This is a genomic window from Vibrio sp. 1249-1, from assembly GCF_033340495.1.
Genome location: NZ_JAWOWJ010000005.1, coordinates 1 through 57129, shown reverse-complemented (window position 1 = coordinate 57129; position 57129 = coordinate 1). Strand labels below are relative to the sequence as shown.

Here is a 57129-nt window from a genome sequence, read left to right as displayed (position 1 = left end):
GAATGTCGTTGACCGCATTCGCCGTGGTCATCTGGATGTGCGTATCGAAGGCAAAATGCACGGTGAGTTAGACCAGCTAAAAAATGGCATCAACGCCATGGCGGTATCGTTATCAGAATATCACGTGGAGATGCAGCACAGTATAGACCAAGCCACGTCCGACTTACGTGAAACGCTTGAGCAGCTAGAAATTCAGAACGTTGAGTTGGATATCGCGAAGAAACGCGCGCAAGAAGCGGCCAGGGTTAAGTCAGAGTTCTTGGCGAACATGTCGCACGAGCTGCGTACTCCGCTCAATGGGGTGATTGGCTTTACTCGTCAAATGCTTAAAACGCAGCTTTCTAACAGCCAAACGGATTACCTACAGACGATTGAGAAATCGGCGAACAACCTGCTGAATATCATCAATGACATTCTCGACTTCTCGAAACTTGAAGCGGGTAAGCTGGCACTCGAAAACATTCCTTTTGATTTCCGAGAAAGTTTAGAAGAGGTAATTAACCTACAAGCCACAAGTGCACATGAGAAAGGGTTAGAAATCACCCTAAAAGTGGACCCTAAAATTCCACCAGGTTTAGTTGGGGATCCACTACGTATCCAGCAAATTTTGACGAACTTAGTCGGTAACTCAATCAAGTTTACCGAGCGAGGCAACATTGATGTTAGCGTAGAAATGCGCTCTCAATCAGGAGACTCCGTCGAACTGCAATTCATGGTGCGTGATACCGGTATTGGTATCTCTGAGCGTCAGCAAGCGCAGTTGTTCCAAGCCTTTAGCCAAGCAGATGCAAGTATTTCACGTCGTTACGGCGGTACTGGTCTTGGTCTGGTTATCACTCAGAAACTGGTGAGCCAGATGGGCGGCGAAATCAGTTTAACCAGCCGTCTACACCAAGGTTCAACCTTCTGGTTTACGGTGCGCTTGCACTCAACTGAGATGCCAATGAGCGAACTGATTGAAGTGGAACTTCTGACTGGGAAGCAGTTACTGCTGATTGAACCAAACATGCAAGCCGCATCCGTAACCCAACAGATTCTAAGTCAGGAGGGTATTTTAGTAACCTACCGCTCTTCGCTACCAAACAACGAAGAACAATATGATTATGTACTGTTGAATTTAGCGGCCAACCAGACTCACGATGCGGAAGTTATTACACCTTGGATAGAACAAGCGAAACGCATGGCTCCGAGTGTTCTCCTAGGGACACCGAGTACCGAATTGGCGCTTGCGGACCAAATAATGACAGAGCATCACGTCCAGTGCCTGACGAAACCATTGTCTCGCCGTAAGTTGCTACAAAGCCTGATTAGCGAACATGTAGAATCGCCACCGGTATTAAGCGCTCCAATTACGCCAAGCGAAGGGGACCGTTTACCTCTCACTGTACTAGCAGTGGATGACAACCCTGCAAACTTGAAGCTGATCTCTGCACTGCTCCGCGAACGAGTAGAAACCGTCACCGCCTGTAGCAATGGCCAGCAAGCGGTGAACCTGGCGACAGAGAAAAAGTACGATTTAATCTTCATGGATATTCAAATGCCACAAATGGATGGGGTGACCGCTTGTAAGCACATTAAAGAGTTGGAGCTAAATAAAGACACGCCAGTGATTGCGGTAACGGCACATGCCATGGCAGGGGAACGAGACCGCTTGCTCTCGGCAGGAATGGATGACTACTTGACCAAACCTATTGAAGAGCATGTGCTACAACAGGTTTTGGTTCACTGGAACCCAAATGCTTGTACAGAGAGCATTGGCAAAGTCGCCCCTTCATACGTTGATGAACCTGAAGGAAGCGCACCACAATCCGTTTCTTCGCCTCAGCAGGATGTGATTATTGATTGGCAAGCAGCCTTGAAACAGAGCGCGAATAAAGAGGATCTCGCTAAAGACATGCTACGCATGTTGATTGAGTTCATCCCTGAAGTAGAAGCAGTCGTTGACCAAGCTCTGGAGCAAGAAGATATCTCTCGTGATGACCTAATTCATGTCATACATAAGCTGCACGGCAGTAGTTCATATTGTGGCGTTCCAAGACTGAAGTCACTCTGTGCGACGCTTGAGCAAGCACTGCGCTCAGGGATCAGTCTTGAGGAGGTTGAGCCTGAAATGTTCGAGCTGCAAGATGAAATGATTAAAGTAACAACAACCGCAAAGTTATACCTTGAACAGTGATCTATTGAAGAGAAACAAAAGCCAGAGCAAATGCTCTGGCTTTTTAGTATTTTGTTTAAGACTTACAAGCTAGGATTCAAAAATGACCGTCGCCACAGCGTAATGACGCTCATCGGAAATGGACAGGTGAATGTGGTTAACACCCATCGCATCCGCTATTTGCTTGGCTGTGCCCGTCAATGCGAGTACTGGTTTTCCAAGCTCATCGTTCGAGATGGAAAAGTCGTGAAACGTGACCCCTTTTGCGATCCCTGTCCCCAATGCTTTTGAGGCAGCTTCTTTAACAGCAAAGCGCTTAGCAAGATAACGACCTTGCAGCTTAAGCTGTGAGAATTTGGCCATTTCTTCTTCTGAAAGAATCCGCTGAGCAAAAGGTTCACCACTACGAGCTAACGCTTTTTCAATACGCTCAATTTCTGCAATGTCGGTCCCTAACCCTATAATCGCCATCTAGATAGCCCTATGACTGGCGAGCCTCAATCATCAATGCTTTCATGTCAGCAACCGCTTTATTTAAACCATCAAATACCGCGCGACCAATGATTGAGTGACCAATGTTGAGTTCGTAAATTTCTGGTAATGCAGCAATTGGTGCGACATTGTGATAAGTCAGGCCATGCCCGGCATTAACAATAATACCTAGATCATGTGCATAACTAGCACCAGCGGCAATCTTCTTCAGTTCAGCTTGTTGCTCGTCTTCTGTCGTCGCATCTGCATAATGGCCAGTATGTAGCTCAATAAACGGAGCGCCACACTTTTTCGCAGCTTCAATCTGTTGACGGTCAGCATCAATAAAGAGCGAAACTTTGATGCCTGCATCTGTCAGCTTTTTCGTCGCAGCTTTAATTTTTTCAAGCTGCCCTACTACATCTAAGCCACCTTCCGTCGTCAGTTCTTCACGCTTTTCAGGCACTAAACACACAAACTCTGGTTTAGTTTGCAGCGCAATCTCAACCATTTCGTCCGTCACTGCCATCTCTAGATTCATACGCGTTTGAATGGTTTCACGCAGAATACGTACATCACGATCCAAAATATGGCGACGGTCTTCACGTAAGTGGATAGTGATACCGTCCGCGCCTGCACGCTCAGCAATTTCAGCAGCGTGAACAGGATCTGGGTATTTTGTACCACGTGCATTACGTAGAGTGGCAATATGGTCGATATTGACGCCTAAATAAATTGAGCTCATTTTCCGTTACTCCGTGCTCTGGGGGTCTGAATGAAAAATTCACGACTTTTTAAAGGTTTGCCGCCAAGATACGGCTTTAAGGCTATACGTGTAAAGCGTTTTGCCGCTTTTAGCTGCTCTTTAGTGACGAACCGCCGCTCACTGATAGCAATCAGTTCATTCCCTAAAAACGTGAGGTTATCGCGCCTAACAGAAGCAATAAACCCTTTCTGTTCCCGGTAACGATAGGTCATTTCTGGGTCGACGGGCTCGCCGGTACCTGCACAATGCAAAAAATCCACGCCATACCCCATCGAAGACAGCAAGGCTAACTCAAAACGACGCAGTGCAGGCTCAGGGTTCTCGTTGTGCGCCAACTCGGTTAACGCATGCAAATAATCATGAAATAGTGCTGGCATCGGCACTTCAGCCATCAAAATACGGCCAATCAGTTCATTGACGTACATGGCTGAGTAGAGATTAATGCCCGTTAACGGCAAACCTAGACTTATCGGCTCGGCTTGACGCAAAGTTTTCATTGAGCCTTTCCCCGACCATTTAAGTAATAGCGGGGTAAAAGGTTGCAATGCGCCTTTTAAGTTCGAACGCTTACTGCGCGCGCCTTTGGCCATTAAAGTCATTCGGCCATATTCCTCACTAAATACATCAAGGATTAAGCTCGATTCACTGTAAGGGCGTCGGTGCAATACAAAACAGCGCTGTAAACCTTCGGAAGACAGATTACTCATCTAAGTCATTGTGCCTAAAAAGTGTGAAATAAAAAATAAGGAGCCGAGCGGCTCCTTATTTTAATCGATACTGATTTTTCATCGATGTTGGAGCGAAGCACCTTCGCAGCCAAGATTATAAATCGTCTATATAACCCAACGATCGCAACGCTCGTTCGTCGTCTGCCCAGCCAGATTTCACTTTTACCCAAGTTTCTAGGTAAACCTTACGACCGAACAATTCTTCCATATCTAAACGCGCTTCGCGACCAATGGTTTTAATCTTCTCGCCGCCTTTGCCAATCACCATTTTCTTCTGGCCATTACGCTCAACAAGAATCAAGGCATTGATGTGGAAACCGTCGGTTTCTGGGTTGTAATCAAAACGTTCAATCTCAACCGTTACTGAGTATGGCAGCTCTTCACCAGTAAAGCGCATCAGCTTTTCACGCACAATCTCAGACGCCATAAAACGCTGAGAACGGTCAGTCACGTATTCTTCTGGGAAGTGATGCGTTGCTTTAGGTAAGTGATTACGCACGTGCTTACGCAGTACGTCAATGTTCTTACCTTGCTTGGCAGAGATTGGCACAACATCCACGAAGTCCATCTTCTTAGACATCTCCGCCATGTGTAGCATCACGTCGTTACGATCTTGTACGTTGTCGACTTTGTTTACACAAAGCACAACTGGGAAGTTCGATTTTTGAAGTTTGGTCAGCACCATCTCATCATCTTTAGTCCAATGCGTACCATCGACTAAGAAGAACACAAGGTTTACATCACTCAATGACGAGTTAGCTGCACGGTTCATCAAACGGTTGATCGCACGCTTTTCTTCAATGTGAAGTCCAGGCGTGTCGACGTAAATCGCTTGGTAATCGCCGTCCGTATCCACACCCATAATACGGTGGCGTGTCGTTTGCGGCTTACGAGAGGTGATCGAAATCTTCTGACCCAAAATCTTGTTCAAAAGTGTCGACTTACCTACGTTTGGACGACCAACAATAGCAATAAAGCCACAGTGTTGGTTTTCTGGCGAGCTTGGCTCACCCTGTGATGCGAAAAACGCATCGATATCGAATTCGTTATCAGCCATTTGTTAATTGCTCAAGTGCTGTTTCAGCAGCCGCTTGTTCTGCCTTGCGGCGGCTGGTGCCTTTACCGATTACAGGCTTATCCACACCTGCTACTTCACACTCAACCGTGAACTCTTGGTTGTGCGCTTCACCTTTAATATTAGTCACTGTGTAGACAGGCAGCGGTTTTCTTCTGCCTTGTAGGAACTCTTGTAGGCGAGTTTTCGGATCTTTCTGTGAAACGCCTGGTTTAATGGCTTCAAGGCGTGACTGATACCAACTCAGTACAATGCCTCGCACAACTTCAAGATCACTGTCTAGGTAAATTGCGCCAATAATGGCTTCAACCGCATCGGCTAAAATAGAGTCTCGGCGAAAACCGCCACTCTTCAATTCACCTGGACCTAATTTTAAATAATCTCCTAGATCGAATTCACGACCCAGTTCCGCCAATGTATGTCCGCGAACCAAAGTAGCACGCATGCGGCTCATGTCACCTTCGTTCACTTTTGGGAAACGATGGTACAGATCATCGGCGATGACAAAACTTAAAATTGAATCGCCCAGAAACTCAAGACGTTCATTGTGCTTACTGTTGGCGCTGCGGTGCGTCAGCGCCAAATTGATAAGCCCGGCATCTTGAAACTGGTAGCCGAGCTTTCTCTCTAGTTTATCAATTGGAGAATTCATACTCTCTCGATATTTGAATGGTTAGTGAATGCCACCGATGCGGTTAAAACGCACACCAGTTGGAATCCATGAAGGTAGAACACTATCTGCGCCACGATCAAACTCGAAGCTGATCCAGATCGCGACAGCTTTACCGACTAAGTTTGCTTCTGGAACAAAGCCCCAGTAACGGCTGTCAGCACTGTTGTCACGGTTATCACCCATCACAAAATACTGACCTTGTGGTACAACCCACTCTGTCGTTCCGCTGCGTGGGAAATATTGCTCCACGCGGTTACGCACAAGAGGGTTAACCAAAATATTGTGCTCAACGTTACCCAATTTTTCATCCAGTTGGATCATTGGAATACCGTTCGAGCTAAACTGACTTTCTTCAACATTGCTCAGTTTAACTGGCTTACATGCCGATTCGCCTAGGCTTTGCACGCAAAGCTGCTTATCACTTGAATAACGCACGATATCACCAGGTAAACCAACTACACGCTTAATGTAGTCCACACTTGGTTGTGGTGGGTATTTGAATACCACGATATCACCACGCTCAGGCTTACCAGTTTCCACTAGCTGAGTACGCCATACTGGGTCTTTTAGACCGTACGCGTACTTCTCAACTAAAATGAAATCGCCAACTAGCAAGGTAGGCATCATTGAGCCTGATGGGATTTGAAATGGTTCGTAGATAAAAGAACGTAATACTAAAACGAACGCGATCACAGGAAAAATAGAGACGCTATTTTCAACCCACCAAGGCTGACGCTCTACTTTTTGCAAGGTCACTGCATCCAAACCATTAGACGTCTGAGCTTGAATCTCAGCCAGTTTTTCCTGACGCTTTTTCGCGAAAACCAGCTTTTCCAATAGCCAAACCACGCCAGTTACCAAAGTCGCAATAACCAACATCAGTGAGAATGTATTCGCCATTAAATTCCCTTATCTAAAAATACGAAAGTGAAAGAGCCGAAACCCTTTCACTTATTTTAATATCTAACGTCTTAAGACCGACAAGTGTGAGACAAAGTTCAACTTTAGTCTTTACCTACGTGAAGGATGGCTAGGAACGCTTCTTGAGGCAGCTCAACGTTACCGATCTGCTTCATGCGTTTCTTACCTTCTTTCTGTTTCTTCAGAAGTTTCTTCTTACGACTTACGTCACCGCCGTAACATTTCGCAATAACGTTCTTACGCAACTGTTTTACCGTTGAACGAGCGATAATGTGGTTACCAATTGCCGCTTGGATTGCGATATCAAACATTTGGCGAGGGATGAATTCTTTCATCTTCTCTACCAACTGACGACCGCGAGTCTGAGACTGATCTTTGTGTGTAATCATCGCCAATGCATCAACAGTATCACCGTTAAGAAGAACGTCTACACGTACCATGTTCGAAGCTTCAAAACGCTGGAAGTTGTAATCCAAAGATGCGTAACCGCGTGATGTTGATTTCAGACGATCGAAGAAATCCAGTACCACTTCAGCCATTGGAATATCGTAAGTCACAGCGACTTGGTTACCGTGGTAAACCATATCAACTTGACTGCCTCGCTTTTCAACACACAGGGTGATTACGTTACCGAGGTACTCTGAAGGCACAAGGATATTACAACGTGCAATCGGTTCACGAATTTCTTCAATATCATTGATCGCTGGTAGTTTTGCTGGGCTATCAACATACAGCAGATCGCCATCCGTCTTCTCAACTTCGTAAACTACCGTTGGTGCTGTGGTAATAAGATCCAAGTCGTATTCACGCTCTAGACGCTCTTGGATGATTTCCATGTGCAACATGCCAAGGAAACCACAACGGAAACCAAAGCCAAGTGCCGCAGAGTTTTCTGGCTCGTAGAATAGCGATGCGTCGTTAAGGCTTAGTTTGCCTAGTGCGTCACGGAAGTTCTCGTAATCGTCAGAAGATACAGGGAACAGACCTGCGTAAACCTGAGGTTTAACTTTCTTAAAGCCTGGTAGCGGTTTATCACAACCATTCTTCGCTAGAGTCAGCGTATCACCAACAGGGGCACCAAGAATGTCTTTGATACCACAAACAACCCAACCTACTTCACCAGTACGAAGGGTATCGGTATCTACTTGTTTTGGCGTAAAGATACCAAGGCGGTCTACACCCCAAACTTGGCCCGTACTCATCACTTTGATCTTATCGTTCTTCTTCAGTTCGCCGTTTTTAATACGCACTAGAGAAACAACGCCAAGGTAGTTATCAAACCATGAGTCTATGATCAGCGCTTGTAGTGGCGCATCTGGATCACCTTCCGGTGCTGGAATCGCTGACACAATGTTCTCTAGAACGTCATCAACACCAATGCCTGTCTTCGCAGAACAGCGGGTTGCTTCCATTGCATCGATACCAACGATTTCTTCAATTTCTTCCGCTACACGCTCAGGATCGGCTGCTGGTAGGTCAATCTTGTTCAAGATTGGCACAACCTCTAGATCCATTTCGATCGCGGTGTAACAGTTAGCCAGTGTTTGAGCTTCAACACCTTGACCCGCATCCACAACCAATAGCGCACCCTCACAAGCCGCTAGAGAACGTGATACTTCATATGCAAAGTCAACGTGCCCCGGAGTATCGATGAAGTTCAGCTGATACGTCTCACCGTCTTTAGCGGTGTAGTTTAGCGTCACACTCTGAGATTTGATGGTGATGCCACGCTCACGTTCAAGATCCATAGAATCCAGAACCTGTGCGGCCATTTCACGATCGGTTAACCCGCCACAAACTTGGATTAGACGGTCTGATAGGGTCGACTTACCATGGTCGATGTGGGCGATAATCGAAAAGTTACGAATGTGCTTCATAGATTTAGGGTGACTAACTCTTTACAAATAGGGACAGTAAGAAACGCCATCTACTGACGGCATTTCAATCAAGTTGGCAGATTCTACCGAATTTCGTTAACGGGCGCACGTAATTTAAAGTACATACCCAAATAACCTTTAGTGGAGGGGGACAGCACTTACTGGATTGGCTCTCCAAGTACCCGAACGAGGGTAACTTGGCGCTTGGATTCATCTTCTAACGGACGAGAAACACGTTTTGCGATCCACATTCCACCAGCGGCAAACAATACCGATGCCAATATGATGATGCCTTCCCCGCCGGCTGTCAGCGGCGCTAATAGGAAGTGACCAAACATCGCACCGATAATCAAACCAAACAATGGCAGTAAATAAACCGCCATTGCTGATTTTATTAGGCTTGACTCAGGAAAACCAATCTCGACGACTTGACCTATTTTCACCGATTTATCCGTGCGCAGGTGCCAAGATAAACTCTTGTTACCAATGGCTTTAGTAACAACGCCCGTTCCACAGCTTTTCTGTGAAGAGCAACTACTGCAACTGGTCTGCTGTTCGCAACTTAAATCAATTTCGAATTGCTTGCCGCGACGATGCACGTCTGTCACGGTAGCCAACGCGGTCATCATTGTTATTTACTCTTTGTTACATTAAATGTGACAGATTGGGCGATACGCTGTGCTGTGGTCGGTGGAATGTCTCCTACAACAGAGATTTCATGTTGACCGCTCACAAAACTGTGTAGCGTTCTTCTGCCTTGGCGAACCAACTGCCCTTTTAACGAATGCTCATCTTTGTTTGCTACGTAAACAGAGAAGCTAAACAGACCATCAGAATACAGCTGGCTCTCCACCATTTGATTAGTAACGGCCATTCGATAGCGGTTGAGCTCGTTCGGCTCGAAACCCTCAGGGATCCAACCAACCTGCCAATTACTGGTCCCAATATCGCCTTTTGGCATGGTGAGAACAGCAGGTAATTGAACATCTTGCAGGCCACTCATTAACTCTGCGATTTTTGGGTTTACCGTGTAAGAAATAGTGCGATATTGTTCAAGCATCTCACCATCGCGGTCCACAAGGTCGGCACGTAACGGCAATTTACTCTTCTCATCGATCCATAGTACGTATGAATAGCGCAGACCGTCTTTAGGAACAATACGCAGCACTTGTGTTGCCACACCAGCTTCACGAGCTCTACCCACTTTTACATAGTCGTAATACAAGTTTAGCTCATCGATATTGGTGTTGAGCATAGGCATAGTCGGAGCGACCATTTTACCTGACTCGATGGTGAACGGTTCTAAACCCGTTTCGATGTAACTTACTTCAGTTCCGCGACGAATCACTTCACGCACGGGGCCACTTAAGTAGACAAGGTGAGCATATTGATCGTCACCATGCGTGGCATGACGATACAGCAACGGCTCAATGCTGTTCTTTTTGATAAGGATATAAGAGAGTTCGTAACTTAAATTCTTACTCGCCTCGCTCATTTGATGCAATAAAGCCTCCGCTGGCTTATCACCAGCAAAGGCTTGAGAAGACATCATACTGAACAGAGCGCAAGCGCTGATCAGAAATTTTTTCATTCAATATCCGGATTCAGATTTGCATCTTGTTGAGATGCATCACTGTTAATTCGTAACTGCAATTCGTAGTCTCGCAGCATAGCATGAACACGCTTGCGCTGCTCTTGCATATTTGCCTCGCCTACAGAACGTTCTACAGACTCACGAGTCAAACTCACTGGTTCTGCGCTGCCAGCAAACGGAACCGTCTGCAATACAGGTAATTGATCTGTTTGCGGCGACATTGAATCGCTACCACCGTACTGCTGTACACCTAAAATAACAACAAGCGATACACATGCAGCAACAGCAACTTGACCAAACTGCGTCAACCAACCTGGCAACTGACGTTTTGCTTTTTGCGGTTCTGGTTGCGACTCTTTTGGCGTATCCGCAATTGAGATAACATTTGCACTGTGCGAATCAAACGCACGGTGTGCAGGTTCATCTTCTAACGCTAACGCCACGCTTTCAGCAATATTCCACTCAGGTTTTGCTGGCGCTTCGCCTCGCATCACATCACCAATCAGGTGATAGTTCTGCCAAGCATCACGGCTCTCTTGGTCTTGCTCTAACTCTTGAATTAAAGCCTTATCGACCAATTCTCCATCCATGAGAGCTGAAAGTTTTTCTTTGTCAGCCATTATTTTCACCATAGTTATTACTTGTACTAGCGTTGCAAAAGAGGTCTGATTTTCTTTTCCACCGCCTCACGAGCACGGAAGATACGCGATCGTACCGTTCCTACCGGGCAATCCATCACTTCTGCAATTTCTTCATAACTCAAGCCATCGAGCTCTCGTAATGTCATTGCGGTTTTTAAATCTTCAGGTAAAGCTTCGATTGCACTGAACACCACCCGTTGCAATTCTTTGGACAACGTTAAGTTCTCAGGGTTCGATATTTCTTTAAGTGCACTACCTGTTTCGTAAAATTCAGCATCTTCAGCATCGACATCTGTCGCTGGAGGTCTACGCCCTTGAGCAACAATGTGATTTTTCGCAGTATTCACTGCAATGCGATACAGCCACGTATAAAACGCACTTTCCCCACGAAAGCTAGGGATAGCTCGGTAAGCTTTAATAAACGCTTCTTGTGCTACATCTGGTACATCGCCAGGATTACTAACGTATCTGGAAATAAGATTACATACCTTATTCTGGTACTTTGTTACCAACAGGTTGAATGCTTGCTTATCGCCATTCTGAACTCGCTCAATCAATACTTGATCGGTCAGCTGCTCGTTCATTCGAGCGGATACTCCTATTTGTTATGCCCCTACTCTTCTCAGATATGGGTACTAATTATGCAAAACGTAGTATTGACACCACTGCTTACTTGAGCACTATTGTGACCCTAACGTGAATGAGAAAGTTCCATGGTTTCTCAAGTTTTTTGTCATTGTTTTTTCACAGTGTGATGTCTGTACCCAAATGACCACCGCTGCCTGACTTTAGTCTAAGTTTGACAAGCGAGCATCTTGGAGGGAAATGGGTATAATGAATGATCTCTGTCCCAGATTGTGCTGGGTCGAGCATGGAAAAGCAATGGCATTGACAAACTATTACTTTTCATTTGCATGGCTAATGGCTATCTGAACACCGCGTTACAAATTATAACTTAGGAAGCATGCTCATGCTCTGCATGAAAAAGAAGAGTGGCTCAGTCACCGCAGTAACACGGACGTCGATAGGTCTCCCAACTTAGCCCTTAGCGACAGATGTCGCGATAATGGAATGCACATGGTGTGCAAATAATACACAAGGTAACTTTGTTACCTTAGCTTGGGATTATAAAAGTTATATGAACACAAATCGTGAACATGAGTGTGATGTATTAGTGGTAGGGAGTGGCGCGGCAGGTTTGTCGTTGGCTTTGCGCGTTGCTAACCACTGTAAGGTGATGGTGCTGAGTAAAGGACCACGCAGCGAAGGGGCGACCTACTATGCTCAAGGCGGTATCGCTGCCGTATTTGATGAGTCAGACACCATTGATTCACACGTTGAAGACACGCAAATCGCCGGGGATGGTATTTGCGATGAGGAGACCGTAAGGTTCATTGCTGAGCATTCAAAAGAGTGTGTACAGTGGTTGATTGACGGTGGTGTCCCATTTGATCGTGAAGAAGATGACTCTGACGATGAACCTCGCTACCACTTAACTCGTGAAGGTGGTCATAGCCGTCGTCGTATTCTTCACGCGGCAGATGCGACAGGTATGGCGATGCAAACCTCCCTGCAAGATAACGCTCATAACCATCCAAACATTCATGTTCTCGAACGTCATAATGCTCTGGACTTAATCACCGAAGACAAAATTGGCGGTGATAAAAACAAAGTTATCGGTGCTTATATTTGGAACCGCAACGAAGAGCATGTCGAAACCGTGCGAGCCAAATTTGTGGTTCTCGCTACAGGTGGGGCTTCAAAGGTTTATCAATACACCTCTAACCCAGATGTGTCGTCTGGTGATGGTATTGCGATTGCTTGGCGTGCAGGGTGTCGTGTAGCGAATATGGAATTTAACCAGTTCCATCCGACGTGTTTATATCACCCAGAAGCACGTAACTTCTTGCTGACTGAAGCGTTGCGTGGCGAAGGTGCTTACCTGCGTCGTCCAGATGGCTCTCGCTTTATGCCGGATTTCGATGAACGTAAAGAGCTTGCTCCGCGTGACGTCGTGGCTCGTGCTATCGACTTCGAAATGAAGCGTTTAGGTGCCGACTGTATGTATCTCGACATCAGTCATAAGCCTGCTGACTTTATTACGAAACACTTCCCAACCATTTATTCACGTTTGATGGACTTGGGCATTGACATGACTAAAGAGCCAATCCCAATCGTACCTGCTGCACACTACACTTGTGGCGGTGTCATGGTGGATAGAAATGGCAGCACCGATCTGAAAAATTTGTATGCGATTGGTGAAGTTAGCTACACCGGGCTGCATGGTGCTAACCGCATGGCATCAAACTCACTTCTCGAATGCGTGGTTTATGCTTGGTCTGCGGCAAAAGATATTCTAAAACATCACACTAACGTTGAGCTACCCTCACAGGTGCCATGTTGGGATGAAAGCAAAGTAACCAATAGTGATGAAGAAGTGATCATTCAGCACAACTGGCACGAGCTTCGTCTGTTTATGTGGGACTACATGGGCATTGTGCGAACTGACAAGCGTTTAGAGCGCGCCTTACGCCGTATCCAACTGTTGCAACAAGAAACACACGAGTACTACAGCAATTTCCGAGTGTCGAACAACTTATTAGAACTGCGTAACCTTTTACAAGTCGCAGAGTTGATGGTTCGTTGTGCGATGCAGCGTAAAGAGAGTCGAGGTTTGCACTACACACTTGATTATCCGAACCAACTGGAAAACAGCGGACCAACGATTTTGGTTCCAGCTAAACAGCTTTAACTTTGCCAAGTAAACTATTAAATCAGCAGGGAGCATTAGCTCCCTGTTTCATTTCCCATTGGCGTAATACCAAAGATAGTTGACGATACTGCTCATCGTCACAGCTATCACGCCAAATCGTAACACTACGGCCAGATTGCAATTGGAATGTTATCTTGAATGGTGATGCCGATGTATCGACTCGCTGTAAATGACCCTTTTCGGACTCAATATCTTCCGAGTATTCGCCATATTCAAGGGCATCAAACCTAACCGAGCCATCGCAGTGCACATACCAATGCCCATGACTTGTAGGTTGAACAAGGCCTTGGCTTGAGAGAGCCTTAACAATCAGTAATAACAAATAAGTCGATAATACGAGCGGAATGCTAGAGAGGATAACAGCCCAAGTCATCAATAAGAAAAGTACAACATTGAAGACTCGGGCAGTCAGAGAGGGAGAAGCAGTAAAATTAACGAACTTTGCTGAGGTTATGGGCGACAATTTTATCAACCATTGCTGCATGACCTAAATTTTCGCTACGGCCATGCCCCATTACCCAAGTAAACAGATCAGGATCATCGCATTCAAGTAAAGAAACAAAGTCACGCTGCTCTTGTTCACTCAGAGTATCAAAGCACTCTTCAAAAAACGGCATAATTACTACGTCAAGCTCAAGCATGCCTCGACGACAAGCCCATTTAATACGCGCTTTTTCTTCCGGAGTGTACATTCACTATTCCTTCATAGATGTCTTGTTGTTAGTGCGGAGTGTAACAAGGGATGTGCTACGTCACTAGTGTGCGGGTCACAATACGATAGTGAAAGCAGACAAATGTTGATTCGTAAATCGCTCCCCTAGTATCTCAAGGTTATTTGGGTATACCATAGCGGAAAAATATCTTCAAAAGGCATTGTAATTATGGAATGGCAAACTCGTTTTTCAGCATTACCTCTCTCAACTCAAGACGTACTTCCAGAGTTATCTATCTCACTGCTGGATAACTTCGGCATGATCACCATGATCGGTGATGATAAAAAATCATACTTACAAGGTCAGGTTACCTGCGATGTTGTTTCTTTAGAACAAGACCAATCAACACTGGGCGCACATTGTGATGCGAAAGGAAAAGTGTGGAGCGTGTTCCGCCTTTTCCATCATCATGATGGCTACGGCATGATCCAACCAAAATCGGCGATTGACGTAGAACTTAATGAAATAAAGAAATACGCTATTTTCTCTAAAGTAACGATTGAAGCTTCTGATGACGTTATCTTAGGTGTTGCTGGCGTCAAAGCCGACGAATTCATTTCAACAATGAGCAAGACAACTGGCAGCGTTCGCCCAGTTGACGGTGGCACAGCAGTGCAAGTTGCACAAGATCGCTGGTTACTGATATTAAGTGCGCCAGAAGCACAGCAAATCGTTGAAACTACCGACGCTGTCTTTACGACAAATGAGCTTTGGAATCGTTTCGATATTGAGGCAGGTTTACCATTTGTCTCTGCATCCGCGCAGAATGCTCACATTCCACAAGCACTTAACGTGCAAGCTTTAGGAGGCATAAGCTTCACAAAGGGCTGCTACACGGGACAAGAAACGGTAGCACGAGCGAAGTATCGCGGTACCAATAAACGTGCGATGTATATCGTAAAAGGTGCAACTTCTGCTCCATTCAGTGACGAACCAATTGAGCTCGAACGCAGCGTAGGTGAAAACTGGCGTTCAGTAGGTGCTTTATTAAATCACTACCAGTTCAGTGACAATCACGCGATTGGCCTGATCGTACTGCCTAATAATCTCGATGAGGACACTCGTCTTCGTTTGGTTGCGCAACCAGAATGTGAATGGACAATCGAATCACTGCCTTACAGTCTTGATGATGAGTAATACAATCAATACTCCTTTGATGCAATTTCTCACAGACCAACACATTCCGTTTCGTCTGTTACCGCATCAAAGACCAGCAACCACCATTGAGGATGCCGCGCACCAACGCGGCATTCGCCCCTCTCAAATGGTGAAAGCAATCTTGCTACGAGACATGGGTAATCAATATGCACTCGCCTGTGCGCCAGGTGATCGTAGCGTTGATCCCAAAAAAGTGCGCTCGTTACTGAAATATCGCCGGATGACTTGTGTTGATCAAGCCGATGTTGAGTCCATCACTGGTTACAAAATTGGTACTGTCACTCCTCTGCTACTCAAACGTCATATGCCAATCGTGTTCGACCCTAGCTTACTAGAAGAACAGGAAGTCACGATCAGCAGTGGCGATCGCATGGCTGGACTGGCGCTTTCTATTAAAGATCTTATCCAATTGTGTCAGCCGACCGTAGCTGAGATCTGTCGTTAATCGTCTAAAAACAATGTAATGACATGTAGTGTTTCTATCACTGCGTGATCTCGCTCATATCTACAAAAATAGACATGAGAATTTTTAATCACATATAAAACATAAATAGTCACAAAGATAAAACTCGTATATGCTGAATTTGTTGGTTAAGTTTCAAACAAGCACTTAACCGATATAAAGTGAGTCAGCTAGCTGAGTGACAGCATTCATGCAGTTAGTTATCCACTTTTGTGTAATGCATCTGTGACTATTCGCCCGCTGAAGCGGGCTTTTTTTTACGTGGAACTTTTTCTCTTTCATTTCCTCTAATCGTTAGAACGTAAAGTGTGTTGCGCGAGGCACGACCTTAATAGGAACAACTAGCAAACAACCGTTTTCGTTCTATTCTTAATTCTGTAACAAAACTATTGCTTAATGCGTCACGTAAAAAGGAGTGTATTGGCGTAAGGGTTCCTTTAGAGAGGTTATTTTTGGGGTAATCCTCACGCTATTTAAGAGATGACACTGTCAAATTGTCTAAGACAACACAATTCTCTGACGCAACACCCTACATCTGTATTTAATACTATTGCTGTCACAATAATTTTCGCGTCCAGAACGTAGAATACCTAGGCTAGGTTAGATAAAAGGAAAGTAAATATGAGACTGTTTAAGCGCTATACACCAAGTATGATTGCTAAACATATAAGTCGTCTTTTTAAAGGAAGAATTTATATTTACGGGGTCGGTAGATTCGAGTTTGATAACGGTAAGTTAATACTGCCGGAGAAAGCAGAGCAACGCCATTTCCGAGCGGTCAAAGAGATCAATCAAGAAATAATGAAACTCCGATGCGCATATGCTTAGCAAAATGTTGATAAAACAAAGGCTGGATTAACCAGCCTTTTGTGTATTTGAAGTTCGCTTTGCACTTACTGACGCGCCAGATCCGGCAAGTGTCCCTTTAAACCAAGCGCGCGCTTCATGATCTCATCTTTCGCTCCCGGCAGTTGCCCCGCTAAACTCAAGCCAATGCCACGAACAAGCTTCTTAGCAGGGTTCTCGCCAGAGAACAAATCTCGAAACCCTTGCATAGTAGCGATCATCTTTGCCGCTTCCGCTTTTCGCCAACGCTCGTAGCTTCTTAGGTTGCGTTTACTGCCGATATCTTGTCCCTGCTTCCAAAGTGCTAATACTTCTTGAGCAAGACTGGCCGCATCTAATAAACCTAAATTCACACCCTGCCCCGCTAATGGGTGAATGGTATGGGCCGCATCACCAACCAGCGCGACTCGCTCGACAACAAAATCTCGCGCATAGCGCATTTTCAAAGGAAACGCAGCACGCTCTCCCACTACTTCACATAGACCAAGTCGAGCATCAAACTCACTCGTCAACGCTTTATTGAAATCATGTTCACTCATCACCACTAACTGATCTGCTCGATTTGGCTCCGTGGACCAAACAATAGAGCACATATCTGGTTGCGACATTGGCAAAAATGCCAACGGTCCGTGAGGAGTAAATATCTGGCGCGCAATGCTGTTGTGTGGCATAGCAGTTTTGACATTCGCGACCAAAGCATGATGACCATAGTCCCAATGCGTTAATGGAATATCCATTTGATGGCGAAGCCACGAATTCGCCCCATCGGCTCCGACCACTAATTTAGCGGTCATGGCTTGGCCATTATCGAGCGTCAGCCAGCTTTCTTGCTCACCGACCGCGAGAGTCGCGCAACGTGCAGGCATAAACATAGTGACGTTATCGAGCTTTTGGACTTGTTCAAGCAGCGCAAGTTGAATCACACGATTCTCAACAATATGCCCTAAATCAGGTTGTGCCATACTTTGTGCATTAAATTCAATGCTGGCAAAGCTATCTTGTTCCCATACTTCCATGCCATGGTAAGGTGAAGCTCGGCGCTGTTCTATGCCCTGCCAAGCACCAAGTTTACGCAAAATCGTCTCACTAGAGCGGCTCAGCGCAGACACACGAACATCGGGTAATTCTTTCAACGAATCATCTGGCACTTTACCTTCAATAACGGCGACACGCAGATCACTGTCTTTGAACGCGGCAGCAAGTGCCAACCCAACCATCCCTCCGCCGATGATGGCGATATCTACACTTTGCATCATTGCTTTTTATTACCTAATTCAGTGCGGCCGTTCATCGTTTTACCAAGCCAAGTGTATGGCGTAGTAGCGGCTGCTTAAAAATAGAAAGGTTATCCATCGCTGCTAAGGCAGTATTTCGGCCAATTCGCATCGCGGGTAAATCATTTGAAAAAACATGCACTAAGGCACTGGTTAGCCAAATAGTTTCGCTTCGATCTGCTTCTCTACGTTGACTAAAGCGCATCAGGCCTTGATAAAGACCCACATCCTCACTTTGCTGCACAATTTCTTCTGCTAGTGAGACTACATCGCGAATACCGAGATTAAAGCCTTGTCCAGCTATCGGGTGCAGCGTTTGCGCCGCATTTCCAACAATCGCAAAGCGATGTGAAATATTTTGCTTTCGATGGCGAAGAAGCAATGGGTAACTTGCACGGCGCCCCACTTTTTTCATCGCGCCTAAACGCCAACCAAAATCGTTCTGTAAACGCTGGAGAAATGCTTGATCAGATAACTCAAGAACGGCTTGGGCTTCTTCAGGGTGCAAACACCAAACTAAGGACATTCGATTGTCACTCATTGGCAATAAAGCAACAGGGCCATTCTCAGTAAAACGTTCAAAGGCTCTACCTTGATGAGGTTCTTGAGTCACAATATTGGCAATGACAGCCACTTGTTCAAAATCTTGCTCAGAAAGTTCTAGACCAATTTTCTGACAACAGGTCGAAACAGCACCATCTGCAGCCACCAGCAGTTTTGCTTCAAGTTGCTCACCACTTTTCAACGTCACATGGGTACAGTTTTGCTCGCGCTCGATATCGGTAACGGAGTCAGGACAAAACAGCGTAATTGACTCGCTACTGTCTAATAATTCTTGATATACACGCCCAACATCGGCTAATTCTACAACATACCCTAGAGCTTCAACCCCAACCTCTTGCTTGGTAATCTCCGTCATCCCAGCATGAGAACGGTCAGAAACGTGGATATGTTCAATGGGTGTGACAAACGGTTCTACTGACGTCCAGAGCTGTAGTTGACGCAACAGATTGACAGTACCGTAAGACAATGCGATTGAGCGAGAGTCAAAACCAGGGTGCATATCTGATTGTGCTTTAAAAGGCTCAACGACGGCAATGCGGAGCTTTCCCTGAGACAAATGGTCAATCGCCAATGCTAACGTTGCACCAGCCATGGCACCACCAGCAATGACTACATCATATTGCTTCATACTAACCTCTGGACGGTCTACGATTAGTGAATAGTAGGTTTTTTGTCGCTGCTTTCAGGACGAACACCAAATTCAGCATGAATCGTTAGTACGCAAGCTTTGATGTGCTCAATCACTTGCTCTAGCAATTGCGCTTGTTCACCAAGATCGTCATCTTCATCGATGCCTAATTTGGCAATCTCTTCTAAGTCAGCCAGTGCTTCTTTAGCGTCATCAGATGCTTTATTAAGCGCAACGCCTGCTAGACCTAACCCAGAAATAAAGTGGTTTACAAAGTCGGACACACTGTCAGCTAATGCGAATAAGCCTTCTTCGCCCGGCTCATCTGGCAATAGTAAAGACAGCTCCATTGACGTGCCAGTAAGCTCATTAACAGTAACGTTGAATATGCTCTGAGCAAAAGTGAGTGCTGTCGAGGGCCACCCCATCCCATCATTGGTGTAGTCAAAAAGAATCGGCTGCCAAGTTTGATCATTGATCGCCAATCCACCACTTAACATGCCAACAAATAAGCCATGTAACTCCGCCGGTGTCACTGCTAGGCTTGCCGATTGCAGTTCAGCAGCAATAGATTGGTATTCAGGAAGGGTGATTTCACTCATAACTTGGCTCATTCTTACGTAATAATGTATTGGTATATCCTACCATCAAGGTTAGTGGTCTGAAACGGCTATCAAATTCAATTTTGGACAGCATTTGTTCAATTTGCCCAATTCCTGTGTGATCTCGTCATCATTTCTCTTTCTGTGATGGGAAATGCTTGAATCTTAATAGCGGTTTTCCTATAGTTTGCTCCTCGGTAGTTGTATGAAGCAACACCTTAGATAGCGCGAATATAGAGTTTATTCATCATGAGCAATCAAGCGATCGACGTTGAAATATTAGGCAAACTTACACGAGTGAATTGTCCGACAGGACAAGAAGAGTCTCTTGTTGCAGCGGCAAAAGATCTGGATCGCCGATTGAAAGAAATGAGCGAACGTACTAAGGTAACCAATGAAATCCAACTGCTGACCTTTGCTGCATTGAATATTTGCTATGAGTTGCACACCAAGTCATACGAATCCAATGGTCAACAGCAAGAAATTACTGAGCGAATGGAAAAGCTCACCGCGTCTTTAGAGAACGCACTAAGCAAAGTTACGCAAGGACAGCAGTAAATACAAAATTTACCCTGGGGTGTGCGTCAGCAGGATTTAAGTCCCTGAGCCGATAAGCAATACCTAAGGGTTAGTATTTGGTAACTATTGAGCAAGCTCGGCATGCACCGAGAAGCCTACGGTTGTCATTGCTGATCCGCCTTGAACCAGCTGGTTCAAGGGCCACAATCCTCAACGGCACCCTGGGGTATTCTCTCTATGTCAGACCTCTCTCGACAAGACTTCCGCAAACTGATTCGTGAAAAGCGCAACGCTCTGTGCAGTGATACGCAATACCAAGCGGGAATCGACCTTATTACTCAATTTTCCCAACTTCCTGAAATCGATCAGGCGCAACATATTGCCATCTACCTTTCTGCAGACGGTGAGCTTGATACTAAACCGCTCATTGAATGGTTATGGCAACAGGGAAAATCGGTTTATCTGCCCGTCATCCATCCCTTTTCTAAAGGTCAGTTACTGTTTCTTCAGTATGTAAGTGATGAACAGCTCGTCTACAACAAGTACGGCATCTTAGAGCCCAAGCTCGATATCAGACACCTCAAACCCGTTCGCCAGCTTGATTTAATCTGCACGCCTTTAGTTGGGTTCGACAGTATCGGACACCGCTTAGGCATGGGCGGAGGGTACTACGATCGTACTCTGTCACGTTGGTTTATAACTGGAGAGGGAGCTAAACCTGTTGGTATCGCTCATGACTGCCAACATGTAGAACGCTTACCAATTGAAAGCTGGGACATTCCATTACCTAAGATCGTGACCCCAAGCCAAATATGGCAATGGGAAAGTGACAAGTAAGCCGCTATAATCACGCCCGCAAACGTTAACGAACATCTATTCAGGAGATTGGCATGACTCAAGATGAAATGAAAAAAGCGGCTGGTTGGGCAGCACTAAAATATGTTGAGAAAGGCAGCATTGTCGGTGTTGGTACTGGCTCTACCGTGAATCACTTCATCGATGCACTAGGCACTATCAAAGATGATATTAAAGGTGCAGTGTCTAGCTCTGTCGCTTCAACTGAGCGCCTTAAAGAGCTTGGTATTGAAGTATACGAGTGTAACGATGTAATGAAGCTGGATGTGTATGTTGATGGCGCAGATGAGATCAACCCAGCACGTGAAATGATCAAAGGCGGCGGCGCGGCTCTGACTCGTGAGAAAATTGTCGCAGCAATCTCTGATAAGTTCGTATGTATCGTTGACGGCACTAAAGCAGTTGACGTACTTGGCCAGTTCCCATTGCCTGTTGAAGTAATCCCAATGGCACGCTCTTACGTGGCTCGTGAATTGGTAAAACTAGGTGGTGATCCAGCTTACCGTGAAGGCGTTGTGACTGACAACGGCAACGTGATTCTGGATGTGCACAATATGCAAATTACCAACCCGAAAGAAATGGAAGACAAAATAAACGGCATCGCTGGTGTGGTGACTGTGGGTCTTTTCGCTCATCGTGGTGCAGACGTAGTGATCACTGGCACACCAGAAGGTGCAAAAATTGAAGAATAAATAACAGCCCAAAATGAACCTATCTGGTTCACTTTTCTGTTATTTCATTACATACGGTGCTGCAAGGCACCGTTTTTTATTCCTTTCTATAAGAAAATTATCTCTTATTCCGTAATTTTCTTACCCAAAGCAATTTTTTTTTGTTACTTTATTGAACAGAAGACGCACAGGGAAACGTTTGTCTTCCTACAAAACTGTTAATTATCCCCTTTTTAATAGTTTTGCCCAATGTGCGCCACATTAGCCCACCTTTCCATTTTAAGGACGAGAAAAAATGGCCAAAGTTTCACTGGAAAAAGAAAAGATTAAGATCCTCTTGTTAGAGGGACTCCACCCTTCTTCAGTTGAAGTTCTTCAAGCAGCTGGTTATACCAACATTGAATACCATAAAGGTTCCCTTCCGGAAGAAGAACTAATTGAAGCAGTAAAAGACGTGCACTTCATTGGTATCCGCTCCCGTACGAACCTATCCGAAGAGGTAATCAATGCGGCGAACAAGCTGGTTGCAATTGGCTGTTTTTGTATTGGTACTAACCAAGTAAACCTAGATGCAGCAGCAAAACGCGGTATTCCTGTCTTTAATGCACCATTCTCTAACACTCGAAGCGTGGCAGAGCTTGTACTTGGGCAAATCCTTTTACTAGTGCGTGGTATTCCTGAAAAGAATGCACTTGCACATCGCGGTATTTGGAAGAAAAGTGCAGACAACTCTTACGAAGCTCGTGGTAAGTGCCTTGGCATTATCGGATACGGTCACATTGGTACGCAGCTTGGTATTATTGCCGAAAACTTAGGTATGCGCGTTTACTACTACGATATTGAGAACAAACTGTCCCTTGGTAATGCGACGCAAGTACATACCATGAGTGAACTATTGAACAAATGTGATGTGATTTCTTTGCACGTTCCCGAAACACCGGAAACGAAAAACATGATGGGTGAAGCTGAATTTGCTCGAATGAAACCAGGTTCCATCTTTATCAACGCGGCACGTGGCACCGTTGTGGATATTCCTGCACTTTGCCATAGCTTAGAAGCTGGTCACCTTGCTGGCGCTGCAATTGATGTATTCCCAACTGAACCAAAAACGAATGCTGACCCGTTCGAGTCTCCTTTACAAAAATTCGATAACGTCATCCTCACTCCACACGTTGGTGGTTCAACACAAGAAGCACAAGAAAATATCGGCTTAGAAGTGGCGGGTAAACTGGCTAAGTACTCTGATAACGGATCGACACTTTCAAGCGTAAACTTCCCTGAAGTGTCATTACCAGAACACAGTGGTGAGTGCTCTCGTCTGCTTCATATCCACAAGAACCGTCCTGGTATCCTAACTCAGATCAACACCATCTTTGCTGAAGAAGGCATTAACATTGCCGCGCAGTACCTACAAACAGCCGCTGAAATAGGCTACGTAGTGATCGACGTTGAAACTGAACGCTCAGAAGAAGCTCTAACAAAGCTCAAAAACATTGAAGGCACAATCCGTGCTCGTATCCTGCATTAAACTGTGAAATAGAAATGACAAAGGCAGGGGTTGTAACTCCCTGCCTTTTGCTTTTTACTGTTTGCTAAGCCTTACTTTAGCTTATAAATGACATCGACTTGATCGCGAATGATCATGGTTGAATCTTGGTAGCTATTCGCTCCTTCTTTACTATCCATCGCCATTGAACGCATTAACACAGGCTGAACGTGCATCTGTCTGTAATTGATCTGCCATACATCGCCCAACTTTTTCTCAAAACCAGTCGCTAATGACCCTGCTTTTTCTCTTGCGTCCTTAATCGCAGCCATTCGTGCCTTTTGCTGATACTCGGCTTGGTTGCTTACCTTAAGTTGAATATTATCAACCTGATTAATTCCCGCTTCTAACGCCATATCTAGGTATTGGTTAAGGTTTTTCAGATCCGTCACCGTGACATCAATACTGCGAGATGCTCGATACCCAACAAGTTCTGCTTTTCCTGATTTAGGGTAATGGTACTGAGGAGCAAGGTATAAATTCGAGCTAGTAATATTGTCTTTTGACAAGCCGGCATCCGATAAGCTTTTTAGAAACTCTTCAACGGTTTTATCTACGGACAATTTCGCTTGTTCGGCCGTCATTGTCGTATCGACTACTTTTACAGAAAACGTAGCCATATCAGGTGTGGCCGTCACTTCGCCATACCCCGTTGTCGTAACATGAGCAAACTCTGGCGTATTCGCCAAAACTGAAGCACTGGTAAGGCTGAGTGCTGAAGCCAGCAAAAATGAATACAATTTCATTCAATAAATCCATCCATACAAAATTAAGTACTTAATCTCAGATTCCAACATCACTATCATGGCTGAGAAAGCGTGTGGTTTCATAATAGAAACTTCCGCCGATTATCCAAGCACCCATAGTGACTTCTAACACAACTTTGACTATGTAACATTGGCGTAATTTTTAAACAAAACACACTTAAGTTAACGATATGCAGCTCTGACAAACTTATTGAGGTAGATGCTGCTGCGCATACCCCACTATCGCGTGTGAGATTTCTTGTAATACCCCAGTTTCTAACTGCCAGTGGTGCCAATAAATCCGATGGGACATTAAAAAACCTGGAGTCACATCAACCAACACACCTCTGTCTAATTCGTCGGTAATTTGCAAGCGGGGGATCAAGCAATAAGCAACACCAGCTAACGCCACTTTTAGAAACGCTTCAGAACTACTGATGTTGTGATGAATAACGCTGTCAGGATTGACGTTAAAATGCTCGGTAAGAAATGTTTTATGTAGATCATCATATTGGTCATATGAAACGGCCGGTGCTTTTGCCAATGTCTGATTATTTACGCCTTTAGAAAAATAACGCTGATAGAACTCTGGGCTCGCGACACAAACATAATCGATGCGACCTAAATAGTCTGCTCTGCATCCGGGGATTGGCTGGGGCTCCAAGCTGATCGCTCCTGTCACTTCGCCACTTTTGAGTTTTTCAATAGAGCGGTATTCACCATAGATAGTCAGTTTTAGTTCAACTTGACGCTGCTTCATAACATTTTGCAGCGCTGGCAGTAGCCATGTTGCAAGGCTATCTGCATTAGTCGCTAAAGAGAGTTGCACAGGTCGCGTACTGGTATCATTTTTTAGTTCGGGGAGAATTTCATGCTCTAGCAAGCGTACTCGCCGATAAAGACCCAACAATTTTTTACCAATTGGCGTTGGCTTAGGTGGCTGGCTTCGAATTAAAACAGGCTGCGCGAGAAACTTCTCTAACTGCTTGATACGTTGAGAAATGGCGGATTGAGAAACAAATAAATGCTCGGCAGCACGCTCAAAGCTACCCTGATAAACTATAGCGTCTAATGCCTCAATCCATTTGTAATCTAACCCTCGCATACCTTTCCTCTCCCTCCTGATCAAACGCCTCCCGTTAAATTAGTCTATCTAATGTAAGATTAAAATCATTAATTATACTTATTTAGATAAACGCTTTATCTTTCCCCTCTCTGTAAATGTATTTGTTATTTTGAAGTGAGGTGAAGTGTGAGCTTGTGGGTTCTATTGCAAGGTTTTGGTTTAGGAGCATCAATGATCATTCCGATCGGCGCGCAAAATGCGTATGTTTTGAATCAAGGCATAAAGCGTAATCACCACCTAACAACCGCCACTATTTGTAGCGTGCTAGATATGATTTTCATCTCTCTAGGTATCTTTGGTGGTGGTGCAATTCTGTCTCAAAATGAAATCTTACTGACGTCGGTGACACTTGGTGGTATTGCCTTCTTGAGCTTCTATGGACTGCTCTCGCTAAAAAGTGCTTTTAAGCCAGAGAGTGAATCGGAATCAAAAGGGGAGATTGTAGCTCGAGGTCGTCGAACGGTTATTCTAGGTGCGCTAGCTGTAACTGTGCTTAATCCGCACTTATATTTAGATACTGTCGTTATTCTAGGTTCGATCGGTGGACAATTTGAAGGCCATGATCGCATTGCTTTTGCACTAGGTACGATTCTGGCTTCCTTTGTTTGGTTCTACACTTTATCGATAGGAGCAGCCAAACTAGGTCCAACACTCTCTAAACCAAAAGTGAAAAAAACCATCGACATTGCAATCGCAATGATGATGTTCACAATAGCGTATATCTTAGCGAGTGAGCTTATTGATAAGTATTGGTAATCACCAGGTAGTAAGGCAGCAAAGACATGGAGTCACTAAAACGTATTTATAACAACAATAGAGAGCGATTCAACGCGCTCTCTATTCCTTTTCGGGAATGGCAGCACGAAGCCATCTTAGACTTTGAGACAGATATACGCATTGCGAGAGAGCTTGGTTGGACGGGTACGCATACCAAAAGCCTCTTTTTAACACTCAAAGGACAAGGTTACGCAGTTTATCTGACAGATAAGGACTCGCGCCTCGATGCCAAGCAGATTAAAGCGATTACAGGTAAACGTCCCTCTATTTGTAATGACGATGAAATGGTCGAAGTGTTAGGTTGCGTACCCGGCGCGGTTTGCCCAATAGGCTTACCGGAATACATCACTATCATTGTTGATACCAATCTCTATCAACATCAAGAGTTGCTGTATACGCCTGGCTTACCTGAGTTCACATTTGGATTTGCAGGTAAACATCTAAAACGCCTCTTACTTGCTGGTCATCACACCCTTTACGAAATATAAAAAAGCGAGGCCTATTGGCCTCGCTTTTGAATATCGACTGCTTTTGATTAAGCGTCGACTTTGTTCAGGTGAACATCCATTTGTGGGAATGGAATCTCGATACCATTTTCATCCAATGCTTCTTTAATACCTTGCATTGCATCAAAGTATACGCCCCAGTAATCTGCAGTTTTCACCCATGGACGAACCACAAAGTTAACTGAAGAGTCCGCTAACGTAAGTACACCAATTGTGATATCTGGGTCTTTCAAGATACGTGGATCTTTCTCTAGCGTCTCACGAATCACTTTCTTCGTTAGTTTAAGGTCTGCTTTGTATGAAACACCAATCACTAGGTCGACACGTCGTGTCGCATGGCGAGAGTAGTTAGTAATGGCACCGCCGATAACTGAAGAGTTAGGCACAACAACCATTTTGTTGTCTGGTGTATTTAGAACGGTTTGGAAGATTTGAATTGCTTCAACACTACCCGCTACACCACCGATTTCTACGTAGTCGCCTGATTTGAATGGACGGAACGCAACAATAAGTACGCCTGCTGCAAAGTTTGATAGTGAACCTTGTAGTGCAAGACCAACAGCAAGACCTGCCGCACCAATCACAGCAACAACAGAAGCGGTTTGAACTCCTAATCGACCAAGAGCCGCGATTAGCACGATTACAAATAGCAAGTAACGAACAAGACCGTGAATAAATTCAACGACGGCCTTATCCATGTTTTTCTTTTCTAGTACTTTAGAAACACTACCAGCGACTGCCTTAACGATAAGATTACCGATAAACAGAATAAGCAGCGCAGAGATAATGTTCACACCGTACTGAACCAGTAGATCTGAATTGTTTGTCAGCCAAGTTTCAGCCTGAGTTAGACCATCCGTTAAAGTGGTATCGATACCCACCGATTCACCTGCCATAATTCTTATCCTCAAAAATAAAGAGATATAAATCCAATTGCCGTTAATTTATGAACCTTGTTTTTTAAAGGCTCTTTTCTAAAACAACATCCCTATTGCTCCACTGAACAGTGTCAGATTTTTGGCACAATATCCCAACTCTGACTTTTTTCAAAGTCAGAGTTTCGCAAAGATATGCAAAACAAGACTTTATCAGAGCTTTCTGACACTGACTTGTTACAGGTTACGCAATGCACTCTGATTTCGCCACTCTTAAGACTGATATTCCCATGTTTTCTTTAAAAAAACGTTAAAGGTGAGATATCTCACTAGCAAATACAACCTAACGCATAAAAATATCGGGAGAAAGCAGCGGGGAAGAAAGTGATAGACATAAAAAAACCCGCTCAAAGAGCGGGTTTTTAAGTAACTTAATCAGTAACGATTATAGTACGTCAACTGCGTTAAGGTCAGCAAATGCTTGCTCTAGACGAGTAACCATTGAAGCTTGGCCTGCACGTAGCCATACGCGTGGATCGTAGTACTTCTTGTTTGGTGCATCTTCACCAGTTGGGTTACCGATCTGACCTTGTAGGTAATCGTGGTTTTCAGCTTCGAACTTACGGATACCATCCCAAGTAGCCCACTGTGTATCAGTATCGATGTTCATTTTGATTACACCGTAGCCGATAGATTCACGGATTTCTTCTAGAGAAGAACCTGAACCGCCGTGGAATACGAAGTTTAGAGAGTTCGCTGGAAGACCGAATTTCTCAGAAACGTGCGCTTGAGAATCACGTAGGATAGTTGGAGTTAGTACAACGTTACCTGGCTTGTATACGCCGTGTACGTTACCGAAAGATGCTGCGATAGTGAAACGGTGGCTGATTGCGCTTAGTTTCTCGTATGCGTATGCAACGTCTTCTGGAGAAGTGTATAGCTCAGACGCATCCATATCAGAGTTGTCAACGCCGTCTTCTTCACCACCAGTACAACCTAGTTCGATTTCTAGAGTCATGTTCATTTTAGCCATGCGCTCTAGGTACTTAGCAGAAATTTCGATGTTCTCTTCTAGAGACTCTTCAGAAAGGTCGATCATGTGAGAAGAGAATAGTGGCTTACCAGTTTGCGCGAAGTACTCTTCACCAGCGTCTAGTAGACCGTCGATCCAAGGAAGTAGTTTCTTAGCTGCGTGGTCAGTGTGTAGGATTACTGGAACACCGTAAGCTTCAGCTACAGCGTGAACGTATTTCGCACCAGCAACAGCACCTAGGATTTGAGCTTCTTGACCTTCAAGTTTTAGACCTTTACCAGCAAAGAAAGCAGCGCCACCGTTAGAGAACTGAACGATAACTGGAGCTTTAACTTTTGCAGCTGCTTCAAGTACTGCGTTTACAGAGTCAGTACCCACACAGTTTACTGCTGGAAGTGCAAAGCTGTTTTCTTTTGCAACTTCAAATACTTTCTGAACGTCATCGCCAGAGATAACACCTGGTTTTACGAAGTCGAAGATCTTAGACATGGATGTAATCCTATTTATCTGTCGTTTTTAAACAAAACTTGTTAAGTTGAAAATCTTGCAAACGTTTGCTCACAACTGAGGCTATTCTAGCAGAGTTCCTCACACGTTGCAGCAAACAAGAAAGCGGGAGAATCACTCCCCCGCTTTGCTTTAATTACTTAGCGCGTGCTTCTAGCATTTCTACTGCTGGAAGAACTTTACCTTCTACGAACTCAAGGAAAGCGCCGCCGCCAGTAGAGATGTAAGATACATCCGCTTTGATACCGAACTTGTCGATAGCCGCTAGCGTGTCACCACCACCAGCAACAGAGAAGCCTTCAGAAGCTGCGATAGCTTCAGAGATGCCTTTAGTACCTGCTTCGAAGTTCTTGAATTCGAATACGCCTACTGGACCATTCCATAGGATAGTCTTAGCGTTTTTAAGGATTTCAGCTAGTTCAGCAGTTGAATCTGGACCAAGGTCGAAGATCATGTCGTCGTCTTGTACTTCAGAAACGTGCTTGATTTCAGCTTCTGCGTTCTCGTCAAATGCTTTCGCACATGCAACGTCAGTTGCTACTGGAATTGCACACTCGTCCATTAGCTTCTTAGCTGTTTCAACTAGGTCTGCTTCGTATAGAGACTTACCAACGTTGTGGCCAGCAGCTGCGATGAATGTGTTAGCAATACCACCACCAACAACGAGTTGGTCAGCGATTTTAGATAGAGACTCAAGAACCGTTAGCTTAGTAGAAACTTTTGAACCACCTACGATAGCAACCATTGGACGAGCTGGCTTGTCCATTGCTTTGCCTAGCGCTTCTAGTTCGTTTGCTAGTAGAGGACCAGCACATGCTACGTCTGCGTGCATGCCAACGCCGTGAGTAGATGCTTGAGCACGGTGAGCCGTACCGAATGCGTCCATTACGAATACGTCACATAGTGCTGCATATTTCTTAGATAGCTCTTCGTCGTTTTTCTTTTCGCCTTTGTTGAAGCGAACGTTTTCAAGAACAACAAGTTCACCCGCATTTAGCTCTAGGCCATCTAGGTAGTCTTTTGCTAGCTTCACTTCGCAATCTAGTGCGTCGTTTAGGTAGTTAACAACTGGTTGTAGAGAGAACTCTTCAGCGTATTCACCTTCAGTTGGGCGACCTAGGTGAGACGTAACCATTACTTTAGCGCCTGCTTCTAGGCAGTGCTTAATAGTTGGAAGAGATGCGATGATACGTGCATCCGAAGTTACTTTACCGTCTTTTACTGGCACGTTTAGGTCAGCACGGATAAATACACGTTTACCTGCAAGATCCAGGTCAGTCATCTTGATTACAGACATGATGTGTCCTCTCAAATATTTAATAATTAAAGTTTTTGAAAACTCGGCAACCCTGCCAAGCCTGTTAATTCTTCAAACTGGTTATAGATATGGAGATATTATGGATTTATTTCAAGGCTTGAAATAAAAATTCTCCATCACTTCTTCGTCATTACTGTTCCACTTGCGAAGAAGCTTGCATTGCTAAGGCAGTATCCAGCATCCGGTTAGCAAAGCCCCATTCGTTGTCGCACCAAACGAGCATTTTTACGAGTTGCCCGTTACTCACTCTAGTCTGGCTTCCATCCACAATCGCACTATGGGGGTCGTGGTTAAAGTCGATGGAAACGAGTGGCGATTCAGTATAGTCAACAATGTTACGTAATGTACACTGAGATGCGTTAACAATGGTTTGATTTACGTCATTAACTTTCACATTTGTACTAATTGTGACACTTAAATCCATTGCAGTGACGTTAACCGTTGGAACACGAACAGAAATTGCTTCGAATTTGTTGGAAAATTTCGGGAAGATTCTTTCAATCCCCTTATGCAACTTAGTGTCCACCGGAATAATAGATTGGCTTGCAGCGCGGGTACGGCGTAAGTCGTTATGATACGCATCAATTACTTGTTGATCGTTCATGGACGAATGAATTGTGGTAATGGTGCCAGACTCTATGCCGAAGGCTTCGTCTAATACTTTAATGATGGGAACGATACAGTTGGTGGTGCAAGAGCCATTGGAGACAACACGGTGCTCGTCTTTCAGAGTTTCGTGGTTCACGCCATAGATAATCGTATTATCTAGGTCGTTTGCGCCCGGGTGCGAAAACAGTACTTTCTTCGCGCCAGCTTCTATATGCGCTTGCCCATCCGCTTGCGAACCAAATACACCAGTGCAATCCAAGACGATATCAACTTCTAAATCACGCCAAGGAAGTAATTCGATTTCGGAGAGGTGGAGAATGCGAATGGAATCATATTCACCGCTGTCATGATGAACATGCAAATGTTCTTGGTCATGGGAAATTTTTTTACCAAAGCGACCATGACTGGTGTCATATTGCAGTAGGTGTGCCATCGCCTCTGGCTGTGCTAGTTCGTTAACCGCCACAACCTTGATCTGCTGGTGTTTTCCGCTTTCATACACCGCTCGCAGAACATTACGACCTATACGTCCAAATCCATTGATCGCAACCTTTAGCATTTATCCTTCGCCCTACCAAAAATTTCGTGTCACAGATACTACCTGATCAGGCTGACAAACGCACCTGTTGAATCACAGTAAAGCAGGATTAAAAAAGGTCGAGACTATGCTCGACCTTATTACAACGATAGATAATTAAAATGCGACGTCTAAACCTAACCAGTAGCGACGACCATCTTCAATATATCCGTATTCTTCGTAACTGATTTCCTCGTCTAGCAAGTTATAGATAGCGCCTTTAATACGAGTATTGTCGGTTAACTGGTATGTCACACCGGCGTCCACAAAGGTATAAGCTGGTTCTACAATACTGTTTCTTGATGGGCCAGTAACCGGATCCATTTCTTTACCTCGGTACGTGACTTTCGCCCAGCTCTCTAGATCTGTTGTCGTTTGCCAAGTCACATCCACATTAAACAGATGCTTTGGTAACTGCTGCAGCGGCATGCCTTTGTATTCACCTGTTTTTTGCTCTGAGTCGGTAAATGTGTAGCTCGAGCTAAGGTAAATGGTTTCCGTTAACGGCGATGCTAAGGTCGCTTCAATACCTTGTGTGACGGCTTCATCCACGTTAATACGGTACGTTGGATCTGCGCCCCATTGGTTTGGACCATCAGTACAGATAGTGTCTGGACAAACAACACGTGTGATCTTGTCTTTGAATTCGTTATGGAACGCTGTCAAAGAGACATCTAAGCCAGAATCACCTTGATACAAGACGCTGATTTCTTTGTTTAGCGACGTTTCAGGGTCAAGATCTGGGTTACCGTAGATATTACCGCCACCACTGACTTGCGCCCAGCCAGGAGTAATTTCACGTAATTGTGGAGAACGGAAACCTGTTGCCACACCGCCTTTCACCGTCCAAGACGGATCAACTCGCCATACACCGTAAACACGCGGACTAAAGTGCGCGCCATAGTTTTCGTCATGATCTAGACGACCACCAAGCGTAACGCTAAACGGATCAGCGATTCTCCATTCATCTTCAATGAAAACAGCCCACTGCGTATTCGATGTTTCAGTCTTCGATGACGCTTTGTTGGAGGTGAAATCCTCAAGCTCTGCATGAGTGGCGTCCACACCCGTCGTCAACGTATGGTTTCCGATACCAGTCACCAAGCTCGATTTGAACGTGGTGTTGGTGATCGTCATCTCACGAGATTTGTTCTCGCTCTCTTCTCGCTGTAAGTAAGTATCTGAAATGCCAATCGAATCCCAATCACCGTTGTGGCTTACCGTTACGTAATTACGACGATATTCATTCAGTGAGTCTTCACACCCACCACGACACCCAGTGCTCGGCACTGAAAGGCCCACATTACCACGACGACTTTGTGCCGACGTGCCACCTTCTAATTGCACCGAGTGGCGATCATTAATCTGGTAAGTCAGTTTTGAAGAGATACTCTGCATATCTTTATCTTCATAACCGTATTCGATGTCATCTTCTTCTCTGGTTGTGTACTGACCATATACTTGGAGAGATAAATTTTCAGCCAACGGACCATTAACGAAAAAATTCGCGCTCTGCTCTCCACCTGAGCGGCTATTCTCTTGTAGTACCGTGCCCAGTTGAACATTACCCGTCCACTCTAGCGCATCTTTTCGTGTGATGACGTTAATCACACCACCAATCGCATCAGAACCGTAAAGCGTCGACATTGGGCCACGAATAACTTCGATTCGCTCAATCGCTTGAAGAGGAGGTAACCAACCTTGTTCGATACCAGGGCCGTCACTATTTGGACGAGTTTCACGCGTGCTTTGACGTTTACCGTCGACCAGTATCAAAGTGTATTTAGAACCCATACCACGGATACTAATGTCGGTAGTATCACCACCACCTGTCACGACAACACCTGGCACACTTTTTAGTGCATCAGTCACATCGCGGTAATAACGGGAGTCCAACTCCTCACGTGAAATCACACTAATACTTGCAGGCGCGTCCGCTTGAGATTGCTCGTAGCTTGATGCAGTTACAACCACTGTTTCCATTTTAGAAACTGCATCATTGGCAAAAACATGAGGGACACTGACGAAGGCTAAAATACCAGTTGCGGTAATAACTGGCAGTCTAAGAGTAGACATCTACATCTCCATAATTGATAATGATTATTATTTTCGAAAGTGAATTATTCACAAATAGAATGAGATGCATAGTGAGAGTTATGGAACGGTTCTTTCCATTTATGGAACTCGTACATAACGCAGTAAGGAGTAAAAGAAATATGCACGACTTAGCATCAATTAGAGCCTTTGATGCGCTCAATCAGCATAAAAGTTTGACAGCCGCTGCTAAAGCCCTTAATCAGCCAAAATCAACGCTAAGTCGTCGCTTGGCACAATTAGAAGAAGACTTCGGTCAGGCTCTAACCGCTAGGCAAGGTAATCGATTAGTTCTGACAAGAGCTGGAGAGATCTTTGCCCACTACAGCCGCCAGATTCTTGAGTTAAGCGAAGAGAGTTATGATGCACTGCAAGGTTTAACGAACCAAGTTTCAGGGCCACTGCATATTGTTTGTCACACTGCCTTAGTTAGAAGCTGGCTCGGTGGCGTACTCAATCGTTTTCTTGCTGATAATCCCGATGTTAGAGTTCAACTTACCAGTGACTTTTCTGAGGCGCATCATGACCCAGATTTGTTCATCTGGCTCGGTGAACGTAAAGAGCTAGACTGGCGAAAAGAAGTGCTGGGGGTATTTCGCTATACGCCTTTTGCCTCTCCAAATTATCTAAAACAACATGGGCCTATACCGCACCCCAAAGAACTTGAAGCACATCCATGGATCGATTTTGGTTCAGTGCAAGAAAATGGATTGATGCTAGCACACCCTCAACACGGTGAGTTCTTTTTAGAACCCTTTGTTAGTCGCTTATACAGCGACAACATAGCAATGCAAATAGACAGTATCGCGAATGGTCATGGTATTGGACTGCTGCCGACTTGGACAGCATGCGGCTATGAGAAACATCACCCAGGGCGAATCACACCATGCTTAGAAGGTTGGGTTTCTGAGCCTATTTCCATTAACTGCTATACACCAGCAGGACGACCACCACTGCGCTTATCCGTACTTTTAGACTGCATTCACCAAAGCATTCCACAAGGTTGGAAAACCTGACAAAAATAAAAAGGCCATCATAATGATGGCCTTTCTAACTTTAGCATCTAACAGTTGTCGTTTACGTTCGACTGTTTAGATGGTCCTGCAATTACGCTAGCAATTCTTTAGCTGTGTTCACTACGTTTTCAGTCGTGAAGCCAAACATCTCGAATAGCTGACCAGCAGGTGCTGATTCACCGAATGTTGTCATACCGATGATGCGACCGTCGAAGCCTACGTACTTGTACCAGAAATCCGCAATGCCCGCTTCAATAGCGATACGTGCCGTTACGTCTGATGGCAGTACAGATTCACGGTAAGCAGCGTCTTGTTTATCGAATGCATCTGTTGATGGCATTGAAACAACGCGTACTTTCTTGCCTTCTGAAGTTAGTTGCTCAGCGGCTTTCACTGCAAGCTCAACCTCAGAACCTGTTGCGATAAGGATTAGCTCAGGCTTACCTTCGCTATCTTTCAGGATGTAAGCACCTTTCGCGATGTCTGCGACTTGTTCAGCAGTACGCTCTTGTTGCGCTAGGTTTTGACGAGAGAAGATAAGTGCAGTTGGTGCATCTTTACGTTCAATCGCTAGTTTCCATGCAACTGCAGACTCAACTTGGTCACATGGGCGCCATGTGCTCATGTTTGGAGTTACACGTAGAGACGCCATTTGCTCAACAGGTTGGTGAGTTGGGCCATCTTCGCCAAGACCGATCGAATCATGCGTGTAAACTTGGATGTTCTGAATTTTCATCAGCGCAGCCATACGCATTGCGTTACGAGCGTATTCCATGAACATTAGGAATGTTGCGCCGTAAGGAACGAAACCACCGTGCAATGCGATACCGTTGATGATAGCAGTCATACCGAATTCGCGTACACCGTAGTGGATGTAGTTGCCAGAGAAGTCCTCCGTTTCTAGAGACTTAGAACCAGACCACATGGTCAGGTTAGAAGGCGCTAGGTCAGCAGAACCACCCATAAACTCAGGAAGCATTTGACCAAACGCTTCTAGTGCATTTTGCGATGCTTTACGTGATGCAATGTTCGCTGGGTTTGCTTGAAGATCGGCAATGATTTGGTTCGCTTTTTCTTCCCATTGTGCAGGAAGTTCGCCGTTTAGACGACGTTTAAGCTCTGCCGCTTCAGCAGGGTAAGCTGCAGCATATGCTTCGAATTTTTCATTCCAAGCTGCTTCTTTCGCGGCGCCCGCTTCTTTTGCATCCCACTCAGCGTAAACATCTGCCGGGATCTCAAATGGGCCGTACTCCCAACCTAGGTATTCGCGAGCCGCTTGGATTTCATCGTGACCTAGTGGTGCACCGTGACAGTCGTGCGAACCAGACTTGTTAGGAGAACCGAAACCGATAATTGTTTTGGTACAGATAAGCGTAGGACGTGGGTCCGCTTTTGCTGCTTCAATTGCTGCGTTGATCGCGTCTGAGTCGTGACCATCGACTGCTGGGATTACATGCCAGCCGTACGCTTCAAAACGCTTAGGTGTATCGTCAGAGAACCAACCATCAACGTGACCGTCGATAGAGATGCCGTTGTCATCCCAGAATGCAATCAGCTTGCCTAGACCAAGAGTACCTGCAAGAGAGCATGCTTCATGCGAGATGCCTTCCATTAGACAGCCGTCACCCATGAACACATACGTAAAGTGGTCAACGATATCGTGACCTTCTTTGTTGAACTGTGCCGCTAGTGCTTTCTCTGCGATCGCCATACCAACAGCGTTAGTGATGCCTTGACCTAGAGGACCCGTTGTTGTCTCGATACCAGGCGCGTAGCCGTACTCTGGGTGACCTGGGGTTTTTGAGTGCAATTGACGGAAGTTTTTCAGATCGTCAATAGATAGCTCGTAACCGCTTAAGTGCAGTAGAGAGTAAATAAGCATTGACCCATGACCGTTTGACAGCACAAAGCGATCGCGGTCGGCCCACTCTGGGTTTGAAGGGTTATGGTTTAGGTGAGAGCGCCAAAGAACTTCAGCGATATCAGCCATACCCATTGGTGCGCCTGGGTGGCCTGAGTTAGCTTGTTGAACACCATCCATGCTTAGAGCACGAATTGCATTGGCAAGATGTTTACGAGACGACATGTCTGCTCCTGAGTACATTAAGCGAAACGAAAAGTAGGTCATAATTCTCTCAAAGCCCTGTTGGGTGTGCAAACGTTTTCCAGTCCAAAACCTCACAAATATTGCACCTTTCGCGCCAAATCGTTCGAAGTTCTTAAAATTATCAATAAATCAGGCAAACGTTTGGTTATAACAAAAACCAAAAAAGAGCTTGTAATTCGAGCAATCAAATTTAGAATAGACGTCTAGATGTAGATACACCTACAAAAATTAGTATTAATTTGCGCTGGAGAGTTTATCATTCCCCAGTTTTAAACCAGATATAGTGGAGCTAACATGGCTAAGCACCTGTTTACTTCTGAGTCAGTATCAGAAGGTCATCCAGATAAAATTGCAGACCAGATTTCTGATGCGGTTCTTGACGCGATTCTAGAGCAAGATCCAAAGGCTCGTGTTGCATGTGAGACTTACGTTAAAACCGGTATGGTAATGGTGGGTGGTGAAATCACGACTTCAGCATGGGTAGACATCGAAGAGTTAACTCGTGAAACCGTTCGTGAAATCGGCTACGTACATTCAGATATGGGCTTTGACGCAGATTCTTGTGCGGTACTAAACACAATCGGTAAACAGTCGCCAGATATCAACCAAGGTGTTGATAAAGCTGACCCTAAAGAACAAGGTGCAGGCGACCAAGGCATCATGTTTGGTTACGCTTGTAACGAAACTGAAGTACTAATGCCAGCGCCAATTACTTACTCTCACCGTCTTGTTCAAAAGCAAGCAGAAGTTCGTAAAAACGGCACACTACCTTGGTTGCGTCCTGATGCAAAATCTCAGGTAACATTCCAATACGATCAAGGTAACATCGTTGGTATCGACGCGGTTGTTCTTTCAACTCAACACTGTGACTCAATCTCAACTTCAGACCTGCGTGAAGCGGTAATGGAAGAGATCATTAAGCCAGTGCTACCTTCTGAGTGGATCAACAAAGAAACAAACTTCTTCATTAACCCAACCGGTCGCTTCGTAATCGGTGGTCCTATGGGTGACTGTGGCCTAACTGGTCGTAAGATCATCGTAGATACCTACGGCGGCGCAGCTCGTCACGGTGGCGGTGCGTTTTCTGGTAAAGATCCATCAAAAGTTGACCGTAGTGCAGCATACGCAGCACGCTACGTAGCGAAAAACATCGTAGCGGCAGGCATGGCTGACCGTTGTGAGATCCAACTTTCTTACGCAATCGGTGTTGCTGATCCAACGTCTATCATGGTGGAAACGTTCGGTACTGAGAAAGTATCTCACGACATCATCATTGAAGCGGTTCGTCAATTCTTCGACCTACGTCCATACGGTCTACAAGAAATGCTTAACCTTCTTCAACCTATCTACAAGAAGACAGCGGCTTACGGTCACTTCGGTCGTGAAGAATTCCCGTGGGAAGCGACAGACAAAGCTGCACTTCTACGCGATTTCGCTGGCATCAAATAATCAAGCCAAGCAAGAATCAATCAAGCCCTCGCCTATGGCGGGGGCTTTTTATTTTCAGCAACTTTTATCCAGCCATTTCGGCTCATACCGCCCTGCCCCACAAAGCAGTCCTGTTTCTCCCTCATTTTTATACCGAATAAATTTTAAGCAATTATTTGTAAATTATCCCATCTCCGCCAATAGTTAAAATATTGTTAACTCCAATTTAAATAGAGACGTCGGATGCTGGCGACTGTGGAAGCAACACTTAAGTAAAGACATGAGTCAGGCATCTTTATGGCCGATACCAAACTAAGCCAATGCTCAGATGTAAACTTGAAAAAGTCGCTTCAAGTTTGACTGAACAAAAACCGCTGTCAGTTGGTATAAGCGGATAATGTGGGAATAAATCAAGGAGGAGTTATGCCTCGAACTGTTAATCCATCGGACTTCCACAACAAGCGAAAGGAAGTGCCAGACAACGAATACGCCAGAACCATACCGTGCAATACGGTCAATCTTTCTGCACCTTTTCATTGGCTCGCATTAGGTCTGCATGATTTCGTGCGAATGCCGCTTATTAGTGCTTTCTATGGCATCTGTTTTATGGCAGCTGCGATAGGCATTGTTTTGCTCGTACAGTGGCAAGGCACACACTTAGTCGTCATGCCCAGTTTGATTGTTTACATGTTAATTGGTCCGTTTCTCGCGCTGGGCTTGTATGATGCCAGTTGGGAGAGAGAGCGCGGACACAAAGCAAGCTTGTTCCATTCAATGAAAGCGATCGGTCGTAACTCAACATCTCAATGGGCGTTCGCCGTGTTACTCGCAGTGTGTATGATATTTTGGATGCGCATTGCCGCTCTACTTCATGCACTCTACCCTTCTGTTCAAGGGGCACCTTTAAGTGAGTTCCTACCCTTCCTTGTCATCGGCTCTTTAGTTGGCTTTGTTTTGGCTTGTGTGGTGTTTAGCATTTCAGCCTTTTCTATTCCGCTCATGATGGAGCGTCGCGTAGACATGATGACCGCTGTGTTTACCAGCTTTAATGCCGTGAAATCCAACATTCCAGCAATGATTGTTTGGGCAGCGATCATCTGTGGCGGTATTCTTATCGGCTTTGCGACCTACGGGATCGGAATGTTGTTTACCATGCCAATTCTAGGCTACGGTACATGGCACGCTTACCATGCCACCATCAAGAAAAAACACACACCATAATTAACTGATGCTATGATCTGGCCCTCGCAATGCGGGGGCTTTTTTATTTGATTTATCGAGGTGAATTGTGGATATAGAACTCAGCTATAAAGCCAAGCAAGTGATGGCGGGATGTATCGCGATGGCGGAACAAGCTTTCAAACGTTCTTTCCCGATTCCAACAATCACCTTCGACGTCCGTGGGAAAGCGGCAGGAAAAGCCTACCTTCAATTAAATCAAGTACGCCTAAACTCTGTTTTATTTCGCGAAAACACCCAAGCATTCTTAGATGAAGTCATTCCTCATGAGGTAGCGCACCTGATTACTTATCAGGTTTACGGGCGAGTTAGGCCTCACGGTAAAGAATGGAAAGGCGTCATGGAAGCCGTATTTAACGTACCAGCCAAAACCACTCACAGCTTTGAAGTAAAATCCGTTCAAGGTAAAACCTTTGAGTATCGTTGTGGTTGTATGACCTACCCTCTATCGATTCGCCGTCATAATAAAGTGCTGCGCAAAGAGGCAACGTACTCTTGTCAAAAATGCCGCCAACCACTTAACTTCACCGGCATTCAATTATCGTAGCCCTTACCTCATAGTGTTACTTGCGTTCCCAAAATAAAGATCGAGTTGATCAAAACCTTCCCTTCGCCACTTATTGTTAACTTACTCATCACTAAAGCTATTTTATGCGTGTTATCATGAATAAAGTCATACTTTATAAAGACTTTTATCATGAAATACTTACTCTCTCTGTTGCTTATCGCGTTTTCTAGCACTGCGATTGCCGCGCCACCGAGCTCATTCTCAGCTGCCAAACGTGAGGCGGTCAAAATTTATCAAGACCATCCAACAAGCTTCTACTGTGGCTGTAACATTCAATGGCAAGGCAAGAAAGGCTTACCCGATTTAGCCTCTTGCGGCTACCAAGTCCGTAAACAAGAAAAACGGGCTGCACGAATCGAATGGGAGCACGTTGTTCCTGCGTGGCAATTTGGCCACCAGCGTCAATGCTGGCAAGATGGCGGACGTAAAAACTGTAAGAAAAAAGACGAAACTTTTCGTTTGATGGAAGCAGACTTACACAACCTAACTCCTGCTATTGGTGAAGTAAACGGTGACCGTTCGAACTACAACTTCAGCCAATGGAACGGTATGGATGGCGTGAGTTATGGTCGCTGTGAGATGCAAGTGAACTTTAAGCAGCGTAAAGTCATGCCACCAGACCGTGCGCGTGGCTCAATTGCTCGTACCTATCTATACATGAGCAAAGAGTACGGTTTCAAACTGTCGAAGCAGCAAACGCAATTAATGAGTGCTTGGAACAAAACCTATCCTGTCGATAAATGGGAATGTGAGCGTGACGAGCGCATTGCAAAAGTACAGGGCAATCACAACCCATTTGTTCAAGAAGCCTGCCGCGCACTGTAACCTCCGACCTCGAAGCGTTTCAATTACTGATATTGAAACGCTTCTTGCCCCTTGTTTTTTCGGTGCAAAGCATCCATGTTAGGGTTTAAGTTTATTCTCTTGCTGGAAATCTCATGCGTACCCCTCGAATTTATCATCCAGAAACCATTCATCAACTTGGCTCACTTGCTTTAAGTGACGACGCAGCAGGCCATATCGGTCGTGTTTTGCGCATGAAAGAAGGCCAAGACGTTCTCCTTTTTGACGGCAGTGGCGCAGAGTTCCCAGCGGTTATCAGTGAAGTCAGCAAGAAATCAGTTTTGGTTAACATCACCGAGCGCGTAGAAAACAGTATTGAATCCCCTTTAGATCTGCACCTTGGTCAAGTCATTTCACGTGGCGATAAGATGGAGTTCACCATCCAAAAGTCTGTTGAACTTGGCGTCAATACCATCACTCCTCTGATTTCTGAACGTTGTGGTGTCAAGCTTGACCAAAAGCGTTTTGAGAAAAAACTCGCGCAATGGCAGAAAATCGCCATCAGTGCCTGTGAGCAATGTGGGCGTAATGTCGTGCCCGAAATTCGTCCAATTATGAGCTTGGAAGAGTGGTGTCAAGAAGAGTACGATGGTTTAAAGCTTAACCTTCACCCTCGTGCTAAATACTCAATCAACACTTTGCCAACCCCGGTTGAAAAAGTGCGCCTACTGATCGGTCCTGAAGGCGGTTTATCGTCTGAAGAAATCGAGATGACTCGAGAATACCAATTTGAAGAAACGCTACTCGGCCCTCGCGTTCTGCGTACCGAAACAGCGGCTCTGACAGCAATTACAGCCTTACAAGTTCGTTTCGGCGATCTTGGTTAAACGGAGAAAAATAATGATCAAACTCGGTATCGTAATGGACCCAATCTCGTCCATTAACATCAAAAAAGACTCTAGCTTTGCCATGATGCTTGAAGCGCAACGACGCGGCTATGAAATCCACTACATGGAAATGAATGATCTGCATCTCGATCAAGGCGTTGCCATTGCAGATACTAAAGTGGTGGAACTAAAAGAAGATCCAAACGGTTGGTACGAGTTCAAATCAGAGCAAACTATTGAACTGTCTGAGCTAGACGCTGTGCTAATGCGTAAAGATCCTCCGTTTGATACTGAATACATCTACGCGACTTACATCCTTGAGCGTGCAGAAGAACAAGGTGCACTGATCGTTAACAAGCCTCAAAGCTTACGTGATTGTAACGAAAAGCTGTTTACAGCATGGTTCCCAGAGCTGACACCTACAACGATCGTGACGCGAAAAGCAGAGAAAATTAAAGAATTTCGTGAAAAACATGGTGATGTCATCCTGAAACCGCTTGATGGTATGGGTGGCGCGTCCATCTTCCGTGTAAAAGAAAACGATCCAAACGTCTCTGTAATCATCGAGACATTGACTAACCACGGTCAAAACTACGCAATGGCACAAACCTTCGTGCCAGACATCAGCAACGGTGACAAACGTATCCTAGTGGTAGATGGCGAACCTATGCCTTACTGTCTAGCACGCATTCCTGCTAAAGGCGAAACGCGCGGCAACCTAGCCGCTGGTGGTACTGGTGAAGCTCGTCCGCTAAGCGAAACCGACCTCAAAATTGCGCAAACCGTTGCCCCGACACTGAAAGAAAAAGGCCTTATCTTTGTTGGCCTTGACGTAATTGGCGACAAGCTAACAGAAATCAACGTCACCAGCCCAACCTGTATTCGCGAAATTGAAGCAGCTTTTGATATCTCAATCACAGGCAAGCTGATGGATGCGATTGAGCGTCGAGTAAAAGGCGAATAACTCAAACTGTATTACAGTTAATAGAGAGCGTAGTACATTAACTTAAGCAAACTCATGCACATACCTAGATGTAAATTGTATGATGTTTGCTTAAGGGCATTTACGAGAGTTAAGGGTCAGTATGAGTATGAATCTCACAAATCACTTTTTGGTTGCCATGCCTGGGATGAAAGATCCGTACTTTCAAAACAGCGTGATCTACGTTTGTGAGCACAACGAAGACGGCGCTATGGGGCTGATGATCAATGCTCCTGTTGATATCACCGTCGGCAACATGCTCAAGCAGGTGGAAGTTCAGCCAGTACACCCGCGCCTATTTGAAGCCAGTCTAGATAGACCAGTCTACAATGGCGGCCCAATCTCGGAAGATCGTGGTTTTATTTTGCATAAACCCAAAGATTACTACGAGTCCAGCGTCCAAATGACCGATGACCTCGCGGTAACCACTTCGCGTGATATTCTGTCGGTGTTAGGAACAGAAGCAGAACCAAGTGATTACTTAGTGGCACTTGGCTACTCCGGTTGGAGTGCAGGCCAATTAGAAAGTGAGCTGGTCGAAAACTCTTGGCTCACCATTGAAGCGACGCCTGAAATTATCTTTAATACACCAATCAACGAGCGTTGGAAGAAAGCGGTCGAAAAGCTGGGCATCGACCCAAGTCACCTTTCAGCAGACTCTGGACATGCTTAGTCCAAATATACAGTTACATTAGATAGAGACACCTTATGTCACGCACAATTATGGCTTTTGACTTTGGAACCAAAAGCATTGGTAGCGCTATTGGCCAAGAAATTACTGGTACAGCTTCCCCATTAAAAGCCTTTAAAGCCAATGACGGTATTCCAAACTGGGACGATATCGAAAAGCAAATCAAAGAGTGGCAACCAGATTTGCTAGTGGTCGGTTTACCGACCGATCTGCATGGTAAAGACCTTGAGACCATAACCCCTCGTGCACGAAAATTTGCTAAGCGTCTGCAAGGCCGATACGGATTGCCAGTTGAACTGCATGATGAGCGTTTATCTACTGCAGAAGCTCGTGCGGAGTTGTTCAGCATGGGCGGCTACAAAGCCCTATCGAAAGGTAATGTTGACTGCCAGTCAGCGGTGGTGATTCTAGAAAGCTGGTTTGAAGCCCTTTGGGGTGAGTAAACACTTCAAGCACAATGAAAAAAGGTTGGCTTCTGCCAACCTTTTTTGTTTCTGGATTGGATTAATCCATATCGATCTTAACGTTTGCCAAACTGCCCGTAGAGAATGCTTCACCACGCTGCGTTTTCAACATCAAGCGCAGATCATTTGCCGAGTCGGCACTATGTAGTGCATCCTCTTCGCTGATCTTACCTTGCATCACTAACTTATAGAGAGATTGATCGAACGTCAGCATACCAAACTCATTTGAGCGAGCCATGGTTGACTTCAACTCATGTAAATCTCCGCGACGAATCAAATCCGACACACGTGGGCTATTTAGCAAGATCTCAAATACACCATGACGTCCCTGCCCATTTTTATCTCGGATCAACTGCTGACCAACCACGCCTTTTAGGTTCATCGACAAATCGAACAAGAATTGTTCTTTTTGATCTTTCGGTACCAAGTGAAGAATGCGCTCTAAAGCTTGGTTGGCATTATTGGCGTGCAACGTTGCCATACACAGGTGACCCGTTTCGGCGAAGGTCATCGCGTATTCCATTGTTTCACGGCTACGGATCTCACCAATCAAAATCATATCTGGTGCTTGGCGCAGCGAGTTTTTAAGCGCAACTTCATAGCTTTCCGTATCTAACCCAACTTCGCGTTGAGTCACGATACAGCGCTTGTGTTCATGCACGAATTCGATCGGATCTTCGACCGTCAAAATGTGCCCGGTTTTATTGCTGTTTCGATAGCCTGTCATCGCCGCCATGGTGGTCGATTTACCCGATCCAGTAGCACCGACCACCAGCACCAAACCACGCTTAGCTATCGCCAAATCTTGCAACACTAACGGTAACTTTAACTGCTCAAAAGTAGGAATATTAGTTTCAATACGACGAATCACTGCGCCTGGTAACTCGCGTTGAAAAAAGGCACTCACACGGAAGCGACCACAATCTCTCACAATGGCAAAATTCGACTCGCGACTTTTACGAAATTCCTGACGCCGATCTGGTTCCATAGCGCTATCGAGTAATGCAGCCACATCACTCTCGGTGAGTTTTTCCCCTTGCGGACGCAATTCGCCATCCACACGAAATAGAATTGGCGCTCCAACCGTGATGTAAAGATCCGACGCTTTCAGCGCCAGCATGCCTTCGAGAAATTTATCTAGATCCATCTTCCGTATTCACCATTATCTGTATGAACGTTACGAGAATTGCTGCACTTCTAATCCGATCTTACTATCGACCTCTTCACGAGCAACCATGCCTTGCGCCATTAACTGACGAGCATTTTGCTCCATGGTTTGCATGCCGTGAGCCGCACCTGTTTGAATGATCGAATACATCTGCGCGACTTTGTCTTCGCGGATCAAGTTACGAATCGCAGGCGTTGCCATCATAATTTCATGGCATGCAATACGTCCACCACCATTACGCTTCAGAAGCTTTTGCGCGATAACCGAACGAAGAGACTCAGATAGCATCGAGCGGACCATATCTTTATCACTACCAGGAAATACATCGATAATACGGTCAATGGTTTTTGCCGCCGAGCTGGTGTGCAACGTCCCGAAAACTAAGTGACCCGTTTCTGCCGCCGTTAAGGCAAGGCTGATGGTTTCTTTGTCACGCATCTCACCAACCAGAATAACGTCTGGGTCTTCGCGCAATGCACTACGCAAAGCATTTTGGAAACTATGGGTGTCACGGTGAACTTCACGCTGGTTGATCAAACATTTATTGTTGTTGTGAACAAATTCAATCGGATCTTCAATTGTGAGTACGTGCTTGTTGTGATTACGGTTAATGTAGTCAACAATGGCTGCTAAGGTCGTCGATTTACCTGAACCTGTTGGGCCAGTGACCAGAACTAAGCCTTTTTCAGCGTTCGCAATTTTTTTGAAGATCTCTGGCGCTTCTAGCTCTTCCAGAGTTGGAATGCTACTTGGAATGGTACGGAATACTGCCGCACAACCGCGAGATTGGTTGAAGGCGTTGACACGGAAACGGCCAACGTTATGCAACTCAAAAGAGAAATCGACTTCGAGTTTTTCTTCGAACTCACTGCGTTGGGCATCGTTCATGATTTCGAAAACCAAACGATGCACTTCTTGGTGTGTAAACGCTGGAATGCCTAGTTTTCTCACATCCCCATCAATACGAACCATTGGTGGGACACCTGCAGAAAGATGTAGATCCGAGGCATTATGTTTTACACTAAAATCCAGTAACTCAGTGATATCCATTTAAAATCCTTAAGTCTAAAGTACAGCTATGAGTAGTATTCAACAAAATATTGAACATATCACCTCTCAAATTCGATATGACGAGCAAAAATGTGGTCGAACTCCAGAGTCAGTGCAACTTCTAGCGGTAAGCAAAACTAAACCTGTCGAGGCAATTCTCGAAGCCTACCAAGCGGGACAAACCGCCTTTGGTGAAAACTACGTTCAAGAGGGCGTCAGTAAAGTTCAGCACTTTGCCGAGCATTATCCAGATAATCGAATCGAATGGCACTTCATTGGCCCGATTCAATCCAATAAATCGCGACTTGTTGCTGAACATTTCGATTGGGTTCACACCATCGATCGAACCAAGATTGCTCAACGCCTGAATGATCAGCGGCCAAGCGAACTTAAACCGCTACAAGTTCTGATTCAGGTTAACACCAGTGGTGAGGCATCTAAGTCTGGTGTCACTGAAGCGGAAGTATTCGAGCTGGCGGAGTTGATTTCTCGCCTACCCAACCTCACTTTAAGAGGGTTGATGTCGATTCCTGCCAACGTGTCTGACTACGAATCACAACTCCGTGAATTTCAGAAGTTGGCTACGTTGAAGCAAACACTCGAAGCACAGTTCCCAGAAATCGATACATTATCAATGGGAATGAGTGGTGATATGACCGCTGCAATCGAAGCTGGTAGTACAATGGTTCGTATTGGAACCGCTATTTTCGGCGCACGAGACTACAGCTAAATCAACAAAACGCTCACTCGCGACATAAGTTATGTCGCCAATCGTTAGAGCGTAAATGCGCAATCATCTTACTCGCCAATAGGAGCAGTAAGTAACAGCGGCGCCATTATACACCTGAGCGCACAACAAATTCTAAATATCATGATGGAAATCAGACAAATGGAACATAAAAAAATCGCCTTCATTGGTGCTGGCAACATGGTGAGAGCCATTGTTTCCGGCTTGGTTGCTAACGGATACCCAGCGCAAAACATTACCGCGACGGCTCCTTCAGAGGCTCGCCGCCTTCTGCTAGAACAAGATTTTGGCATCCGTACCACCAGCGATAACATCCAAGCTGCGACCGAGGCGGATGTGGTGGTATTGTCTGTAAAACCGCAAATGATGGCTGATGTCTGTAAACCACTGCAATCGATCGATTTCACTAATAAACTGGTGATTTCTATTGCCGCAGGCATCAACTGTTCACGATTGGATGATATGCTAGCCACCAAATTGAACTTGGTTCGTGTTATGCCAAATACGCCATCACAACTTGGGTTGGGTATGAGTGGTTTATTCGCACCAACTCATGTAACCGAGCACGACAAAGCTTTTGCCGCAGAGTTAATGGAATCGGTCGGTAAAGTATGCTGGGTTGAGCAAGAGTCTGGCATCAATAATGTGATTGCCGCAGCGGGCAGTGCTCCAGCATACTTCTTCCTGTTTATGGAAGCGATGCAAGCAGAAGCGATTGAGCAAGGCTTTGATAAAGAGACCGCTCGACTATTGGTTCAGCAAGCGGCACTGGGCGCGGCCAGTATGGTGGTTAGCAACCCAGAAACTGAGCTATCAACCCTGCGTGAGAACGTAACATCGAAAGGTGGGACAACGGCAGAAGCACTGCGTACATTCAACGAACATCAACTTTCAGATATTGTCGCTAAAGCCATGCAAGCTGCTGTGGCTCGCGCGGAAGAAATGGAAAAACTGTTTTAATTATTTGGATGAACTCCGTTTAGTATCATCCATCACTTGTTAAGGGTACCTTATGAATTCAATGAGTTTTCTCATCTCAACCCTATTTGACCTGTACATCATGGTCGTAATTTTGCGAATTTGGTTGCAAGCTGCGCGCGCAGACTTCTACAACCCATTCTCGCAATTCATAGTAAAAGCGACTCAGCCGGTCATTGGTCCACTGCGCCGCGTTATCCCTTCCGTGGGGAATATTGACCTAGCAACCGTGTTGTTTGCCTACGTGTTGTGTGTGCTTAAATTTGTCGTGCTTATCCTAATAGCTTCGAACGGTTCCGTCTCTTTCAGCGCTGACTTCTTATTCTTGGGCTTATTATCATTAATCAAAGCCGCAGGTGGCCTATTGTTCTGGGTACTATTGATCCGTGCAATTTTGAGCTGGGTAAGCCAAGGCCGCAGCCCTATCGAGTACGTATTCCATCAACTGACCGAGCCAATGTGCGCTCCAATCCGTCGTATTCTTCCGGCTATTGGTGGTCTTGATTTAAGCGTACTGGTGTTATTTATCGGCTTGCAGTTCGCGAACTTCTTAATGGGCGATATCATTGGTCCAATTTGGTTCCAGCTATAATGTCAGCTGCAGTTTGGCAAGATGGTGAGGACATCATCCTGAAGCTCTATATTCAACCTAAAGCTAGCCGCGATAAAATCGTTGGCTTGCATGGTGAAGAGCTAAAAATCGCCATTACTGCTCCACCTGTCGATGGCAAAGCTAATGCACACCTAACTAAGTTCTTAGCCAAGCAGTTTAAAATCGCTAAGGGCTTAGTTCACATAGAAAAAGGTGAATTAGGACGGCACAAACAAATTCGGATAGAATCGCCTACCCAGATACCGACAGAAATTAAAGCCATCTTATGATGGCTTTTTATTTACGATTTTGTACCACACTTACTAATACCAACGACTGAGTACGCATTTTTTACCCCCCTGACCAAGGTAAAATTGCAGCTATGGTTGTTTTATAACAAGTGCTTTGAGGAAGTAACAATGAGCAAATGGATTACCGCATTACTGATTAGCCTGTTGTCGTTACCAAGCTTCGCCGATCAGTTTAAAAATATGAAAGATATCGAAGTACACTATGTCGCGTTTAACTCAACATTCCTAACACCCAAAGTCGCACGTAGCTACGATATCAAACGTAATGGATACCTCGCTGTGGTTAATATTAGCGTGTTAGATAGAGCTTCATTGGGTAAGCCAGCATTAGAAGCAAAAATTGCTGGACGCGCGAAGAACCTTATCGGTCAAACTCAGACCTTGACCTTTCGTGAAGTCAAAGAAGGCAATGCGATATACTATTTAGCCGAACTGCCAATTACCCACGAAGAAACTTTTACTTTCGATATTGACGTAAAAGCTGGAAACAAAGGCTCAGGTAAGCTTAAATTCACCCAGAAGTTTTATGTTGAAGAGTAATTGGGTTGTGATGTTCCAAAAGCTTTTGGATCTAAGCAGGCTAAAAACCACTTATTAGTTAAAGAATATCTAGAGGAGAACGATTTGTTCTCCTCTATCACTATTAAAAGAGATTCCCATGAAAAAAATTGTGCTAGCAACTGGTAACCAAGGCAAAGTTCGTGAAATGGCAGATTTATTGTCTGACTTCGGCTTTGAAGTATTAGCGCAAAGTGAATTCAATGTATCGGAAGTAGCTGAAACGGGTACAACTTTCATTGAAAACGCAATCATTAAAGCTCGCCATGCCGCACAAGAAACAGGGCTTCCTGCCATTGCAGACGACTCTGGATTAGAAGTCGATTTCTTAAAAGGCGCTCCGGGCATTTACTCTGCACGTTACGCAGGCGAGAGCGCATCTGATCAAGAGAATCTAGAAAAATTGCTAGCGGCAATGGAAGGCGTACCAGAAGCAGAGCGTACAGCACGTTTCCACTGTGTATTAGTCCTCATGCGTCACGAGAACGACCCAACGCCTATCGTCTGTCACGGTAAATGGGAAGGCCGAATTCTAACTGAAGCACACGGTGAAAATGGCTTTGGCTACGACCCAATCTTCTTTGTTCCTGAAGACAACTGTGCGTCAGCCGAACTTGAACCTGCACGTAAGAAACAACTGTCTCACCGCGGTAAAGCGCTCAAGTCGTTGTTTGCTCAACTGTCTGAGCAAGTGTCTCAGTAATCACGAGCGAATTAGACCATGTTAACGCCCCCAGCACTCAGCTTGTATGTACACATCCCGTGGTGTGTGCAAAAGTGCCCGTATTGCGACTTTAACTCTCACGCGCTCAAAACCGAGATTCCAGAAGAAGAGTACATCAGTGCCCTTTTAGAAGATTTGGATACCGACATTGAGAAATACCGACTTAACGAAGCGCCACGTCCACTGAATTCAATCTTCATTGGTGGTGGTACGCCGAGTTTGATTTCGGCAGAAGGCATCGAGCGTCTACTTAAGGGCATTGAAGCGCGTATCCCGTTCAAGCCTGAAATCGAAATAACCATGGAAGCGAATCCAGGCACCATCGAAGCAGAGCGTTTTGTTGGCTACCGCAAAGCTGGTGTAACGCGTATCTCTATCGGCGTACAAAGCTTTGAGCAGCAGAAGCTTGAGCGTTTGGGGCGCATTCACGGCCAAGACGAAGCCGTCAATGCTGCTAAGCTGGCGCACCAAATCGGTTTGAACAGCTTTAACCTCGATCTCATGCACGGCTTACCTGATCAAAGCATCGAACAAGCCTTGGCAGATTTGGACAAAGCGATTGAGTTGGCACCGCCGCACTTGTCTTGGTATCAGCTGACCATCGAACCAAACACCATGTTCTACTACAAGCCACCAACGCTACCTGACGATGATGACTTGTGGGATATTTTCGAGCTCGGACACCAAAAACTTGCAGCCGCGGGTTATGTGCAATATGAAATCTCCGGTTACAGTAAGCCGGGCTATCAGTGTCAGCACAACCTCAACTACTGGCGCTTTGGTGATTACCTTGGTATCGGTTGTGGCTCTCATGGCAAACTCAGTTTTACCGACGGACGTATTATTCGAACGACAAAGGTAAAACACCCGCGAGGCTATTTAGCGGCTTATCAAAATATGGTCAAACCTTATCTGCATACGGAACATGTCGTCGCGGATGAAGATCGTCCATTCGAGTTCTTTATGAACCGATTCCGCTTAATTGAAGCCTGTCCGAAGCAAGATTACGTGGACACCACGGGCTTACCGATTAGTACGATTCAAGAAACCATCAACTGGGCGATAGAAATGGGCTACCTGAGTGAAACGCCTACCCACTGGCAAATTACTGAAAAAGGGAAGCTCTTCCTTAATGATTTGCTCGAAGCCTTTATGGCCGAAGAAAGCGAAGAGTAACGCAACCCCAAAACAAAAAAAGCCTCTCAATTGAGAGGCTTTTTATTTAGAAACAGTACCACCCTAAATAAGGTTGACACATTTCCAATATTAGAAAATTGAACGGCCAATTCGCTCTGAGAGCAGCTCAAGCGCCTTAGTACCAGCAAGCGAGTTACCTGAAGGATCAAGCTCTGGAGACCATACTGAAATGGTCATTTCACCAGGTACTACCGCAATAATGCCACCACCAACACCAGACTTACCAGGCATACCAACGCGATAAGCAAACTCGCCCGCGCCATCATACAAGCCACACGTTGCTAACAGTGCATTAAGTTGTTTGGTTTGCACAGGAGAAACTACAGGCTTACCCGTTTGTACCGATGTGCCCTTGTTTGCTAAATAGCTAAACGTTTTAGCCAAATCGACGCAACTCATCTTCAGCGCACAAGCGTGGAAGTAGTTTTGTAGTACTGGAATCACCTCATTTTCGAAGTTGCCAAACGAACGCATGAGATATGCAATCGCCGCATTACGATCACCATGCATCATTTCGGATGCCGCAACGACTTTGTCATACACAATATGGGTATCACCAGAAAGCTGACGCACAAATTCCAACAGGCGCTGACGAGGTGCAGATAAGCGAGTTTGTAACAAATCTGCCACTACTATCGCTCCAGCATTTATAAATGGATTACGAGGAATACCTTGCTCCATTTCTAGCTGGATTAGCGAATTAAATGCCTGCCCCGAAGGCTCTTTTCCCACTCGAGACCAAATTTCTTCTTGCTTGTACAAGCACATCGCTAACGTCAAGCTCAATGCTTTTGAAATAGATTGGATAGAGAAAGGTTCATCGGCATCACCCGCCTTAATAACCTCACCTTCGTTGGTGTATACCGCAATACCTAACTTGTTGCTGGGTACTTTTGCCAGAGCAGGAATGTAATCAGCCACTTTACCTTGGCCGATTAAAGGGCGTACTTCCGCCAAAATATCTGTCAAAATTTCCACTGTCGGTTTCATTCTCTACCTTCTATTTACAAGAGAACTCGTTGAGCTCAGAGGTAAAAAAAGCCAACGTGTCGTTGGCTTTTCCATAGGGTTCGTTCGACTCAAGTCGATTATGGTTTTACTGCCACAATAATATTGCGGTTGATAGATTGATCAACACGGTGAAGATAACCGATGTAAGGCTCTTCTGAAAGTACCTTCCAACCTTGCTCTTCAAATAATGCCGCGACATCTTTCCATTTCAATGTGAATTCATTGAAAGACAACACCACTGAACCTTGCTTTTTCAATACCACTTTCCATGCAGGCAGAGCCTCTTTTAAAAGCTCTAGTGGGCTGCGGTTCAGTTTGCTGTCCTTGGCATTTTTGCTGCCGTGCTGCACGCCATAAGGCAGATCAGACACCATCACATCAACTGAGTTCTTTTTCACGACTTGATCAGCGATACGAGTATCAGCCGAATACAGCTTCATAAACTGAAGATTGCCTTGGTTGTAATCTTCTTTATTTGCTGCAGCTTCAACCACGAAACCATCCGCCACTTTCTTGCCACCCGCAGTGCGCTTTTCTTTGCTCACTTTGTGCTTAAAGCGGCCATTCTTCATGAACTTAACAATAAAGGTCTGGATCTCTTGCACCCACTTGGCGTTGATCTCAACCCCTACCACGTTCAAACCGTGGATCAAGCCTTCAAATAAGGTTGTACCTTTACCACACATTGGATCCATTAAGGTCAGTTGTTCACTTCCCGTATTGGACGCACTAATGCCGATATTCACCATCAAACGGGTAAACTGCTCGTTTGTTTTCCCGGTGTAGCGCAAAATCTGGCTCATACTTTCCGGGAAAGTGTTAAATACGGGCGCTTGAACTGGTCGAAGTAAACCATCTTCGCGCACTTCAAATAGCGCATAGTAAATCGAAGAGGCTGCGATTCTTCGCGCCTGCTCATCGGTTAGCGCTTCCTGACAAGAAAACACCAACGCAGCAGGTAAGCCAACGTCTTTACTACCAATTTCTGTCACATCCACGCCTTGTGAAGCTAAAATTGCTTTTAGCTCAGAACAGGCAATGGTCATTGCGCTATCAAAGTAAATTCGGTTATGACCCGGATTCGCTAATATCGCGTAATGGTACATCCCATGAACTCCTCTGGTTACGCAATACGCTTATATTTGATATCCCAAACACCGTGACCAAGACGGTGACCACGAGCTTCAAACTTCGTTAGCGGGCGATCGTCTGGACGAGGAACGAAATCACCATCTTTAGCAATGTTTTCGAAACCTGGCGCTTGGTTCATCACTTCAATCATGTGCTCTGCGTAGTTTTCCCAGTCGGTCGCCATGTGGAAAATACCTTCATTAGGGATAAGCTTCTCACGCACCATTTCCGCAAAACCTAATTGAACAATACGACGCTTGTGGTGACGCTTCTTATGCCAAGGGTCTGGGAAGAACAATTGCAGTGTCGATAAGCTGCCATTTGGGATCATGTGTTCGAATACTTCTACCGCATCGTGACACATTACACGCAGGTTAGTAATTCCCGCTTCGCGAGCATCGGCAAGACAAGCACCAACGCCTGGGCTATGAACTTCGATACCGATGAAGTTTTTCTCTGGCGCGTTCTTTGCCATTTCAACCAATGAAGCACCCATACCAAAACCGATCTCAAGCACTACTGGGTTATCGTTGCCAAACACTTCTTTCCAATCGAGAAGTTCAGCTTTGAAGTCAATACCCATCGTAGGCCAGCATTCATTCATCGCGCTCTCTTGACCTTTAGTCAAACGCCCTTCACGGCGTACAAAGCTGCGGATTTTGCGGATCAGCTTTCCGTCTTCGTTGTATTCGTTAGTGGTTACTTCACTCATTGATTTTGCCTGCACATTGATTAATCAAAGCGGGGATTATCCAAAGAATTTACTTAGGTGCAAGTATTTGTTGAGCTCTTGGTCTATGGCAACCCAAAAGCAACGACATACCTCTTTATATCCCTACTGTTTATCCGTTGTACTTCTTGTCCATTATGTGGTGCAATTTTGCACCTAACCAATAATAGAATACAGAGCAAGTCGTGACACCTTTCGCCAGTGCCATCCTAGAATGGTATGACGCATATGGAAGAAAAGATCTTCCGTGGCAACAAAATAAGACCGCATACAGTGTCTGGTTGTCTGAAATTATGCTTCAGCAAACTCAGGTCACTACGGTTATTCCGTATTACCAACGTTTCTTGGAGCGCTTTCCAACCGTGATCGATCTTGCCAATGCTGAGCAAGATGAAGTCCTACACCTTTGGACTGGCTTAGGGTATTACGCCCGAGCCCGTAACCTTCACAAAGCAGCACAAGAGGTCGCCTCTACATACAATGGTGAGTTTCCTCTTGATATAGAGAAAATGAACGCCCTACCGGGGATTGGTCGCTCTACCGCTGCCGCCATTTTATCGTCTGTGTATAAACAACCACACGCGATTCTTGATGGTAACGTGAAGCGCACCCTATCCCGCTGTTTCGCAGTCGAAGGATGGCCAGGACAAAAAAAGGTTGAAAACCAGCTGTGGGAAATTGCCGAAACGCATACCCCACAAACGGATGTAGATAAGTATAACCAGGCAATGATGGACATGGGCGCAATGGTCTGCACTCGCAGCAAACCCAAATGTAGCCTCTGCCCTGTTGCTGACCTGTGTGTGGCAAAACAACAAGGTAATGTGCTCGACTACCCGGGCAAAAAACCGAAGAAAGATAAACCAATCAAGCAAACTCGTTTCGTGATGCTTCACCACAACACCGAAAATGGTCATGAGGTGTGGTTGGAGCAAAGACCACAAACAGGCATTTGGGGTGGCTTATTCTGCTTCCCACAAACCGAACATGTGGATGCAGAAAGCGACATTGAATTGCTACTGGATCAACGCGGCATTCAAGCCAGCAATATCAAACAGAAGCAAACACTGATTACCTTTCGTCATACATTCAGCCATTACCACCTAGATATCACGCCAATTTTGATTGATTTATCAAAGCAACCGGACGTGATAATGGAAGGCAACAAAGGTCTTTGGTATAACTTATCTAAACCTGAAGAAGTCGGTTTAGCCGCGCCAGTAAAACTATTGCTGGAAACGCTACCCCACGAACTTCGTTAATTGAATACAAGGAGTCATTATGAGCCGCACTGTATTTTGTGCTCGACTAAAGAAAGAAGGCGAAGGTCTAGACTTTCAACTTTACCCTGGTGAACTAGGTAAACGCATTTTCGACAACATCTCGAAAGAAGCGTGGGCTCAGTGGCAACACAAACAAACCATGTTGATCAACGAGAAGAAACTCAACATGATGGATCCAGAACACCGCAAACTGATCGAAACAGAAATGGTAAATTTCCTCTTTGAAGGAAAAGACGTTCATATCGAAGGTTACACACCGCCGAGCGAATAAAGTCGCTTGAGTTAAACAATGACATCACAACCATTTGTGGTGTCATTTTTCTATTACCTTCAATAACTCTGATACTTATGAAAAAAATTGTCTTTATTGCTGCCGCACTTTTAATGGCAGGCTGTAGCCGTGAATTCGTCGAAAAGATTTATGACGTCAACTACGAGCCAACAAACCGTTTTGCCAATAACTTAGCTGAGCTACCAGGACAATTTGAAAAAGATACTGCGGCGCTAGATGCCTTAATCAATAGCTTTTCAGGCAATATTCAAAAGCGCTGGGGTAAAAAAGAAATCAAGTACGCTGGCAAGAGTAATTACGTTAAGTACATCGATAACTACCTTAGCCGCGCCGAGGTCGACTTTCGCAAAGGCGTGATCACGATAGAGACCGTATCACCGACAGAGCCCCAAAAACACCTAAAAGACGCGATTGTCACCACCTTATTAACACCAGACGATCCCGCTCACGTCGACTTATTCTCCTCTAAAGGTATCACGTTAGAGGGGCAACCATTCCTGTATAAACAAGTTGTCGACCAAGACAATAAGCCAATTCAATGGTCTTGGCGGGCAAACCGATTTGCGGAATACCTCATCGCAAATAAAATAAAAACCAAAAATGTAGATTTCAAGAAAGCGTATTACGTCGAAATTCCCATGGTTGAAGACCACTTTTCAACTCGCAGCTACCAATACGCCGATATCGTGCGTCGAGCTTCCAAGAAATACGACATTCCAGAAGACTTGATATACGCCATTATTAAAACCGAGAGCAGTTTCAACCCATACGCGGTAAGTTGGGCAAATGCATATGGCCTAATGCAAGTTGTACCTAAAACAGCGGGACGAGATGTGTTCAAACTCGTGAAAAAGCGCTCGGGCCAACCAAGCCCTGAATATTTGTTTAATCCAGAAAACAACATAGATACTGGTACTGCGTATTTCTATATCTTAAAAAATCGTTATTTAAGAGAAGTCCGCCACCCTACCTCTCTCGAGTACAGCATGATTTCAGCTTACAATGGCGGTACTGGAGGAGTTTTAAACACATTTCATCGCAGTGATCGCAAACGCGCAATGCAAGATCTTAATTCATTGCAACCCAACCAAGTTTATTGGGCGTTAACCAAGAAACACCCGAACGCAGAAGCGCGTCGCTACCTAGAAAAAGTTACAAATTTCAAAAAGGAATTTAACTCGAAGCAAACTTTGTAGTGACAGTTGAATAAAAAGCGTTCGAACAACCACTTTTTTGAAATTATTTAAAAAAAGTGGTTGACGCAACGCGGGAAAATCCGTTTAATAGCGCTCCGTTGCCCGGATAGCTCAGTCGGTAGAGCAGAGGATTGAAAATCCTCGTGTCGGTGGTTCGATTCCGCCTCCGGGCACCACAATTTGATTTGTTGGTGTCTTAACGAAATGTTATAACACGGACAAAAGCACAAAGAATAAAGTGTGCCGACTTAGCTCAGTAGGTAGAGCAACTGACTTGTAATCAGTAGGTCACCAGTTCGATTCCGGTAGTCGGC

59 protein-coding genes, 2 tRNA genes and 1 other RNA gene (1 of these 62 only partly in view) are annotated in these 57129 nt (G+C 45.2%); 33 read left to right on the top strand and 29 right to left on the bottom strand.

Translation table 11 applies throughout. The features are described from left to right. Positions 1–2176, top strand: the 3' portion of a protein-coding gene (barA, locus tag R7Z50_RS10970) for a two-component sensor histidine kinase BarA (RefSeq protein ID WP_033907441.1). The gene continues 623 nt to the left of window position 1, outside the view; only the last 2176 of its 2799 coding nucleotides appear in the window; its start codon lies off the left edge, out of view; its stop codon occupies positions 2174–2176. A gap of 69 nt (positions 2177–2245) precedes the next feature. On the opposite strand, the gene acpS is transcribed toward barA, so the two are convergent. From acpS to rpoE, 11 genes are all read right to left on the bottom strand, one after another. Next, entirely contained in the window at positions 2246–2626 is a 381-nt protein-coding gene (gene acpS, locus R7Z50_RS10965) for a holo-ACP synthase (RefSeq protein WP_005380927.1), read from the bottom strand. Positions 2627–2636: 10 nt separating this feature from the next. Next, positions 2637–3371 carry a pyridoxine 5'-phosphate synthase gene (gene pdxJ, locus R7Z50_RS10960; protein ID WP_005384579.1) on the bottom strand — a complete coding sequence of 245 codons (735 nt, stop codon included), beginning with the start codon at positions 3369–3371 and terminating at the stop codon, positions 2637–2639. Beyond that, positions 3368–4099 (bottom strand): DNA repair protein RecO, encoded by a 732-nt coding sequence (recO, locus tag R7Z50_RS10955; protein WP_006743310.1) that lies wholly within the window; start codon positions 4097–4099, stop codon positions 3368–3370. Before recO ends, pdxJ begins: the two co-directional genes overlap by 4 nt. 115 nt (positions 4100–4214) lie before the next feature. Beyond that, positions 4215–5177 (bottom strand): GTPase Era, encoded by a 963-nt coding sequence (gene era / locus R7Z50_RS10950; RefSeq protein ID WP_005380931.1) that lies wholly within the window; start codon positions 5175–5177, stop codon positions 4215–4217. Continuing rightward, a complete protein-coding gene (rnc, locus tag R7Z50_RS10945; RefSeq protein WP_005380932.1) occupies positions 5170–5847 on the bottom strand; it encodes a ribonuclease III in 678 nt (225 codons plus the stop codon). The genes era and rnc overlap by 8 nt, the downstream gene beginning before the upstream one ends. A gap of 21 nt (positions 5848–5868) precedes the next feature. After that, the gene (lepB, locus tag R7Z50_RS10940) at positions 5869–6768 is read right to left on the bottom strand and encodes a signal peptidase I (protein ID WP_042521273.1); all 900 of its coding nucleotides are present in this window, start codon (positions 6766–6768) and stop codon (positions 5869–5871) included. Between the two features lie 104 nt (positions 6769–6872). After that, positions 6873–8666 carry a translation elongation factor 4 gene (gene lepA / locus R7Z50_RS10935; RefSeq protein WP_005380934.1) on the bottom strand — a complete coding sequence of 598 codons (1794 nt, stop codon included), beginning with the start codon at positions 8664–8666 and terminating at the stop codon, positions 6873–6875. 158 nt (positions 8667–8824) lie between these two features. Further along, the gene (locus R7Z50_RS10930; RefSeq protein ID WP_005380936.1) at positions 8825–9295 is read right to left on the bottom strand and encodes a SoxR reducing system RseC family protein; all 471 of its coding nucleotides are present in this window, start codon (positions 9293–9295) and stop codon (positions 8825–8827) included. Between the two features lie 2 nt (positions 9296–9297). Continuing rightward, positions 9298–10257, bottom strand: coding sequence for a sigma-E factor regulatory protein RseB (gene rseB, locus R7Z50_RS10925; protein ID WP_005380941.1), 960 nt, complete (start codon positions 10255–10257; stop codon positions 9298–9300). Beyond that, a complete protein-coding gene (locus tag R7Z50_RS10920; RefSeq protein ID WP_005380944.1) occupies positions 10254–10880 on the bottom strand; it encodes a sigma-E factor negative regulatory protein in 627 nt (208 codons plus the stop codon). The genes rseB and R7Z50_RS10920 overlap by 4 nt, the downstream gene beginning before the upstream one ends. Positions 10881–10906: 26 nt before the next feature. Then, positions 10907–11485: an RNA polymerase sigma factor RpoE gene (gene rpoE, locus R7Z50_RS10915; RefSeq protein WP_005380946.1), complete on the bottom strand. Its 579-nt coding sequence runs from the start codon at positions 11483–11485 to the stop codon at positions 10907–10909. Positions 11486–12039: 554 nt separating this feature from the next. Between rpoE and nadB the strand changes: the two genes are divergently transcribed. After that, positions 12040–13653, top strand: coding sequence for an L-aspartate oxidase (gene nadB / locus R7Z50_RS10910; RefSeq protein WP_130544997.1), 1614 nt, complete (start codon positions 12040–12042; stop codon positions 13651–13653). 22 nt (positions 13654–13675) lie between these two features. On the opposite strand, the gene R7Z50_RS10905 is transcribed toward nadB, so the two are convergent. Together R7Z50_RS10905 and R7Z50_RS10900 are read right to left on the bottom strand one after the other, a co-directional pair. Further along, positions 13676–14137, bottom strand: coding sequence for a protein YgfX (locus tag R7Z50_RS10905; protein ID WP_238854778.1), 462 nt, complete (start codon positions 14135–14137; stop codon positions 13676–13678). Beyond that, a complete protein-coding gene (locus tag R7Z50_RS10900) occupies positions 14106–14366 on the bottom strand; it encodes a succinate dehydrogenase assembly factor 2 (protein WP_005380951.1) in 261 nt (86 codons plus the stop codon). The genes R7Z50_RS10905 and R7Z50_RS10900 overlap by 32 nt, the downstream gene beginning before the upstream one ends. Positions 14367–14555: 189 nt before the next feature. On the opposite strand from R7Z50_RS10900, the gene ygfZ reads away from it, so the two are divergent. The 3 genes from ygfZ (at position 14556) to R7Z50_RS10885 (ending at position 16836) form a co-directional block, all read left to right on the top strand. Next, the gene (gene ygfZ, locus R7Z50_RS10895; protein ID WP_033907444.1) at positions 14556–15524 is read left to right on the top strand and encodes a tRNA-modifying protein YgfZ; all 969 of its coding nucleotides are present in this window, start codon (positions 14556–14558) and stop codon (positions 15522–15524) included. Beyond that, positions 15517–15990, top strand: coding sequence for an aminoacyl-tRNA deacylase (locus R7Z50_RS10890; RefSeq protein WP_033907461.1), 474 nt, complete (start codon positions 15517–15519; stop codon positions 15988–15990). The genes ygfZ and R7Z50_RS10890 overlap by 8 nt, the downstream gene beginning before the upstream one ends. A gap of 639 nt (positions 15991–16629) precedes the next feature. Beyond that, positions 16630–16836: a DUF1107 domain-containing protein gene (locus tag R7Z50_RS10885; RefSeq protein ID WP_005380970.1), complete on the top strand. Its 207-nt coding sequence runs from the start codon at positions 16630–16632 to the stop codon at positions 16834–16836. A gap of 65 nt (positions 16837–16901) precedes the next feature. Here R7Z50_RS10885 and R7Z50_RS10880 read toward each other — a convergent pair whose 3' ends face one another. From R7Z50_RS10880 to R7Z50_RS10870, 3 genes are read right to left on the bottom strand one after another with little or no spacing between them, the layout of a single operon-like run. Then, positions 16902–18110 (bottom strand): FAD-dependent 2-octaprenylphenol hydroxylase, encoded by a 1209-nt coding sequence (locus tag R7Z50_RS10880; RefSeq protein WP_258636811.1) that lies wholly within the window; start codon positions 18108–18110, stop codon positions 16902–16904. 31 nt (positions 18111–18141) lie between these two features. Then, positions 18142–19320, bottom strand: coding sequence for a 2-octaprenyl-6-methoxyphenyl hydroxylase (gene ubiH, locus R7Z50_RS10875; RefSeq protein WP_005380974.1), 1179 nt, complete (start codon positions 19318–19320; stop codon positions 18142–18144). 23 nt (positions 19321–19343) lie between these two features. Then, on the bottom strand, positions 19344–19922 hold the full coding sequence (locus R7Z50_RS10870; protein ID WP_005380976.1) for a YecA family protein: 579 nt from the start codon (positions 19920–19922) through the stop codon (positions 19344–19346). Between the two features lie 249 nt (positions 19923–20171). Between R7Z50_RS10870 and R7Z50_RS10865 the strand changes: the two genes are divergently transcribed. The 5 genes from R7Z50_RS10865 (at position 20172) to serA (ending at position 23495) form a co-directional block, all read left to right on the top strand. Beyond that, a complete protein-coding gene (locus R7Z50_RS10865) occupies positions 20172–20480 on the top strand; it encodes a cell division protein ZapA (protein ID WP_005384553.1) in 309 nt (102 codons plus the stop codon). 8 nt (positions 20481–20488) lie between these two features. Further along, positions 20489–20673: non-coding RNA, 6S RNA (gene ssrS / locus R7Z50_RS10860), on the top strand. 5 nt (positions 20674–20678) lie between these two features. After that, the gene (locus R7Z50_RS10855) at positions 20679–21278 is read left to right on the top strand and encodes a 5-formyltetrahydrofolate cyclo-ligase (protein ID WP_017633556.1); all 600 of its coding nucleotides are present in this window, start codon (positions 20679–20681) and stop codon (positions 21276–21278) included. Between the two features lie 53 nt (positions 21279–21331). Continuing rightward, complete coding sequence (rpiA, locus tag R7Z50_RS10850) at positions 21332–21988, top strand: ribose-5-phosphate isomerase RpiA (RefSeq protein ID WP_005380982.1); 657 nt, start codon at positions 21332–21334, stop codon at positions 21986–21988. A 274-nt stretch (positions 21989–22262) separates the two neighbouring features. Then, positions 22263–23495, top strand: a complete 1233-nt coding sequence (serA, locus tag R7Z50_RS10845; protein WP_005384551.1) for a phosphoglycerate dehydrogenase — start codon at positions 22263–22265, stop codon at positions 23493–23495. A gap of 71 nt (positions 23496–23566) precedes the next feature. Here serA and R7Z50_RS10840 read toward each other — a convergent pair whose 3' ends face one another. Next, positions 23567–24259, bottom strand: coding sequence for an oxidative stress defense protein (locus R7Z50_RS10840; protein WP_005384550.1), 693 nt, complete (start codon positions 24257–24259; stop codon positions 23567–23569). A gap of 208 nt (positions 24260–24467) precedes the next feature. Then, positions 24468–25364, bottom strand: coding sequence for a LysR family transcriptional regulator ArgP (locus R7Z50_RS10835; protein ID WP_213870794.1), 897 nt, complete (start codon positions 25362–25364; stop codon positions 24468–24470). A 147-nt stretch (positions 25365–25511) separates the two neighbouring features. Between R7Z50_RS10835 and R7Z50_RS10830 the strand changes: the two genes are divergently transcribed. Together R7Z50_RS10830 and R7Z50_RS10825 are read left to right on the top strand one after the other, a co-directional pair. Then, the gene (locus R7Z50_RS10830) at positions 25512–26141 is read left to right on the top strand and encodes a LysE/ArgO family amino acid transporter (protein WP_005380992.1); all 630 of its coding nucleotides are present in this window, start codon (positions 25512–25514) and stop codon (positions 26139–26141) included. A 26-nt stretch (positions 26142–26167) separates the two neighbouring features. Continuing rightward, entirely contained in the window at positions 26168–26650 is a 483-nt protein-coding gene (locus R7Z50_RS10825) for a YbaK/EbsC family protein (RefSeq protein WP_005380994.1), read from the top strand. Between the two features lie 47 nt (positions 26651–26697). Here the strand turns inward: R7Z50_RS10825 and mscS are convergent, their stop codons facing one another. From mscS to R7Z50_RS10800, 5 genes are all read right to left on the bottom strand, one after another. Beyond that, the gene (gene mscS / locus R7Z50_RS10820; protein ID WP_318149071.1) at positions 26698–27564 is read right to left on the bottom strand and encodes a small-conductance mechanosensitive channel MscS; all 867 of its coding nucleotides are present in this window, start codon (positions 27562–27564) and stop codon (positions 26698–26700) included. 424 nt (positions 27565–27988) lie between these two features. After that, on the bottom strand, positions 27989–29065 hold the full coding sequence (gene fbaA, locus R7Z50_RS10815) for a class II fructose-bisphosphate aldolase (protein ID WP_005380996.1): 1077 nt from the start codon (positions 29063–29065) through the stop codon (positions 27989–27991). 154 nt (positions 29066–29219) lie between these two features. Next, positions 29220–30380 (bottom strand): phosphoglycerate kinase, encoded by a 1161-nt coding sequence (locus R7Z50_RS10810; protein WP_005384547.1) that lies wholly within the window; start codon positions 30378–30380, stop codon positions 29220–29222. Positions 30381–30531: 151 nt separating this feature from the next. Further along, a complete protein-coding gene (gene epd / locus R7Z50_RS10805; protein WP_005384545.1) occupies positions 30532–31569 on the bottom strand; it encodes an erythrose-4-phosphate dehydrogenase in 1038 nt (345 codons plus the stop codon). A gap of 135 nt (positions 31570–31704) precedes the next feature. Then, complete coding sequence (locus R7Z50_RS10800; RefSeq protein WP_318149070.1) at positions 31705–33663, bottom strand: ligand-gated channel protein; 1959 nt, start codon at positions 33661–33663, stop codon at positions 31705–31707. Between the two features lie 140 nt (positions 33664–33803). On the opposite strand from R7Z50_RS10800, the gene R7Z50_RS10795 reads away from it, so the two are divergent. Further along, positions 33804–34697, top strand: coding sequence for a LysR family transcriptional regulator (locus R7Z50_RS10795; protein WP_065274859.1), 894 nt, complete (start codon positions 33804–33806; stop codon positions 34695–34697). A gap of 91 nt (positions 34698–34788) precedes the next feature. Here the strand turns inward: R7Z50_RS10795 and tkt are convergent, their stop codons facing one another. Then, positions 34789–36783: a transketolase gene (gene tkt / locus R7Z50_RS10790; RefSeq protein ID WP_171346186.1), complete on the bottom strand. Its 1995-nt coding sequence runs from the start codon at positions 36781–36783 to the stop codon at positions 34789–34791. Between the two features lie 315 nt (positions 36784–37098). Here tkt and metK point away from each other — a divergent pair, with 315 nt between their 5' ends. From metK to ruvX, 8 genes are all read left to right on the top strand, one after another. Then, positions 37099–38253 (top strand): methionine adenosyltransferase, encoded by a 1155-nt coding sequence (gene metK, locus R7Z50_RS10785; protein WP_005381027.1) that lies wholly within the window; start codon positions 37099–37101, stop codon positions 38251–38253. Between the two features lie 402 nt (positions 38254–38655). Then, the gene (locus R7Z50_RS10780) at positions 38656–39453 is read left to right on the top strand and encodes a DUF2189 domain-containing protein (RefSeq protein WP_005381026.1); all 798 of its coding nucleotides are present in this window, start codon (positions 38656–38658) and stop codon (positions 39451–39453) included. Positions 39454–39520: 67 nt separating this feature from the next. Next, entirely contained in the window at positions 39521–40018 is a 498-nt protein-coding gene (locus R7Z50_RS10775; protein ID WP_182016907.1) for a SprT family zinc-dependent metalloprotease, read from the top strand. A 150-nt stretch (positions 40019–40168) separates the two neighbouring features. Continuing rightward, positions 40169–40864 carry a deoxyribonuclease I gene (gene endA, locus R7Z50_RS10770; protein WP_318149069.1) on the top strand — a complete coding sequence of 232 codons (696 nt, stop codon included), beginning with the start codon at positions 40169–40171 and terminating at the stop codon, positions 40862–40864. A gap of 113 nt (positions 40865–40977) precedes the next feature. Then, positions 40978–41709 (top strand): 16S rRNA (uracil(1498)-N(3))-methyltransferase, encoded by a 732-nt coding sequence (rsmE, locus tag R7Z50_RS10765; RefSeq protein ID WP_053304141.1) that lies wholly within the window; start codon positions 40978–40980, stop codon positions 41707–41709. A 13-nt stretch (positions 41710–41722) separates the two neighbouring features. Next, positions 41723–42673, top strand: a complete 951-nt coding sequence (gene gshB / locus R7Z50_RS10760) for a glutathione synthase (protein ID WP_005381021.1) — start codon at positions 41723–41725, stop codon at positions 42671–42673. A 127-nt stretch (positions 42674–42800) separates the two neighbouring features. Then, the gene (locus tag R7Z50_RS10755; protein ID WP_005381020.1) at positions 42801–43364 is read left to right on the top strand and encodes a YqgE/AlgH family protein; all 564 of its coding nucleotides are present in this window, start codon (positions 42801–42803) and stop codon (positions 43362–43364) included. A gap of 35 nt (positions 43365–43399) precedes the next feature. Further along, the gene (gene ruvX, locus R7Z50_RS10750) at positions 43400–43825 is read left to right on the top strand and encodes a Holliday junction resolvase RuvX (RefSeq protein WP_005381017.1); all 426 of its coding nucleotides are present in this window, start codon (positions 43400–43402) and stop codon (positions 43823–43825) included. Between the two features lie 61 nt (positions 43826–43886). Here ruvX and R7Z50_RS10745 read toward each other — a convergent pair whose 3' ends face one another. Beyond that, positions 43887–44993 carry a PilT/PilU family type 4a pilus ATPase gene (locus tag R7Z50_RS10745; protein WP_005381016.1) on the bottom strand — a complete coding sequence of 369 codons (1107 nt, stop codon included), beginning with the start codon at positions 44991–44993 and terminating at the stop codon, positions 43887–43889. A gap of 30 nt (positions 44994–45023) precedes the next feature. Beyond that, a complete protein-coding gene (locus R7Z50_RS10740; protein WP_005381015.1) occupies positions 45024–46064 on the bottom strand; it encodes a type IV pilus twitching motility protein PilT in 1041 nt (346 codons plus the stop codon). Between the two features lie 28 nt (positions 46065–46092). Between R7Z50_RS10740 and R7Z50_RS10735 the strand changes: the two genes are divergently transcribed. The 7 genes from R7Z50_RS10735 to hemW all read left to right on the top strand — a co-directional run bounded on the left by R7Z50_RS10735 (position 46093) and on the right by hemW (position 51151). After that, positions 46093–46794: a YggS family pyridoxal phosphate-dependent enzyme gene (locus tag R7Z50_RS10735; RefSeq protein WP_005384521.1), complete on the top strand. Its 702-nt coding sequence runs from the start codon at positions 46093–46095 to the stop codon at positions 46792–46794. A 159-nt stretch (positions 46795–46953) separates the two neighbouring features. Beyond that, on the top strand, positions 46954–47772 hold the full coding sequence (gene proC / locus R7Z50_RS10730) for a pyrroline-5-carboxylate reductase (protein ID WP_042521294.1): 819 nt from the start codon (positions 46954–46956) through the stop codon (positions 47770–47772). Positions 47773–47824: 52 nt separating this feature from the next. Further along, entirely contained in the window at positions 47825–48382 is a 558-nt protein-coding gene (locus R7Z50_RS10725; RefSeq protein WP_005381012.1) for a YggT family protein, read from the top strand. Further along, entirely contained in the window at positions 48382–48672 is a 291-nt protein-coding gene (gene yggU / locus R7Z50_RS10720; RefSeq protein ID WP_005393980.1) for a DUF167 family protein YggU, read from the top strand. The genes R7Z50_RS10725 and yggU overlap by 1 nt, the downstream gene beginning before the upstream one ends. A gap of 129 nt (positions 48673–48801) precedes the next feature. Beyond that, a complete protein-coding gene (locus R7Z50_RS10715) occupies positions 48802–49233 on the top strand; it encodes a DUF4426 domain-containing protein (RefSeq protein WP_005381010.1) in 432 nt (143 codons plus the stop codon). Positions 49234–49351: 118 nt separating this feature from the next. Beyond that, positions 49352–49954 carry an XTP/dITP diphosphatase gene (locus tag R7Z50_RS10710; RefSeq protein ID WP_005381009.1) on the top strand — a complete coding sequence of 201 codons (603 nt, stop codon included), beginning with the start codon at positions 49352–49354 and terminating at the stop codon, positions 49952–49954. An 18-nt stretch (positions 49955–49972) separates the two neighbouring features. Then, the gene (hemW, locus tag R7Z50_RS10705; protein WP_262656774.1) at positions 49973–51151 is read left to right on the top strand and encodes a radical SAM family heme chaperone HemW; all 1179 of its coding nucleotides are present in this window, start codon (positions 49973–49975) and stop codon (positions 51149–51151) included. Between the two features lie 90 nt (positions 51152–51241). Here hemW and glsB read toward each other — a convergent pair whose 3' ends face one another. The 3 genes from glsB to trmB form a co-directional block, all read right to left on the bottom strand. Further along, positions 51242–52162, bottom strand: a complete 921-nt coding sequence (gene glsB / locus R7Z50_RS10700) for a glutaminase B (RefSeq protein ID WP_005381007.1) — start codon at positions 52160–52162, stop codon at positions 51242–51244. Between the two features lie 98 nt (positions 52163–52260). Further along, entirely contained in the window at positions 52261–53289 is a 1029-nt protein-coding gene (locus R7Z50_RS10695; RefSeq protein ID WP_005384509.1) for a TRM11 family SAM-dependent methyltransferase, read from the bottom strand. Positions 53290–53306: 17 nt separating this feature from the next. After that, positions 53307–54026 (bottom strand): tRNA (guanosine(46)-N7)-methyltransferase TrmB, encoded by a 720-nt coding sequence (gene trmB / locus R7Z50_RS10690; RefSeq protein ID WP_005384506.1) that lies wholly within the window; start codon positions 54024–54026, stop codon positions 53307–53309. Positions 54027–54229: 203 nt separating this feature from the next. On the opposite strand from trmB, the gene mutY reads away from it, so the two are divergent. The 5 genes from mutY to R7Z50_RS10665 all read left to right on the top strand — a co-directional run bounded on the left by mutY (position 54230) and on the right by R7Z50_RS10665 (position 57129). Then, positions 54230–55306 carry an A/G-specific adenine glycosylase gene (gene mutY, locus R7Z50_RS10685; protein ID WP_005381004.1) on the top strand — a complete coding sequence of 359 codons (1077 nt, stop codon included), beginning with the start codon at positions 54230–54232 and terminating at the stop codon, positions 55304–55306. Positions 55307–55325: 19 nt separating this feature from the next. After that, positions 55326–55598, top strand: coding sequence for an oxidative damage protection protein (locus tag R7Z50_RS10680; protein WP_005381002.1), 273 nt, complete (start codon positions 55326–55328; stop codon positions 55596–55598). 77 nt (positions 55599–55675) lie between these two features. Beyond that, a complete protein-coding gene (gene mltC / locus R7Z50_RS10675; RefSeq protein WP_005381001.1) occupies positions 55676–56815 on the top strand; it encodes a membrane-bound lytic murein transglycosylase MltC in 1140 nt (379 codons plus the stop codon). Positions 56816–56915: 100 nt separating this feature from the next. After that, a tRNA-Phe gene (locus tag R7Z50_RS10670) sits at positions 56916–56991 on the top strand. A gap of 66 nt (positions 56992–57057) precedes the next feature. Continuing rightward, positions 57058–57129, top strand: a tRNA-Thr gene (locus tag R7Z50_RS10665).

What these genes read in the sequence shown, in the direction of transcription:
- hemW (WP_262656774.1), top strand. Translation starts at nt 49,973, where the DNA reads ATGTTAACGCCCCCAGCACTCAGCTTGTATGTACACATCCCGTGGTGT.
- era (WP_005380931.1), bottom strand. Translation starts at nt 5,177, where the DNA reads ATGGCTGATAACGAATTCGATATCGATGCGTTTTTCGCATCACAGGGT.
- ygfZ (WP_033907444.1), top strand. Translation starts at nt 14,556, where the DNA reads ATGGAATGGCAAACTCGTTTTTCAGCATTACCTCTCTCAACTCAAGAC.
- rseB (WP_005380941.1), bottom strand. Translation starts at nt 10,257, where the DNA reads ATGAAAAAATTTCTGATCAGCGCTTGCGCTCTGTTCAGTATGATGTCT.
- rpoE (WP_005380946.1), bottom strand. Translation starts at nt 11,485, where the DNA reads ATGAACGAGCAGCTGACCGATCAAGTATTGATTGAGCGAGTTCAGAAT.
- R7Z50_RS10755 (WP_005381020.1), top strand. Translation starts at nt 42,801, where the DNA reads ATGAATCTCACAAATCACTTTTTGGTTGCCATGCCTGGGATGAAAGAT.
- R7Z50_RS10825 (WP_005380994.1), top strand. Translation starts at nt 26,168, where the DNA reads ATGGAGTCACTAAAACGTATTTATAACAACAATAGAGAGCGATTCAAC.
- R7Z50_RS10865 (WP_005384553.1), top strand. Translation starts at nt 20,172, where the DNA reads ATGAGCAATCAAGCGATCGACGTTGAAATATTAGGCAAACTTACACGA.
- proC (WP_042521294.1), top strand. Translation starts at nt 46,954, where the DNA reads ATGGAACATAAAAAAATCGCCTTCATTGGTGCTGGCAACATGGTGAGA.
- R7Z50_RS10695 (WP_005384509.1), bottom strand. Translation starts at nt 53,289, where the DNA reads ATGTACCATTACGCGATATTAGCGAATCCGGGTCATAACCGAATTTAC.
- rnc (WP_005380932.1), bottom strand. Translation starts at nt 5,847, where the DNA reads ATGAATTCTCCAATTGATAAACTAGAGAGAAAGCTCGGCTACCAGTTT.
- R7Z50_RS10870 (WP_005380976.1), bottom strand. Translation starts at nt 19,922, where the DNA reads ATGAGTGAAATCACCCTTCCTGAATACCAATCTATTGCTGCTGAACTG.
- endA (WP_318149069.1), top strand. Translation starts at nt 40,169, where the DNA reads ATGAAATACTTACTCTCTCTGTTGCTTATCGCGTTTTCTAGCACTGCG.
- R7Z50_RS10930 (WP_005380936.1), bottom strand. Translation starts at nt 9,295, where the DNA reads ATGATGACCGCGTTGGCTACCGTGACAGACGTGCATCGTCGCGGCAAG.
- lepB (WP_042521273.1), bottom strand. Translation starts at nt 6,768, where the DNA reads ATGGCGAATACATTCTCACTGATGTTGGTTATTGCGACTTTGGTAACT.
- R7Z50_RS10810 (WP_005384547.1), bottom strand. Translation starts at nt 30,380, where the DNA reads ATGTCTGTAATCAAGATGACTGACCTGGATCTTGCAGGTAAACGTGTA.
- epd (WP_005384545.1), bottom strand. Translation starts at nt 31,569, where the DNA reads ATGCTAAAGGTTGCGATCAATGGATTTGGACGTATAGGTCGTAATGTT.
- R7Z50_RS10890 (WP_033907461.1), top strand. Translation starts at nt 15,517, where the DNA reads ATGAGTAATACAATCAATACTCCTTTGATGCAATTTCTCACAGACCAA.
- acpS (WP_005380927.1), bottom strand. Translation starts at nt 2,626, where the DNA reads ATGGCGATTATAGGGTTAGGGACCGACATTGCAGAAATTGAGCGTATT.
- rsmE (WP_053304141.1), top strand. Translation starts at nt 40,978, where the DNA reads ATGCGTACCCCTCGAATTTATCATCCAGAAACCATTCATCAACTTGGC.
- R7Z50_RS10745 (WP_005381016.1), bottom strand. Translation starts at nt 44,993, where the DNA reads ATGGATCTAGATAAATTTCTCGAAGGCATGCTGGCGCTGAAAGCGTCG.
- R7Z50_RS10780 (WP_005381026.1), top strand. Translation starts at nt 38,656, where the DNA reads ATGCCTCGAACTGTTAATCCATCGGACTTCCACAACAAGCGAAAGGAA.
- glsB (WP_005381007.1), bottom strand. Translation starts at nt 52,162, where the DNA reads ATGAAACCGACAGTGGAAATTTTGACAGATATTTTGGCGGAAGTACGC.
- metK (WP_005381027.1), top strand. Translation starts at nt 37,099, where the DNA reads ATGGCTAAGCACCTGTTTACTTCTGAGTCAGTATCAGAAGGTCATCCA.
- trmB (WP_005384506.1), bottom strand. Translation starts at nt 54,026, where the DNA reads ATGAGTGAAGTAACCACTAACGAATACAACGAAGACGGAAAGCTGATC.
- yggU (WP_005393980.1), top strand. Translation starts at nt 48,382, where the DNA reads ATGTCAGCTGCAGTTTGGCAAGATGGTGAGGACATCATCCTGAAGCTC.
- R7Z50_RS10920 (WP_005380944.1), bottom strand. Translation starts at nt 10,880, where the DNA reads ATGGCTGACAAAGAAAAACTTTCAGCTCTCATGGATGGAGAATTGGTC.
- nadB (WP_130544997.1), top strand. Translation starts at nt 12,040, where the DNA reads ATGAACACAAATCGTGAACATGAGTGTGATGTATTAGTGGTAGGGAGT.
- R7Z50_RS10840 (WP_005384550.1), bottom strand. Translation starts at nt 24,259, where the DNA reads ATGAAATTGTATTCATTTTTGCTGGCTTCAGCACTCAGCCTTACCAGT.
- R7Z50_RS10710 (WP_005381009.1), top strand. Translation starts at nt 49,352, where the DNA reads ATGAAAAAAATTGTGCTAGCAACTGGTAACCAAGGCAAAGTTCGTGAA.
- R7Z50_RS10855 (WP_017633556.1), top strand. Translation starts at nt 20,679, where the DNA reads ATGTCAGACCTCTCTCGACAAGACTTCCGCAAACTGATTCGTGAAAAG.
- R7Z50_RS10795 (WP_065274859.1), top strand. Translation starts at nt 33,804, where the DNA reads ATGCACGACTTAGCATCAATTAGAGCCTTTGATGCGCTCAATCAGCAT.
- gshB (WP_005381021.1), top strand. Translation starts at nt 41,723, where the DNA reads ATGATCAAACTCGGTATCGTAATGGACCCAATCTCGTCCATTAACATC.
- ruvX (WP_005381017.1), top strand. Translation starts at nt 43,400, where the DNA reads ATGTCACGCACAATTATGGCTTTTGACTTTGGAACCAAAAGCATTGGT.
- tkt (WP_171346186.1), bottom strand. Translation starts at nt 36,783, where the DNA reads ATGTCGTCTCGTAAACATCTTGCCAATGCAATTCGTGCTCTAAGCATG.
- lepA (WP_005380934.1), bottom strand. Translation starts at nt 8,666, where the DNA reads ATGAAGCACATTCGTAACTTTTCGATTATCGCCCACATCGACCATGGT.
- rpiA (WP_005380982.1), top strand. Translation starts at nt 21,332, where the DNA reads ATGACTCAAGATGAAATGAAAAAAGCGGCTGGTTGGGCAGCACTAAAA.
- R7Z50_RS10735 (WP_005384521.1), top strand. Translation starts at nt 46,093, where the DNA reads ATGAGTAGTATTCAACAAAATATTGAACATATCACCTCTCAAATTCGA.
- R7Z50_RS10885 (WP_005380970.1), top strand. Translation starts at nt 16,630, where the DNA reads ATGAGACTGTTTAAGCGCTATACACCAAGTATGATTGCTAAACATATA.
- R7Z50_RS10725 (WP_005381012.1), top strand. Translation starts at nt 47,825, where the DNA reads ATGAATTCAATGAGTTTTCTCATCTCAACCCTATTTGACCTGTACATC.
- recO (WP_006743310.1), bottom strand. Translation starts at nt 4,099, where the DNA reads ATGAGTAATCTGTCTTCCGAAGGTTTACAGCGCTGTTTTGTATTGCAC.
- R7Z50_RS10680 (WP_005381002.1), top strand. Translation starts at nt 55,326, where the DNA reads ATGAGCCGCACTGTATTTTGTGCTCGACTAAAGAAAGAAGGCGAAGGT.
- serA (WP_005384551.1), top strand. Translation starts at nt 22,263, where the DNA reads ATGGCCAAAGTTTCACTGGAAAAAGAAAAGATTAAGATCCTCTTGTTA.
- mscS (WP_318149071.1), bottom strand. Translation starts at nt 27,564, where the DNA reads ATGGCAGGTGAATCGGTGGGTATCGATACCACTTTAACGGATGGTCTA.
- R7Z50_RS10900 (WP_005380951.1), bottom strand. Translation starts at nt 14,366, where the DNA reads ATGTACACTCCGGAAGAAAAAGCGCGTATTAAATGGGCTTGTCGTCGA.
- R7Z50_RS10740 (WP_005381015.1), bottom strand. Translation starts at nt 46,064, where the DNA reads ATGGATATCACTGAGTTACTGGATTTTAGTGTAAAACATAATGCCTCG.
- ubiH (WP_005380974.1), bottom strand. Translation starts at nt 19,320, where the DNA reads ATGAAGCAATATGATGTAGTCATTGCTGGTGGTGCCATGGCTGGTGCA.
- mltC (WP_005381001.1), top strand. Translation starts at nt 55,676, where the DNA reads ATGAAAAAAATTGTCTTTATTGCTGCCGCACTTTTAATGGCAGGCTGT.
- R7Z50_RS10800 (WP_318149070.1), bottom strand. Translation starts at nt 33,663, where the DNA reads ATGTCTACTCTTAGACTGCCAGTTATTACCGCAACTGGTATTTTAGCC.
- R7Z50_RS10835 (WP_213870794.1), bottom strand. Translation starts at nt 25,364, where the DNA reads ATGCGAGGGTTAGATTACAAATGGATTGAGGCATTAGACGCTATAGTT.
- R7Z50_RS10880 (WP_258636811.1), bottom strand. Translation starts at nt 18,110, where the DNA reads ATGATGCAAAGTGTAGATATCGCCATCATCGGCGGAGGGATGGTTGGG.
- fbaA (WP_005380996.1), bottom strand. Translation starts at nt 29,065, where the DNA reads ATGTCTAAGATCTTCGACTTCGTAAAACCAGGTGTTATCTCTGGCGAT.
- R7Z50_RS10715 (WP_005381010.1), top strand. Translation starts at nt 48,802, where the DNA reads ATGAGCAAATGGATTACCGCATTACTGATTAGCCTGTTGTCGTTACCA.
- pdxJ (WP_005384579.1), bottom strand. Translation starts at nt 3,371, where the DNA reads ATGAGCTCAATTTATTTAGGCGTCAATATCGACCATATTGCCACTCTA.